This is a genomic window from Nocardia vulneris, assembly GCF_001613425.1.
GTDB lineage: Bacteria > Actinomycetota > Actinomycetes > Mycobacteriales > Mycobacteriaceae > Nocardia > Nocardia vulneris.
Genome location: NZ_BDCI01000004.1, coordinates 163,747 through 221,280, shown reverse-complemented (window position 1 = coordinate 221,280; position 57,534 = coordinate 163,747). Strand labels below are relative to the sequence as shown.

At 67.8% G+C, this 57,534-nt stretch carries 49 protein-coding genes and 1 riboswitch (2 of these 50 cut by a window edge); of the genes, 18 read left to right on the top strand and 31 right to left on the bottom strand.

Annotation, left to right across the window (positions count from 1 at the left end; all coding sequences use genetic code 11):
• On the top strand, positions 1–664 hold the 3' portion of the coding sequence (locus NVU01S_RS07030; protein ID WP_043669742.1) for a PAS and ANTAR domain-containing protein. The gene continues 20 nt to the left of window position 1, outside the view; 664 of the gene's 684 nt are visible here — the last part of the coding sequence; its start codon lies beyond the left edge, outside the window; its stop codon occupies positions 662–664.
• Between the two features lie 6 nt (positions 665–670).
• Here NVU01S_RS07030 and NVU01S_RS07025 read toward each other — a convergent pair whose 3' ends face one another.
• The 4 genes from NVU01S_RS07025 to NVU01S_RS07010 form a co-directional block, all read right to left on the bottom strand.
• On the bottom strand, positions 671–1,684 hold the full coding sequence (locus tag NVU01S_RS07025; RefSeq protein WP_043669739.1) for a YdcF family protein: 1,014 nt from the start codon (positions 1,682–1,684) through the stop codon (positions 671–673).
• Positions 1,685–1,787: 103 nt separating this feature from the next.
• Positions 1,788–2,081 carry an ANTAR domain-containing protein gene (locus NVU01S_RS07020; RefSeq protein WP_052280541.1) on the bottom strand — a complete coding sequence of 98 codons (294 nt, stop codon included), beginning with the start codon at positions 2,079–2,081 and terminating at the stop codon, positions 1,788–1,790.
• A 28-nt stretch (positions 2,082–2,109) separates the two neighbouring features.
• A complete protein-coding gene (locus NVU01S_RS07015) occupies positions 2,110–2,511 on the bottom strand; it encodes a hypothetical protein (protein ID WP_043669938.1) in 402 nt (133 codons plus the stop codon).
• 166 nt (positions 2,512–2,677) lie between these two features.
• Complete coding sequence (locus tag NVU01S_RS07010) at positions 2,678–3,472, bottom strand: DUF1460 domain-containing protein (RefSeq protein ID WP_043669736.1); 795 nt, start codon at positions 3,470–3,472, stop codon at positions 2,678–2,680.
• 269 nt (positions 3,473–3,741) lie between these two features.
• On the opposite strand from NVU01S_RS07010, the gene NVU01S_RS07005 reads away from it, so the two are divergent.
• On the top strand, positions 3,742–4,635 hold the full coding sequence (locus NVU01S_RS07005) for a cyclopropane mycolic acid synthase family methyltransferase (protein WP_043669734.1): 894 nt from the start codon (positions 3,742–3,744) through the stop codon (positions 4,633–4,635).
• A gap of 35 nt (positions 4,636–4,670) precedes the next feature.
• Entirely contained in the window at positions 4,671–4,994 is a 324-nt protein-coding gene (locus NVU01S_RS07000; RefSeq protein WP_043669731.1) for a hypothetical protein, read from the top strand.
• Here the strand turns inward: NVU01S_RS07000 and NVU01S_RS06995 are convergent.
• Positions 4,991–5,650 (bottom strand): hypothetical protein, encoded by a 660-nt coding sequence (locus NVU01S_RS06995; protein WP_043669728.1) that lies wholly within the window; start codon positions 5,648–5,650, stop codon positions 4,991–4,993. The genes NVU01S_RS07000 and NVU01S_RS06995 overlap by 4 nt on opposite strands.
• A gap of 126 nt (positions 5,651–5,776) precedes the next feature.
• A complete protein-coding gene (locus tag NVU01S_RS06990) occupies positions 5,777–7,372 on the bottom strand; it encodes an alkaline phosphatase D family protein (RefSeq protein WP_043669725.1) in 1,596 nt (531 codons plus the stop codon).
• 181 nt (positions 7,373–7,553) lie between these two features.
• Between NVU01S_RS06990 and NVU01S_RS06985 the strand changes: the two genes are divergently transcribed.
• The gene (locus NVU01S_RS06985) at positions 7,554–8,513 is read left to right on the top strand and encodes a M64 family metallopeptidase (RefSeq protein ID WP_052280540.1); all 960 of its coding nucleotides are present in this window, start codon (positions 7,554–7,556) and stop codon (positions 8,511–8,513) included.
• Positions 8,514–8,591: 78 nt separating this feature from the next.
• Positions 8,592–10,439, top strand: a complete 1,848-nt coding sequence (locus NVU01S_RS06980) for a Xaa-Pro dipeptidyl-peptidase (protein WP_043669722.1) — start codon at positions 8,592–8,594, stop codon at positions 10,437–10,439.
• A 55-nt stretch (positions 10,440–10,494) separates the two neighbouring features.
• On the opposite strand, the gene NVU01S_RS06975 is transcribed toward NVU01S_RS06980, so the two are convergent.
• Positions 10,495–11,370, bottom strand: a complete 876-nt coding sequence (locus NVU01S_RS06975) for an LLM class F420-dependent oxidoreductase (protein ID WP_043669719.1) — start codon at positions 11,368–11,370, stop codon at positions 10,495–10,497.
• A 198-nt stretch (positions 11,371–11,568) separates the two neighbouring features.
• Between NVU01S_RS06975 and NVU01S_RS06970 the strand changes: the two genes are divergently transcribed.
• Complete coding sequence (locus tag NVU01S_RS06970; protein WP_082032021.1) at positions 11,569–12,897, top strand: MFS transporter; 1,329 nt, start codon at positions 11,569–11,571, stop codon at positions 12,895–12,897.
• Here the strand turns inward: NVU01S_RS06970 and NVU01S_RS06965 are convergent.
• Positions 12,894–13,103 carry a hypothetical protein gene (locus NVU01S_RS06965; RefSeq protein ID WP_043669717.1) on the bottom strand — a complete coding sequence of 70 codons (210 nt, stop codon included), beginning with the start codon at positions 13,101–13,103 and terminating at the stop codon, positions 12,894–12,896. The genes NVU01S_RS06970 and NVU01S_RS06965 overlap by 4 nt on opposite strands.
• A 153-nt stretch (positions 13,104–13,256) precedes the next feature.
• Between NVU01S_RS06965 and NVU01S_RS45210 the strand changes: the two genes are divergently transcribed.
• Entirely contained in the window at positions 13,257–13,382 is a 126-nt protein-coding gene (locus NVU01S_RS45210; RefSeq protein WP_256656719.1) for a hypothetical protein, read from the top strand.
• 4 nt (positions 13,383–13,386) lie between these two features.
• Here NVU01S_RS45210 and NVU01S_RS06960 read toward each other — a convergent pair whose 3' ends face one another.
• A complete protein-coding gene (locus NVU01S_RS06960) occupies positions 13,387–13,902 on the bottom strand; it encodes a GtrA family protein (protein ID WP_043669715.1) in 516 nt (171 codons plus the stop codon).
• Positions 13,903–14,095: 193 nt separating this feature from the next.
• On the opposite strand from NVU01S_RS06960, the gene NVU01S_RS06955 reads away from it, so the two are divergent.
• Together NVU01S_RS06955 and NVU01S_RS06950 are read left to right on the top strand one after the other, a co-directional pair.
• Positions 14,096–15,007 carry a manganese catalase gene (locus NVU01S_RS06955; protein WP_043669930.1) on the top strand — a complete coding sequence of 304 codons (912 nt, stop codon included), beginning with the start codon at positions 14,096–14,098 and terminating at the stop codon, positions 15,005–15,007.
• A gap of 218 nt (positions 15,008–15,225) precedes the next feature.
• Positions 15,226–16,188, top strand: a complete 963-nt coding sequence (locus tag NVU01S_RS06950; RefSeq protein WP_043669713.1) for a hypothetical protein — start codon at positions 15,226–15,228, stop codon at positions 16,186–16,188.
• A 60-nt stretch (positions 16,189–16,248) separates the two neighbouring features.
• On the opposite strand, the gene NVU01S_RS06945 is transcribed toward NVU01S_RS06950, so the two are convergent.
• Positions 16,249–17,235, bottom strand: coding sequence for a chemotaxis protein CheB (locus tag NVU01S_RS06945; protein WP_043669710.1), 987 nt, complete (start codon positions 17,233–17,235; stop codon positions 16,249–16,251).
• A gap of 181 nt (positions 17,236–17,416) precedes the next feature.
• On the opposite strand from NVU01S_RS06945, the gene NVU01S_RS06940 reads away from it, so the two are divergent.
• From NVU01S_RS06940 to NVU01S_RS06930, 3 genes are all read left to right on the top strand, one after another.
• Positions 17,417–18,178, top strand: a complete 762-nt coding sequence (locus tag NVU01S_RS06940; RefSeq protein WP_043669708.1) for an ATP-binding protein — start codon at positions 17,417–17,419, stop codon at positions 18,176–18,178.
• An 87-nt stretch (positions 18,179–18,265) separates the two neighbouring features.
• Positions 18,266–18,997 (top strand): PAS and ANTAR domain-containing protein, encoded by a 732-nt coding sequence (locus tag NVU01S_RS06935; protein ID WP_175068872.1) that lies wholly within the window; start codon positions 18,266–18,268, stop codon positions 18,995–18,997.
• A complete protein-coding gene (locus tag NVU01S_RS06930; protein ID WP_043669704.1) occupies positions 18,994–19,977 on the top strand; it encodes a helix-turn-helix domain-containing protein in 984 nt (327 codons plus the stop codon). The genes NVU01S_RS06935 and NVU01S_RS06930 overlap by 4 nt, the downstream gene beginning before the upstream one ends.
• Here NVU01S_RS06930 and NVU01S_RS06925 read toward each other — a convergent pair.
• Together NVU01S_RS06925 and NVU01S_RS06920 are read right to left on the bottom strand one after the other, a co-directional pair.
• Positions 19,954–20,796 (bottom strand): acyl-CoA thioesterase family protein, encoded by an 843-nt coding sequence (locus NVU01S_RS06925; protein WP_043669700.1) that lies wholly within the window; start codon positions 20,794–20,796, stop codon positions 19,954–19,956. The genes NVU01S_RS06930 and NVU01S_RS06925 overlap by 24 nt on opposite strands.
• An 84-nt stretch (positions 20,797–20,880) precedes the next feature.
• Positions 20,881–21,612, bottom strand: a complete 732-nt coding sequence (locus NVU01S_RS06920; protein WP_043669697.1) for a GbsR/MarR family transcriptional regulator — start codon at positions 21,610–21,612, stop codon at positions 20,881–20,883.
• Positions 21,613–21,887: 275 nt separating this feature from the next.
• On the opposite strand from NVU01S_RS06920, the gene NVU01S_RS06915 reads away from it, so the two are divergent.
• From NVU01S_RS06915 to NVU01S_RS06900, 4 genes are all read left to right on the top strand, one after another.
• Positions 21,888–22,706: an alpha/beta fold hydrolase gene (locus NVU01S_RS06915; protein ID WP_043669694.1), complete on the top strand. Its 819-nt coding sequence runs from the start codon at positions 21,888–21,890 to the stop codon at positions 22,704–22,706.
• Positions 22,707–22,730: 24 nt separating this feature from the next.
• Positions 22,731–23,624 (top strand): LysR family transcriptional regulator, encoded by an 894-nt coding sequence (locus NVU01S_RS06910; protein ID WP_043669692.1) that lies wholly within the window; start codon positions 22,731–22,733, stop codon positions 23,622–23,624.
• Between the two features lie 124 nt (positions 23,625–23,748).
• A complete protein-coding gene (locus tag NVU01S_RS06905) occupies positions 23,749–24,588 on the top strand; it encodes an alpha/beta fold hydrolase (protein ID WP_052280539.1) in 840 nt (279 codons plus the stop codon).
• Between the two features lie 28 nt (positions 24,589–24,616).
• Complete coding sequence (locus NVU01S_RS06900) at positions 24,617–25,522, top strand: alpha/beta fold hydrolase (protein ID WP_082032020.1); 906 nt, start codon at positions 24,617–24,619, stop codon at positions 25,520–25,522.
• Positions 25,523–25,541: 19 nt separating this feature from the next.
• On the opposite strand, the gene NVU01S_RS06895 is transcribed toward NVU01S_RS06900, so the two are convergent.
• From NVU01S_RS06895 to NVU01S_RS06855, 10 genes are all read right to left on the bottom strand, one after another.
• Positions 25,542–25,820, bottom strand: a complete 279-nt coding sequence (locus NVU01S_RS06895; RefSeq protein ID WP_043669689.1) for a hypothetical protein — start codon at positions 25,818–25,820, stop codon at positions 25,542–25,544.
• Complete coding sequence (locus NVU01S_RS06890; RefSeq protein WP_043669686.1) at positions 25,817–26,368, bottom strand: RNA polymerase sigma factor; 552 nt, start codon at positions 26,366–26,368, stop codon at positions 25,817–25,819. The genes NVU01S_RS06895 and NVU01S_RS06890 overlap by 4 nt, the downstream gene beginning before the upstream one ends.
• A gap of 195 nt (positions 26,369–26,563) precedes the next feature.
• Positions 26,564–27,808 carry a phthiocerol/phthiodiolone dimycocerosyl transferase family protein gene (locus tag NVU01S_RS06885; RefSeq protein ID WP_043669683.1) on the bottom strand — a complete coding sequence of 415 codons (1,245 nt, stop codon included), beginning with the start codon at positions 27,806–27,808 and terminating at the stop codon, positions 26,564–26,566.
• Between the two features lie 22 nt (positions 27,809–27,830).
• A complete protein-coding gene (locus NVU01S_RS06880) occupies positions 27,831–28,742 on the bottom strand; it encodes a diacylglycerol/lipid kinase family protein (protein ID WP_052280538.1) in 912 nt (303 codons plus the stop codon).
• Positions 28,743–28,874: 132 nt separating this feature from the next.
• Positions 28,875–31,814 (bottom strand): AfsR/SARP family transcriptional regulator, encoded by a 2,940-nt coding sequence (locus NVU01S_RS06875; RefSeq protein ID WP_063048077.1) that lies wholly within the window; start codon positions 31,812–31,814, stop codon positions 28,875–28,877.
• A gap of 42 nt (positions 31,815–31,856) precedes the next feature.
• Positions 31,857–31,988, bottom strand: a complete 132-nt coding sequence (locus tag NVU01S_RS45205) for a hypothetical protein (protein WP_280140748.1) — start codon at positions 31,986–31,988, stop codon at positions 31,857–31,859.
• 137 nt (positions 31,989–32,125) lie between these two features.
• Positions 32,126–33,724, bottom strand: a complete 1,599-nt coding sequence (locus NVU01S_RS06870; protein ID WP_043669680.1) for an esterase/lipase family protein — start codon at positions 33,722–33,724, stop codon at positions 32,126–32,128.
• Between the two features lie 107 nt (positions 33,725–33,831).
• Positions 33,832–35,031, bottom strand: a complete 1,200-nt coding sequence (locus NVU01S_RS06865; protein WP_043669677.1) for a lipase family protein — start codon at positions 35,029–35,031, stop codon at positions 33,832–33,834.
• A gap of 113 nt (positions 35,032–35,144) precedes the next feature.
• The gene (locus tag NVU01S_RS06860) at positions 35,145–36,140 is read right to left on the bottom strand and encodes an aldo/keto reductase (RefSeq protein WP_043669674.1); all 996 of its coding nucleotides are present in this window, start codon (positions 36,138–36,140) and stop codon (positions 35,145–35,147) included.
• Between the two features lie 65 nt (positions 36,141–36,205).
• Positions 36,206–37,360 carry an epoxide hydrolase family protein gene (locus tag NVU01S_RS06855; protein WP_043669671.1) on the bottom strand — a complete coding sequence of 385 codons (1,155 nt, stop codon included), beginning with the start codon at positions 37,358–37,360 and terminating at the stop codon, positions 36,206–36,208.
• Positions 37,361–37,478: 118 nt separating this feature from the next.
• Positions 37,479–37,543: riboswitch (guanidine-III (ykkC-III) riboswitch) on the top strand.
• Positions 37,544–37,551: 8 nt separating this feature from the next.
• On the opposite strand from NVU01S_RS06855, the gene NVU01S_RS06850 reads away from it, so the two are divergent.
• Positions 37,552–37,866 carry a DMT family transporter gene (locus NVU01S_RS06850; protein ID WP_043669668.1) on the top strand — a complete coding sequence of 105 codons (315 nt, stop codon included), beginning with the start codon at positions 37,552–37,554 and terminating at the stop codon, positions 37,864–37,866.
• A 228-nt stretch (positions 37,867–38,094) separates the two neighbouring features.
• A complete protein-coding gene (locus NVU01S_RS06845; protein ID WP_043669665.1) occupies positions 38,095–38,475 on the top strand; it encodes a PLDc N-terminal domain-containing protein in 381 nt (126 codons plus the stop codon).
• Positions 38,476–39,127: 652 nt separating this feature from the next.
• Here the strand turns inward: NVU01S_RS06845 and NVU01S_RS44140 are convergent.
• The 9 genes from NVU01S_RS44140 to NVU01S_RS06800 form a co-directional block, all read right to left on the bottom strand.
• Positions 39,128–39,763 (bottom strand): CPBP family intramembrane glutamic endopeptidase, encoded by a 636-nt coding sequence (locus tag NVU01S_RS44140; protein ID WP_167829375.1) that lies wholly within the window; start codon positions 39,761–39,763, stop codon positions 39,128–39,130.
• A gap of 281 nt (positions 39,764–40,044) precedes the next feature.
• Positions 40,045–45,396 carry a type I polyketide synthase gene (locus tag NVU01S_RS06835; RefSeq protein WP_082032018.1) on the bottom strand — a complete coding sequence of 1,784 codons (5,352 nt, stop codon included), beginning with the start codon at positions 45,394–45,396 and terminating at the stop codon, positions 40,045–40,047.
• A gap of 111 nt (positions 45,397–45,507) precedes the next feature.
• A complete protein-coding gene (locus NVU01S_RS06830; RefSeq protein ID WP_043669655.1) occupies positions 45,508–46,512 on the bottom strand; it encodes a spirocyclase AveC family protein in 1,005 nt (334 codons plus the stop codon).
• Positions 46,509–47,888, bottom strand: coding sequence for a geranylgeranyl reductase family protein (locus NVU01S_RS44135; RefSeq protein ID WP_043669652.1), 1,380 nt, complete (start codon positions 47,886–47,888; stop codon positions 46,509–46,511). The genes NVU01S_RS06830 and NVU01S_RS44135 overlap by 4 nt, the downstream gene beginning before the upstream one ends.
• Positions 47,889–48,449: 561 nt before the next feature.
• A complete protein-coding gene (locus tag NVU01S_RS06820; protein WP_043669651.1) occupies positions 48,450–49,415 on the bottom strand; it encodes a hypothetical protein in 966 nt (321 codons plus the stop codon).
• Between the two features lie 13 nt (positions 49,416–49,428).
• Positions 49,429–50,298, bottom strand: coding sequence for an alpha/beta fold hydrolase (locus NVU01S_RS06815; protein ID WP_043669649.1), 870 nt, complete (start codon positions 50,296–50,298; stop codon positions 49,429–49,431).
• A 104-nt stretch (positions 50,299–50,402) separates the two neighbouring features.
• Positions 50,403–51,749 carry a helix-turn-helix domain-containing protein gene (locus NVU01S_RS06810; protein ID WP_082032016.1) on the bottom strand — a complete coding sequence of 449 codons (1,347 nt, stop codon included), beginning with the start codon at positions 51,747–51,749 and terminating at the stop codon, positions 50,403–50,405.
• Between the two features lie 82 nt (positions 51,750–51,831).
• Positions 51,832–52,614: a class I SAM-dependent methyltransferase gene (locus tag NVU01S_RS06805; protein WP_052280536.1), complete on the bottom strand. Its 783-nt coding sequence runs from the start codon at positions 52,612–52,614 to the stop codon at positions 51,832–51,834.
• Positions 52,611–57,534 carry the 3' portion of a polyketide synthase gene (locus tag NVU01S_RS06800; RefSeq protein WP_167829374.1) on the bottom strand. 503 nt of this gene lie beyond the right edge of the window, so the window shows 4,924 of its 5,427 coding nt (coding positions 504–5,427); the start codon falls outside the window, past its right edge; it ends in the stop codon at positions 52,611–52,613. The genes NVU01S_RS06805 and NVU01S_RS06800 overlap by 4 nt, the downstream gene beginning before the upstream one ends.

Genomic DNA, 57,534 nt, shown 5'->3' with positions numbered 1-57,534 from the left:
GCCACCGGGCGTGGTGCAGGCGATGGAGGAGACCATCGGTGTCGACCCCTGCGCCGAACCGGGCTGGTTCCGATTCTGGTTTGCCGATCAGCGGTGGGAGTGGTCCGACGAGCTGGCGGCGATGTACGGCTACGCACCCGGCGAGGTGGAACCGACCACCGAGCTGCTGCTGTCGCACAAGCACCCCGACGACCGCGAGCACGTGGCCAGCTGCATCGCCGCGGCCGCCGAGACCGGTCAGCCGTTCTGCGGCAGGCACCGGATCGTCGACGCGAAGGACGAGGTGCGCGAGGTGGTCGTCGTCGGCGACCTGCTCACCGACGACGATGGCGCCATCATCGGCACCTCCGGCTACTACGTCGACGTGACCGAACGGCTCGAAGAGCAACGCCAAGAGGTCTTCGAGGAGATCCTGCCCGAGGTGATCGAGGCCAGGGCGGTGATCGAGCAGGCCAAGGGCGCGTTGATCCTGGCCTACGGGGTGAACGCGGAGCAGGCGTTCCGGGTGTTGCGCTGGCGCTCGCAGGAGACCAATACGAAGTTGCGCGATCTGGCCGCGCAGTTCGTCGCCGAACTCAGGATGATCAGCAAGGACAGCGCCGGTTTCCGCACTCGCTTCGACCATTTACTGCTGACCGTGCACGAACGCGTCGACGCCTCCTGAGGACGCTCACCGGCCGGTGAGCGACTCGCCTGCGGCCAAACCGAGCACCAGCGGCAGCGCTACCAGCACCAGGCAGGTGAGGGCGTTGGTCCACTTGTAGGCGACGACGATCGCGATGAACTCGCGCAGGATGGCGCTCGGCAGGTAGTAGAAGGCGGTCCGCGCGCCCGTCACCTCCGCGTCCAGGCGCAGCCTGCGCGCCAGAATCGCGGTGCGCAGGATATGAAAGTTGCTGGTTACCAGCACCATTCGGGTCGTGGTGCCCCGCTCGCCGAGCAGCCGCTTGATGAAGAGCAGGTTCTCCCGCGTGGTGGTGGATTTCTCCTCGCGCGCCACGCTGTCCTCGGGGATACCGCGGGCGAGCAGGTAGTCCGCCATCGCGGCCGCCTCCGATACCGCCTCGTCGGAGCCTTTGCCGCCGCTGGTGATGATCACGGGTTTGCGGCCTTCGGCCAGTTCGGCCCAGTAGATCTGGGCGGCACGGTCCAAGCGAGCGGCCAGCAGCGGCGGCACCCGCGCGCCCACCAGCCCGGAGCCGTGCACGACGATCGCGTCCATGCCGGGCCGGTACGGCAGCCGGCCGTAGAGCAGCGAATACAGCACGAAGCCGGTGAACACGAAGCCGAAGTAACTCACGGCCATGAGCAGCGACGCGAGCAGCACCGATCGCAGGCTGCCGGTCGCGATGGCGACACCGAGCAGCACGTAGGGCGCCAGCAGCACGACGCCCGGCCCGATCGAGAGCAGGTTCGCGATCCGCAGCCCTTCCCTGCGCAGCATCTGCATGCCGTTGGCCAGCAACAATCCGGCGAGCACCAGCACCGCCAGCGGGGAGAGCACCACGAGCAGGCCGGCCAGCGCCAGCGTCAGATCCACCTGATCGCCCGACCCGATCGCCCACACCCCTAGGACGAGGACACTCGACAAGAGATAGATCCCGTTGCTCAACCGCCGACGATCCAGATGGAAGCGCAACGCGAAGACACCCAGCAGAATCAGGCCGACCGTGAGCAGGATCACCCGCGCACGGTAGCGCTACGGTGGTGTCCGATTGCGTCGGGGCCTCGGTTGGGCCGCCGTCGGAACGGAATTGTCCGTCAGGTCCCCGCGGGTTTCCGGTCGCTCAGTGCTCGGCCTGCGACGGCCCGTGCAGCAGGTGGTCTACCTCGCGCCGCAACTCCGGCGGCGCCAGATCCAGGCTCGGCAACTCGGCGATCAGCTGCGCGGCAAGCGACCTGAGCTTGACATTCGTTGCCTGCGAGCGCTTACGCAGCAAGCCGAACGCCTGCTCGGCATCAATACCGTAGGCCAACATCAACGCGCCCTTGGCCTGCTCGATCACGGCCCGTGCGGCCAAGAGTTCGGGTAAGGCACGTCCGAGGGACGGTTGGCCACGTTCCTCGAATGCATTGCTCATGTCGGCTGACTACCCAGTGATCGCCAGGTTATGGGTGCTCGATCAGGTCCAAAAGCCAGCGCGGTCCGATGGTGTCCGCGCCGAGCGCCTCGACCCGCTCGCGCAGGCCGCGATCGGCGGTCACGACGATGATCGTCCGGTCGATGTCGTCCTGGACGGCAGCGAGCACCACGCCGACGATCGCGTCGTCTCCCGACCCGTGGGCCGGCACCACCCGCAGCGCGTCCGGCGCGTCTTGCGCCGCCGCTTTGGCGGCGCCCTCCAGCACGACCACCACCTCGGCCGGTTCGGTCAGGCGCTGATCCAGCACGGTGAGTTTGTCGAGCAATCTGCGGGCCGCACCCGCACGGTCGCGCCACCAGCCGTCGGGTCGCGAGCCGACGACGTTCGCGGCGTCCACCACGATCAGCTGCCCAAGGTCGTCTGTCACCACACCAGTGTGCGCCGTGACCTCACGCGGGACGGCCGATCGCGTCGAGTACCGCGCGGGCCTGCGCCTGCGCGCCGGGCGGGCAGCAGCGCCGCGAGTGAAAGGCATTGCGGGATCAGCTCTTGCAGAGCACGTCCGCGGTGAAAGAGTCACCGAGGCGACCGGCTTATTGCGCGCGGAACACCACGAGGCCCGGCACCGATCGGACGTATTCCGCCAACGGTGAGTCGACCACCTTGTTATCGGCGGCCAGCGACGACGCGTTGCGAAATACCGGACCCGTCGGTGTCATGACGAAAATGCCGACGTGGGTGACGTCCAGCCCGGGTGCGTCGGCATACGCGCCGAGGTAATCGCCGGTGCGGAGCTGACCGATGACGGTGTCGTCGACGGCCTCGCTCGGAATATAGGTGATGTCCCGATCGGTGACAGGTAGTCCCGGAAGGTACTGTCCACCATCGGCTTTCGCATTCAGCCGCTTGGCGACGGTGACCGCGCCCGGACTGAGCGAGCGGGTGATGTCGGTCGCGGCGACGCGCGGGGTATGCGCCCAATCGCTGAAGAAATGCTTGCGATGCGCGAAGTCGACGACGCCGTCGGTGTAGCGCGTCTGGATCAGATCGGCGGTGAACTCGTCGCGCGTGGAGGCTCGGCTGAGTGCCTCGACGTAGTCGAGGTAGGTGAAGCAATCCACCCGCTGCAGGTCGATCACCAGTTGCTCGGCCTGGGTCGCGGAGCCGATCAGTGTGTTCGCGACGTACGGCGTCCCGAGGAAGGGCCGCGACACCCGCTCGATCGACTCGCCCTTGCTCGGTGCGCCCGCCCGGGCCGCGAGCGCGTCATCGATCCTGCGCGCGGTGGCGTCGTCAAAGGCTGCGTCCGGGGTGCCCGAGGCCGCGGGCAGCGCGGTCGCCGCGCCGATGACCAGCGTGAGCAGGACGAGCAGGACACGAGCGAGCATGCGCAAAGCGCCTCCAGAGTCGATCGAGGTACGACGGCGTTCCCCACGGTATCCGGAAATCCCCAGTTGATATGTGACGTACATCACATACGTTCCGGTCATCCGGGTACTCCCGCGCTGCGACTCCGTAGTGATCGCGCAGTGGGCCCAGCGGGCCCGGCTCCAACTCGATGTCGCTCGGACCGCCTTGTCGCGCAGGCGGCGGGCGAGCTCTCGGTACTCCGGCCCGGCCACCACATTCGACCGTCGAACTTCCTGGAGGTTGCTGCATGAGTCGTCACGCTCCGTTCTATGCCGAGGTGCAATCCCATTACGACCTGTCCGACGATTTCTTCGCGCTGTTTCTCGACCCCAGCCGCACCTACAGCTGTGCGTATTGGAAAGAGACCGGCTACACGCTGGAGCAGGCGCAGCAGGCGAAAATCGACCTGGCCCTGGACAAGTGCGGATTGCAACCCGGAATGACGCTGCTGGACGTCGGGTGTGGCTGGGGCGCGACGATGCTGCGCGCGATGGAAAAGTACGACGTGAATGTCATCGGCCTCACGCTGAGCCGCAATCAACGCGACTATGTGCAAGCGCAACTGGACCAGCGCGCGAACGGCAGGCACGCGGAGGTCCGGCTGCAAGGGTGGGAGGAATTCGACGGGCAGGTCGACCGGATCGTGAGCATCGGCGCATTCGAGCATTTCCGGCAGGAACGCTATGCGGATTTCTTCGACTTCGCCTATGGCGCACTGGGCCCGGACGGGATCATGCTGCTGCACACGATCGTCGTGTACGGCCTCGACCATATGCGCGCCAACGGAATTCCGCTCACCCGGCGCGATATCGACTTCATGCGTTTCATCCGCACCGAGATATTTCCCGGCGGTCAGCTGCCGATCCCGTGGGGCCGATTCCCGCGCGGAGTACGGGAATACGCCGAGACGGCCGGTTTCGCGGTGACCCGGATCCACCCGTTGCGGCTGCACTACGCGCAGACGCTCGATCACTGGGCCGCGGCGCTGCGCGAGCGCGAGGACGAGGCCGTCGCGCTGGTCGGCGCGCAGACCTTCGAGACCTATCTCCGTTATTTCACCGGCTGTGCGCACCACTTCCGGGTCGGGCACATCGACGTCATGCAGTTCACCTGTGCCAAGGGGGTGCATCTGAGCCACTAGCCGTGCCTGTTCGCCACTACGAGGGAGCGTGAACCATGACTGCTGAAGACCTGCGCGTGGACCGGGCACGGACGCCGGCCCTGCCCGCGGCCGCCGAATCGTTTCTGGTCGCCCGCATCGGCGAGGACCTGCGGCACGCGGCACAGGTGTCGATCGACGACGCCGACGCGGGCACCCGGTTCGCCGCCGAGGCGCAGGCGAAAGCGGCTGTGCTGGTGATGTATCGGTATGGGCGCGCCGAGACCTGCGCGGAGACCGCCGAACACGCGCTACGCGAGGTGCTCGATCTCTTTCTCGATGTCTACCAGGCCCATCCGAACTTCGACGCGGCGTGGACCGGTCACGGGGTACGGGCCTAAGCGTCCGCCGGGACTACCTCGTCGGGCCGGGCGGCTTCGTCGAGTGCCGCGTGCAGGTTCTTGATGACGCCGCGGGCCAGCGCATGGTTGCCGACGCCACCGACGACCGCGCCGATCCCGGCCGGAATCACCTTGCCGAAGGCGAGCGCACCACGCTTGACGATGAACTGGACGACGAATCGTTTGATCGGTGAATCGTCCATCCGGCGCAGCACCGGAAGCTTGTTGGCCAGCATGGTGTCCCATTGCTTGGCCGAACGGCCCGCCGCGCCGAGCGCTCCGGTGCCCGCCTGCCCGAGCACGACCGCGGAGACCAGCGGCGGTCGCGGCGCGGTGGCCTTGCTCCCGGCGACCTCCGACGCACCCACCGTGTACACCGTCGAGGCCTCGATGAAGAACACTGTGTCGGCGCCGGCCGCGGCCAGCCCGACCAGGGTCCCCACGCCGGGAACGGCCGCGCTCAAGCCGACCACGACGCCGCTCGCGGTCACCGCGATCAAATAGTGCCGCCCGAGCCGCTCGACGATCTGATCGGGCGATTCGACCGGATGCCTGCCCTGCACGAAGCCGACGTACTTGTCCACCAGTGGCTTCTGTAGCCGTGCCGACCGGTCGATCAACGAGACGACACCCTGATCGAGGAACTTCCGCAGCATTGCCTTCAGTCCTTCCGTTCTGCCCGTGCGACAACATGGTGGCTGCCCGCTGTCGGATCGACACGACCGAGCCTACGGTTGTCACGCGGCGCCGTCGGTGATTCCCGCCACCGTGCGCGTGTGCGGTCAGGCCGTCGTCAGGTCCAGCCGGGCCACCTCGACCAAGCCGACCCCTTCCCGAGCCGTTTCCAGGGTGAACCGCGCGGCGTCGCCGGTGAGGTCGAGCGCGGCGATCGAGTTCCCGAAATGCGGGCCGCTCACCTTGGTCCAGCGCACCGGGTCCGCGGAGATGCCGCGCCGGTCGGCGAGCCACCGCAGCGCCGAGGCGATCGGTGTGGCCCACGAGAGGGCGAACACGGGCCGGAACCGTTTCGGTGGGTCGTTGTGCACGGGCGAACACACCAGTTGCAGCACTTGGGATTTCGTCGGGTGCGGGTAGTCGGCACGGGCGGCGTAACTGTGGTGCACGTCGCCGGACAGCACACAGATCGTGCGCGGCGCGTCCGGTGCGGTACCAATCCGGTGGATCAATCCGGCCAAACGCTCGAACGACCCGCGGAATGCGGGCCAATGCTCCAGATCTGCCGCCTGCCTGAGCTTTTCGCCGAGCCTGCCGCGCAGCCCCGGCTGGTTCGCGGCGCGTTCGTTGAGCGACTGGAGATGGCTGAGCGCGTGCGGCATCAGCCACGGCAACGACGAGCCGATGAGCAGATGGTCGAACTCACCCGCGGCGTTCGCCTCGATCCAGTCGAACTCCTCGGCTCCGACCATCAAGCGCTGGCCGTCGAGGATGCGCCCGCCGCGGGTGTCGATCATGAGCAGTCGGATCCGGCCGAAATCGCGCCGGTAACTCCAGCGGGTCGGCCTGCGCCCGTCCACCTCGCCATCGGCGCGTTCGGCGAAATCCTCCAGCAGCGCACGGACATCCGCGCCCGACGCGGTGACCGTGCGGTACAGCTCGTTGTCCGCGAGTTCGGCGGGTCCGAGATTGCCGATGTGCTGGTACACCCAGTAGCTCGCGAGCCCGGCGCGAATCCGGCTGCGCCACCACGGCTTTTCCGCCATCTGGGTACGCCAGGTGCGCGAGGTGTTCCAGTCGTCGCGGATGTCGTGGTCGTCGAAGATCATCGAGGTCTGCACCGTCGACAGCAGCCAGCGGATCTCCGGATCGCTCCAGGTCTCGTGATACAGCTCGCCGTACTCCCGGAACGACACCACCTCACCCCGCGGTTCCTGGTCCCCGCGCCGCCGGTGCAACCATTCCCGCAGCTGCGGCGTGGGCTCGTCGGCGTACACCTGATCGCCCAGCAGCAGTAAGGCGTCGGGCCATCGGTCTTCGGGCAAGTCCCGCATGCGGGACGCGTAGGCGTCCAACGCGTCGAGACCGACCGCGTCCGCCGCCGCGTCCGCGGTCGCCTTGGCCGCCCGGCACGAGCCGAACAGGATCTTCTCGACGGGCCGGGTGCGGATCCGGCAGGCCGGAAAACGGGATTCGGGCTCCGGCCACACCGCTTCCCCGTCCAGTCGCACCTCGTACGGCGTCGACGTGCCCGGCGTCAATCCCGTGACGAGCACCAGCGCGAAATGCTGCTCCCCGACTCGAAAGGTGTTCGCGCGCAAGCCCAGAACATCCACTTCGCACGCGCTGTCCGTCTCCACCCAGACGGTCGCCGAGGTGGTGTCGACGTGCCGTAACACCGGCCCCAAAAGCAGCTTCGCCATGCACTCCGACGTTACTTCGCCGGGCGGCGGCCCGGTCCGGAACGCCGATGCCGATCCCCAGTTGTGCGCCAGTCGAGTTGCTCGCCCGGATGTGGTTCCTTGATTAGGCATTCGACGCATCCAGAGACGGCGCGCCACCGCCGTTTCGCTCGAATTCGCGGACCATTCCAGGAGTTTCGTCATGCCGCTGCTACGACGTCTGTCCACCATCATGTTCGGCACGGTGATCATCGCCGGACTGTCCACCGCCACCGGATCCGCCACGCAATACGAAGAGCGGGAAGTCTTTTCGCCCGACGGCACGATCAGCCGGGTCGTCGCACCGGTCCAGGACCAGACCCCGGCGCCGCGCTCGGCGGTACAGGCCGATGTGGTGCCGATCCAGCAGACCGGCCCGTCGAGCCAGCGCTTCGATCTCGTCTTCGTCGGTGACGGCTATACCTCGGCCGAGCTGGACAAATACAAGCAGCAGGCGACGAGCCGCTGGAACGAGCTGACCCAGGTCGAGCCGTTCAAGTCATACAAGAACTCCTTCAACGTCTGGGCCGTGAACGTGGTGTCCCAGCAGTCCGGGGTGGACAACGATCCGCGCGGCACCTATCGGAATACCGCGCTGGACATGACCTTCTGGTGTGGCGGCACGGAGCGGCTGCTCTGCGTCAACGAGAACAAAGCGCTGCAGTTCGCCCGGCTCGCACCCGAGGTCGACCAGGTGGTCGCGCTCGCCAACACCACGAAATATGGCGGCGCGGGCGGCCGGGTCGCCACCTCGTCCGGCGGCAACACCGCGGCGGGGCAGATCGTGCTGCACGAACTCGGCCACACCATCGGCGGATTGGCCGACGAGTACGACTACCCCGACGACCGCTACACCGGCGGCGAACCGCGCGAGGTCAACGCCTCGATCTACACCAGCGCGCAGATGCAGCAGAAACGCACCAAGTGGTACCAGTACCTCGGCAAACCCTCACCCGACGGCGGCGTGGTCGGCACCTACGAAGGCGCGGTCTATCACAAGCGCGGGGTGTACCGGCCGACGGAGAACTCGTTGATGCGAGCGCTCGGGCGGGAATTCAACCTCATCGGCCTGGACGCGATGAAGGCCGCGATCGAGCGGAAGGCTCCGCCGAACAAGCCCTGATCCAGCAATTCCTTTGCACCAGTGAATGTTTCGAGCCCCGCGCGGAAAGGTCGCGCGGGGGATGACAAGGAGTGGATTATGGCGGCGATTCCCAGACCGTGGCAACGACTGGCCCTGGTGAGCGCGGTGGGTGCGATGCTGCTGTGCGGCGCACCCGCGATGGCGCAACCGGCAGGCGGGCCATCGTTTTCCGGCGGCGAGGCCCAGCCGGTCTTCGACGCGGCCGCGCCGATCCGCAAGGACCTGTGGGTCCGGGCGCCGATCGACAGCGACCGGGACGGCAAGGACGACGAGGTGCATATCCAGGTGGTCCGCCCGGCGGGTGCGACCGGCAAACTGCCGGTCGTGTACCAGGCGAGCCCGTACTTCTCCGGCGGCAACGACGTCACCAACCACGGTGTCGACGTCGAGCTCTACGTGCCCGGCGGGCCCGAAGGCCGGATGGCCAAGGCGCCCGGCGAGATGCGCGCACGGGTGGCCGAAGACCTGCGGGTCGCGGGTATCACGGTGGGCAACGGGCAGATCACCTGGCAGTACGAGGAATACTTCCTGTCCCGCGGCTACGCCGTGATGTACGGGGAATCGCTCGGCTCCGGTAAGTCCACCGGCTGCCCGACCTCGGGCGCGCGCAACGAGACCATCGGCGCCCGCGCCCCGATCGACTGGCTCAACGGCCGGGCCGAGGCCAGGGACGAGCAGGGCAAGCGCGCCGTAGCCGATTGGGCCAGCGGCAAAGTCGGCATGATGGGCGTCTCCTACAACGGGACGCTGCCGAACGCCGTCGCCTCGACCGGCGTGCCCGGTCTGGAGGCCATCGTGCCCATCGCCGCCATCAGCAGCTGGTACGACTACTACCGCGCGGCCGGTGCGGTGGTCGCGCCCGGCACGTACCAGGGTGAAGACACCGACGTGCTGGCCCGCTACGTCTACACCAGGGCGGACCAGAACATCTGCAAGCCGGTCATCGACCAGCTCGAGCGAGACCAGGACCGGATCACCGGTGATGTGAACAAGTTCTGGGAGGAGCGCGACTACCTCAACGACGTCGGCAAGGTGCGCGCCGCGGTACTGGCCGTGCACGGGCTCAACGACTTCAATGTCAAGACCAAGCATGTCGCGCAGTGGTACGCGGCGCTCACGAAAGCCAATATCCCGCACAAGATCTGGCTGCATCAGTCCGGCCATGTCGACCCGATCAGCCTGCGCCGCGACGAATGGCTGCGCACGGTGAACCGCTGGTTCAGCAAGTATCTGCTCGGCCAGAACAACGGGATCGATCGGGAACCCAAGGCCACCATCCAGCGTGAGGACAAGTCCTGGGTCAACGAGGCGGAATGGCCCGCCCCCGGTGCCGCCGCGGCGATCGCGCAGTTCACCCCCGGTGGCCGCAGCGCGGGCGGGCTCGTGCCGATCGGCGGCGCGAACGGTGCGCCGCCGGAATCACTCGACGACGACGCGAGCAAGACGGCCGCGGACCTCGTCGCGGCGCCCAGCTCGCCGAATCGCCTGGCCTACTACACCAAAGCGACCAGGTCCGCGCTGCGGATAAGCGGCACAGTCGATGTCGCGTTCCGGATGACCTTCCAGCGACCCGCGGCCAATGTCACCGCGCTGCTGGTGGATCGGGGACCCGACGGCAGATCCCGCATCATCACCAGGGGTTGGGTGGATCCGCAGAACCGGGACGCGCTCGGTAAGACGACCCCGATCACGCCGGGCACGCAGTACTCGATCAACCTTTCCATGCAGCCGCACGACTATCTGCTGCCGAAGGGACACAAGCTGGGCGTGGTCATCCTGTCCAGTGACAACGAGTACACCCTGCGACCCAAGCCGGGCCCCGGGTTCTCGGTGAACCTCACCGAGACCAAGGTGACCTTCCCGGTGGTCGGCGGGCAGGGCGTGTTCAACGTCGCGACCGGCTAGTCCGGTCTCGCACGGTCCGGCCTACCGCAGTGGGGTAGGCCGGATTCGTTGCGGGTCAGCCGAGTTCGGCGAGTTGCTTGACCGCCGGCGCCATCGCGTCGATCCACGCGGCGGGTGCGCCCGTGGTCGGCGTGATGATGACGGTGTGCACGCCGAGCGGGGCGTAATCGGCCATCTGCCTGACGAATTCGTCGCGGCGCTGCGGGTCCGGGCGGGGATTGTTGGCCATCACCGTGATCCGGATGTCGTCGTAGTTCCGGCCCACGTCGTCGCAATGCTTGCGCAGCACGTCGAGTTTGTGCCGGACGTCCTCCGGGGAGGAGCCGAACAGATTGCAGGCGTCCCCGTACTGTGCGACCAGGCGCAGGGTCTTGCGCTCGCCACTGCCGCCGATCAGCACCGTCGGCTTCGAGATCGGCTGCGGGGCGCAGAGTGTCTCCGCCAGTTGGTAATACGTGCCCTCGAACGGCCCGTTGTTCGCCGGATCCCACATCTGGGCGCAGATCTGCAACGCTTCTTCCAGCCGCCCGAACCGTTCGCCGAGCGGGGGATAGGGCACTCCGAGCCCGCGGTGTTCGCGCTCGAACCACGCGGCGCCGATGCCGAGCGCGGCCCGGCCGCCGGACAGCACGTCGAGGGTGGTGACGATCTTGGCGAGCAGCCCGGGATGGCGATAGGTCACGCCGGTGACGAGCAGGCCCAGTTCGACGGTGGAGGTGTGCGCGGCGAGGTAGCCGAGCGAGGTGTAGCCCTCCAGCATGTTCGCCTCCGCGGGCAGGCCCGTCGGCTCGATCTGGAAGTAGTGATCCATGAAGGACAGCCAGGTCGCGCCCGCCGCCTCCGCGGCGGCGCCGACCCGGGCGAGTTCACCGGCGATGGCAGTGGTGCCACCGTCGATATCGAAGATCGGAAGATGCAAACCGAGTTCCATGACCAGCCCCTTGTCTGTCGAAGACTCTCGGTGAGCACGCTACGACTTGGAGTGCACTCCAAGTCAAGTACTCGCATGCGACCGCGTTTCGGCAGTGCGGCAGGGGCGAATTGATCGGACGAATTTCGGGACGGGTGGTGGCCGTGGGCGGCATAGTCGACAGGTCACCGCGACCACTGATCGACTGGATGCTCGACTATGACCGACACTCCCACCTCCGGTGCTCGTTTCGCCCGGGTGGTCGCCGCCAGCGTGGCGGGGACGACCATCGAGTTCTACGACTTCTTCCTCTACGGGCTGGCGGCGGCGCTGGTCTTCAACAAGGTGTTCTTCCCGGCGGATGACCCCCTCGTCGGGGTACTGCTGGCATTGGCGACCTACGCGGTCGGGTTCTTGGCGCGGCCGCTCGGTGGCGTGCTGTTCGGGCACCTCGGCGACCGGCTCGGGCGGCGGCGGACCCTGTCGATCACGTTGCTGCTGATGGGCGGTGCGACCGTCGCGATCGGATTGATTCCGTCCTACGCCAGCATCGGGGTTGCCGCGCCACTGCTGCTCGTGCTGCTGCGGCTGGTGCAGGGCATCGCGCTCGGCGGAGAGTGGGGCGGTGCGGTGTTGCTCGTGGCCGAGCACGGCTCGCCTGCCCATCGTGGTTTCTGGAGCAGTTGGCCGCAAACCGGCGGTCCGCTCGGAAACCTTTTGGCCACAGGCGTTCTCGCGGTGCTCGGGCTCTGGGTGTCGAATGCCCAATTCCAGGCCTGGGGCTGGCGGATCCCGTTCCTGCTCTCGATCGTGCTGGTGCTGGTCGGCATCTGGCTGCGGCACGCGGTGGAGGAGTCGCCGATCTTCCTGGAAGCGCAGGCTCGCGCCGCGGGCCGGTCCGGACACGCGCCGGTGCGAATCGTGTTGCGCCGCTTTCGTAAACAGGTGCTCATCGCCGCGCTCGCGGACGTCGGCGAGAAGGCCACCTACTACACCTTCAGCATCTTCCTGCTCGCCTACCTCACCCAGGTCGTGCACGTGCCGAAAAGTACTGTGCTGTCCTCGATCACGATCGCCTCGTGCTTCCAGGCGGCCGCGATCGTGGCCGGGGGAGCGGTGGGCGACCGGTTCGGGCGGCGGCCGACGAGCGTGCTCCTGGCCGGGCTGATCGCGCTCTGGGCCTTCCTTGCGCTGCCGCTGGTGGACGGTGGCCGGTGGATCGTGATCACCGTGGTGATCACGATCGGACTCACCATGCACGGCCTGCTCACCGGCATCCAGGCGCCGTTCTTTGCCGAGCTGTTCCCGAGCGAAGTCCGTTACACCGGTGCGTCTTTGGGCTATCAGCTCGCCACCGTCGTCGGCGGGGCGCTCACCCCGCTGATCGGGGTCGCCCTGCTGGACCGGTACCCGTCCACCGTTCCCGTCTCGCTGCTGCTGTGCGCGATGCTGGCCTGCACCGCCACCGCGTTCCTCTGGGCGGGGGAGACGCGCCGTCTGGACCTGCGCACCATCGCGCACGAGGACGATCCCACGAAGGTGTCCTAGTTGGGGGTGTCGCCCTCGTAGTCCATATTGGCGGCCGGGTCTTCGGTGGTGGCGGTCGGATCGTCGCGCGCTTCGGTTTCGGCGCCCTGGGCGTTCAAGGCTTCGTCCAGCTCGCCGCGCAGGCGGGTCACCGCCGCCTCGTCACCCGCGTCGGAGGCCGTCGTGAGGTCTTGGCGTAGCTGCGCGATCGTGTCCTGAGAGACCATCAGTCCTCCTGTGTTCGAGTCCGTTGTTGTCCAGCCGCGCCGAATAGGTTCGGCGTGCTTGGGGCGGCGTACCCGGGGTGCGGGAAAAGATGCATCGCCGCCGCGGCGAATAACCACCGATATGCCGGGTAGCACCTGATCATGGAGATAATCGTGATCATTGCGCTCGTGGTGGTGGTCGCCGCCGTGCTGCTGTTCCGCAAGCGGTCGCGCGGCAAGGACGACACCTCTCTGTCGACCGGGAACCCGTCGGCCAACGAAGGCGACGATCGAATCTGACCCTTCAGAACACGAGGGTGCGCAGGGCCAGGAAGCGCAGCCCGCCGACCGCGGCCATGATGACGAGCACGGCGCCCGCCTGTGTGGTTTCGCCGAGGCCCGGCGCCCAGAAGTCCAGTCCCGCAAGAGCCGCGGTGCTGATGCCGAGGCCGAGCAGCGCCAGCCCGCCGCCCTCCCACTGCGCGGTGCGCCAAGTGACGCGGCCCGCCGCGCGAAACGTGAGCTGCCGGTGCAATTCGTTCGCGATCGCCGTGCTCACCAGCGAGCCCGCGACATTGGCGACCAGGGGACCGCTGCCGTGCATGGCCAGGAACAGCAGCACGTAGGCGATATTGCTGGCACCACCGACCAGGGCGAACCGAACGAGCTGGGCCAGCGCGTGTTCGCTGCGCACGTGCCGCAGCGGTCCGGCGAGCGCCGCCTCCCATTCCGCGCGCAGCCCCCGGTACCGATCGGCCAACGCGGCGTAGGCGCTCGTGCCGGGGAGCAACCCCGGGCGGGTGGTCTGCAGGACGGTCATGGTCTTCCGATCGAACGTAGGTCTCGGCACCGCCGACTTCCGGCGACGCTCTGACTATACGTAGATGTATACGTATAGGCAAGATCGAACTCGGCGACTCGCCGTTTTGTCGGCGCCGAATCGGTGTTTGCCCCGACGCTGCCGCGGTAGTCGCGGCGGGAAGGGAACGTATACAACTCATTTGGAGGACAACGTGTTTCGCCATACCGGCCATTTGCAATTCGATGTCAAGCCGGAGAAGCCGGACCCGGTGTACGCGCGCAAGCTGCAGGAACTCATCGGCGGCGCCTACGGCGAGATGACCGTGACCATGCAGTACCTGTTCCAGGGCTGGAACTGCCGGATGCCCGGCAAATACAAGGACATGATCATGGACGTGGCGACCGAGGAGATCGGGCACGTCGAGATGATCGCGACGATGGTCGCCCGCCTGCTGGAGGGGGCGCCCGCGACGCACGCCACCCAGGCGGCGATGGGCGACCCGGTGGTCGCGGCCGTGCTGGGCGGGATGGATCCGCAGCAGGCGATCGTTTCCGGCGGCGGGCCGGTGCTCGCCGACAGCAACGGGGTGCCGTGGAACGGCCGCTACATCGTGGCCAGCGGAAATCTGCTCGCCGACTTCCGGGCCAACGTCACCGCGGAATCCCAAGGTCGCGTGCAGACCGCGCGGCTCTATCACATGACCGACGACCCGGGTGTCAAGGACATGCTGAAGTTCAACCTCGCGCGCGACACCTACCACCAGAATCTGTGGTTGTCGGCGATCGCGCAGCTCGAGGCGGACGGCATCGAGGGCACCATCACCCCGAACGCGCTGCTCGACGAGGAGCACGGCGAGCACGCGACCAGCCTGTGGCACCTGTCCGACGGCGTAGCGGCCGATCAAGGCATGTGGGCGCACGGCATGGCACCGGACGGCCTGCACAAGAACGGTTTCATTCCGGATCCGGTTCCGTTGGGGGACAAGGCCGCACCGCCGCCGCCGGATCCGCAGCTCTATGTCACCTACGACGGCTCGATGGGTGAACCACGCTCGGCCGCGCTCGGTACCGAAGCGGGCTTGATCGGGAAGATCAAGGACACATTGGATCCCGACAAGCCCTGATCACCCGGCCCGGCAACGCAAGCCCGGTGTTGCTGAGCCGCCGCAGCCGATCGCTGCCGACTCCGATCGGCCGTAATCAGTGCCTGACCAGTGTGTTGTCCGGCGGCTCGGGACCGAACATGGTGGGGCGCAATGTTTCGGGCGGCTCAGGTGGGTAGTCGTATCAGTGGTGCACCGTTGCGCCGACCTGATATCCACGTCGAAGGACAAAGATTTTCATGAGCACACGCGACACCACCACCTTGCTGGCGCAGTTGCGCGCTGTCCGCGATCTGACCAACACCGAAATACAGGTCGCCGAAACCCGCATCGCCCAGGCGCGCACGGACGCGGTGCGCCGGGAGCTGTCCGAGAACGCCGACAACGCCCGGGCTCGCGCCGCCGCCATCGAAGCCGCCCTGCGCGAATTGGGCGGCATCCCAACCAGAATCGGCCCCTTCTTCGGCCGAGCCGTCGCGGCGGTCAAGGCGATGGGCGAACAGGCGCAGCCGTTCGACGAAGCCCTGCTCGGCGATCTCGCACTCGAGCATCAGCTGCTCGACCGCGCCCGCTACCTGAAGGCGCTCGCCACCACCGCCGAGCACGCCGGGATCGTGGCGTTGGCGGACCGGCTGATCGCCGCGCACTCGGCGACCGTCGACTGGCTCACCACCGTGCTGGCCGAGGACGCGCTCGGCGGCCCGGCGGCGTTGCGCCGCACGCCGTTCCAGGCGGCCGCCGGTACCGCGGTGAAACTGGTCAACATCCCGGTGACCTGGTCCGCGCGCGGCATCGACCGGGCGCTGGATACGTTCCGCAGCGCGCCGCCCGCGTTCGAAGAGCTGCTCGCCAGAGGCGCGTACGCGGGTGATGTCGCCGTGAAAGCGCTTGCCGCGTCGCGCGATGCGGTCCTCGAGACCGCCGAGCAGGTGGCCCACCGCGAAGGCGCGAGGGGGGCCGCCGAGGCCGTCCACTCGTTGCGTACCAGCACCGGCGTGCTCGAGCCGGCAGAACTGCCGATCGCCGATTACGCCGACCTGAACGTGACCCAGGCCGTCGCCGCGATCAAGGACCTGACCTCGCCCGCCGACATCCGCGCGATCGTCGCCTACGAGGAGCAGCACAAGGACCGGCACGGTGTGATCTCGGCCGCGCAGACCCGGCTCGCCGCGATCGCCCAAGAGGTGACCGGCTTGAACTGATACCCCAATTCGCCACTGGCACAGGCCGACTCGGATTCGAGTCGGCCTGTGCCAGTAGGGTCAGGAGGGCTCGCGGGACAGCAGTTCGCGCAGCACCGCCACGGTGTGCGCGTGTTCGGTACTGCGTTCGGCATAGGTGTCGGCGACTTGTCGATGACCGCGCTCGAGTGCGTCGGCGCGCATCCGATCGGCGAGTGCGCGCTTCTCCTCCACCACCCGCAGTGCCGCTGACAGCGCGCGTTCCACTTCGAGATGTTGTTCGAGCAACAGCGCCTGCGCGGTCCACGCATGGCCGATCCTGCAGCGGAATCGAGCGGCTGTCTGTGCGGCGAACAGCGAGCCGCCGCAGTCGGGGCAGCTCAGCCCTGCCGCGGGCAACGCGGCCGTCACCTCGGTCGAGTCGTCTTGTTCGCCTGCATCGATGCGGGCCTCCAACCGGTCGAGCGGCGGCGGTGGTGCCGGCGGGTCGGCGGGTTGGAAACGCAAGCGATCGGCCAGCGCGCTGCCGATCTTCTTGGCGGGCATGACCAGATCGACGTCCACGTTCGCCAACGCGTTCTCCGGCATCGAGGGGTAGAGCGCTTCGGCAGGGTCTTGGACCGCGGTCAATCCGCCCTGGGCTTTGATCGAGGCCAGCCCGGCCGTACCGTCATCGAGCGAGCCCGAGAGCACCACGCCCGCCACTCGCGGCCCCCAGACGACGGCCGCGGAGCGGAACAGCGCGTCTACGCCCGGGCGATGCCCGTTCTCGGTGGGACCGCGCGAAAGCAGCGTGCGACCGTCGGCGACCAGCAGATGATGGCCCGGTACGGCGGTGTAGATCGTCCCCGCGGCCAACGGCGTGCCGTTGTCGGCCGCCACCGCGTGCAGCGACCCGGCCCGGCGCAGAATCGACGGCAGCACGCTGGGTCCCTGCGCCGGAATATGCAGCACTACCAGCACGGCTGCGGTCAGATCGGTAGGCAGCCCGCCGACGAACTCGCGCAAGGCTTCTACGCCTCCGGCGGAAGCGCCGACGACGATCAGATGCGAAGGAGACTCGCTCATGGCACCCTTCTGGTTCTTCCCTGAATGTGTCGGCTACCCCAGCCCAGGGCAGGCAAACAAGTGCCGCGCCCGGCCAGGTGTGTAGGGCGCGAACGCTCGGGTAGTACCGGAATGTAGCGCCGTTCACTGGCTCGCCGAGCGGCAAACGCGGTAGCGAGTAGCGGTCCGAGGCACCGAGACGATGACCAGGCAACGCGAAATCGATTGGCACAAGAGCGAACTCGCGGGTTCGATCGTCCTTCGTCCGCGCGGGGAGCTGTCGGCGGTGAACTATCGCGAATTCACCGACGAGTTGGTGAAGTACGCGATGGAGCAACCCCGGGCGGTGCTGGTGGTCGTAGACGGACTGCTGATCCGGAGCGAACCGCTGTTCACGGCGTTCTCCAGTGCGTGGATGCGGGTCAGCACCTGGCCCGGCACGCCGGTGCTGCTCGTCTGCGCGGCCCCGGGTGAGCGCAGGCGGCTGCGGTCGAGCGCGGTGTCCCGGTTCGTGCCGGTGCTGGACAGCCTCGGTGCCGCGCTGCGGGCGGCGCGCGACCCGCGGGCCTATCGGCGCGTCAATCTGGAGATCGCTCCGACGGCCTTGGCGGGACAGCAGGCTCGGCGGTTCATCAGCGAGACCTGCGGGGCGTGGGAGCTGCCACAGGTCCGGGTGCTCGCGCTGGTGGTGGGCAACGAGTTGATCGAGAACGCCTATCGGCATGCCCGGGGCACGGACGATTTCCGGCTGCGGCTGGAGCTGTGCAATGACGTGCTGACCATTGCCGTCTACGACAGCGATCCCCGCGAGGCGATGCTGGCCGAACCGGGTGCCGGGGGTGCGCACGTCGGGGGATTGCACAGTATTTCGCAGCTGAGCGTGGCATGGGGCTGTGCGCCGCGCCGGCCCGTCGGCAAGGTGGTCTGGGCCGCGCTCACCACCACGGACCGCGCGCCGGGGTGACCGGCGTGTCGTGCGGGTTCGCCGGTCAGCCCGGCGATTCGTCCGGGCACGTCGCATCCGGTGACGTTCGCGGCGATACTGGATCCCGTGACCGGTGATGCGCTGCCAGCTCGAGCGAGTACGGAGGACTTCGAGCACGTGATCGGCGGGACGCCGCAGCGGGTCGGCACCTTCTGGTACTGGTTCGCCGATCAACGCTGGGAATGGTCACCCGAAGTCGCCGAACTGCACGGATATCGGCCGGGGACCGTCCAGCCGACCACGGAACTGCTACTGGCACATCGGCATCCGGACGATTCCGAGCAGGTCGCCGCCGCGATCGCCGCCGCGGTCGAGAACGGGCAGCCGTTCAGCAGCAGGCACCGCCTCGTCGACGCCGCGGGCGCGGTCCGGCACGTGATGGTGGTGGGTGACCACATGTTCGACGACGCCGGGCAGGTCATCGGCACCACCGGGTACTACGTCGACATCACCTCGACCGTCGCGACCGACAAACGGACGGTGCTCACCGAGACGTTGCCCGAGGTCGTCGCGGCCCGCGCCGCGATCGAGCAGGCCAAGGGCATGCTGATGCTGGCCTACGGCATCGAGGCCGATCAAGCGTTCAATGTGCTGCGCTGGCGTTCCCAGGAGACCAACATCAAACTGCGGGCGTTGTCCGAGCAGTTCATCGCCGATGTCACCGGGTCGGGCGCGGCCCCGACCGCACTGCGCACCCGCATCGATCATGTCCTGCTGACCGCGCACCAGCGCGTGCCCAGCACACCGGACACCGAACTCGACGCGGTGCGTCACGAGGATGACGGCGCCCGCCGATGAACAGCATCGAAACGCCCGCGGCCGATACGCGCGGCGGTTTCGCCCTGGACTCCACGGACCCGGGCCGCGTCGCGCGCGGTTTCGATATCTTCCGGCACGGATGGCTCACCGAGGTCGGCTCGGCCTTCCCACTGCCGACGTTCAGCTCCACCACCCGGGGTGATTTCCGGGTACGGACCCGGGTCGCGAAGGTGCGCGACGTGGCGGTCACCGATCTCGACAGCGCGTCCGTCATCCGCACCGCGGGTACCCCCTACGGCTACGCGGATCAGGTGCGGATGTACGTGGTCCGGCGCGGCACCTGGGCGCTGGGCGGCACGCCCGGTGGTGATGCATACCGCGTGACCGATGGACAGTTCCTGCTGCGGTACGGTTCGCCGTTGCATTTCGGCGCCGCACCGGGCACCACCGTGCGGATCCTCACGCTGCCCTCGGCCGTGCTCGAGTCGCGGCTGCGGAACCAGAGCAGCCTGGGTTCGGCGGATTCGGCCGAGATGCGCCTGCTGATGGCGCACACGACCATGGTCCAGGAGACCGTGACCGCGCTCGGCCCGGCCGGTGTGCACGCCGCGCACGACGCACTGCTCGAGCTGGCCAGGGCGGTGCCGGCGGGGCGGTTCGACGACGCGGAGGCCGAGTTCCGGCCCGCGCTCGTCCGGGCGGCCAAGGACCTGGCGCAGCGCCGCCTCACCGATCCGGACCTGTCTCCCGCGATGTTGGCGCGGGAACTGAACGTCTCGGTGCGCACGTTGCAACGGGCCTTCACCGAGGCGGGGGAGTCCGCGGCGACCTACATCCGGCACCGGCGGCTGGACGCGGCGCGGCGTGCGCTCACCCGCCCCGGCCGGCGGCCGACCATCGCGGAAGTTGCTGCGCGCTGGCACTTTTCGGACAGCAGCCACTTCGTCCGCGCGTTCAAGAAGCGCTACGGTCGGACGCCGGTCGACTACGCCCGCTCAGTGGGGGACGTCGGTCGCTGAAGGTTCCGGGGTCAGCTCGCCGCGCGGTCCGGTGAGGTCGGCAACGCCCGAACAGGTGTCGCCGCGAAAGATGCCGAGTTCGTAGTGCACGGTATCGGCTTCGAAAGAGCGGACCGTGACACCGATTTCATAATCCCCGGGGTAGGTGACCTCGCCGATGTAGTCGATACGGTGCGCCGTCGGCGCCAGGTCCGGCACCAGGCCGGTCACGCCGAGCGCCGCGGCCGTGAACGCGGCGACCGCCTCGTCGTACCAGGTCGCCAGGACGATGGCGTTGACGTGCTGGTTGATGTCGACGTCGGCGATCCGTGCGCGCAGGGGCGCGAAAAACGAGTAGTGGCCGCGGTTTCGGCGCTCGACCGCCGGTCGAGCGGGGGCCGGTTCGGCCGAATCCGGGAGGGACAGCTCCGTGAGATCGGCGATCATCTCGTCCGGCAGTGCGAGCGGTCCCGCGGGGCCGAGCAGCAGGATGGTCGCCCCGCCGCGGCCTACCTGCTCGGTGCCCGCGAACACCGCCTGCTCGTAGGTGAACGACGACCGGCCGAACCGCCGGATTCCGGTGTGCACCGTGATATCCGGGTCCGAGAGGCGGACCGGCGCGAGCCGTTCGGCGCGCTCGCCGACGAGCACGATCTGGAAGGGACCGAACGCGCCGGAGTGCACGAGTCGCTCGAATCGCGGCAACCGCAGTCGTCTGCGGGCTTCCAGCAGCCACTGCGCCAGTGCGGTCGTGCTCGCGGTGCCGTCCCGGCCGAGATCGGCCTGCCGCGGTTGGATATCGCACCGGACCGGGTACAGGGAAACTTCGACAGAGCTCATGCAAGGGACCTTAGATCGGTCCGCGAGCCGAGGGCCATCGCAAAATGCCTGGTGGCGGAAACGTTCTACCAGGTTGGCGCGGATCTACCGGGCAGCATCCGACGGTGCTCGAGCGGCGGTGCGCCGGGTCCATTGCTCGATCGCGTGCTGGAACGCTTCGTTCACCAGCAGCAGGAGTTCGGTCGAGGCGGCGAACCGCGCCCCCGCCGGAGTATCGATGCCGAGAATCTCCGCGGTGCGCTGGGATTCGGCGGCCAGGGCCTCGCTCATCTGCAGCGTCGCGTGCAGGTTGCGCAGCCAGAGATCATCGTCGATGACATAGCGTTCGCGGCGTCCACCGGGCACTCGTTCGCGCCGGAGCATGCCCTGTTGTTCGAGGAAGGCGACGGCGTGCGAGATGGACGCGGGGCTCACCTGGAGGAGCTGGACCAACTCGGCGGCGGTGCGGGCACCGGAGTCGGTGAAGTGCAGGCAGGCCAGCACGCGCGCCTCCATCCGGGCCAGGCCCTGGCCCACCAGCAGCGCGGTGAAGGAGTCGGCGGCGTCCTGGACCTCGTGCGGGTCGCGGCCGTAATCGCTGTCCGGGAGTGGTCGCGTCGTCGGCTGCGGTCGTTTCTGCCGGCGCGCACGCTGACGGGTGTCCTCGTCCGCCCGATCCGCGCGGTAGCCGTCGGCGCCGCCGTTGCGCGTGACCTCGCGCATGATGGTCGAGGCGGGCCGGCCCAGCCGCCGGCCGATCTCCGCGTAGCCGAGTCCCTCGGCCAAGCCGGTGGATATGCGCTGGCGATCCTCGTTGCTCAGTCTGCCTCCGGGCATGCGGTGCCGATCTCCTCTGTGTGTCGGTGGGCTATGCCCGCCGCTGGCTGCCCAAGTATGCCGTCTTCTGAATCTCATTGCAAAGATGTCGTGCGATTTGCATTGCATTCATTCTCAATGTCATTGCAATAGCCCGTAGAAGTGCGAGTTATAGCGGCAATCGAGTCGAGAGAGAACGTTGACGAATTTCTGAATGCAATGTACGTTCGATGACATTCAGAGATTCCCGAACATGGGAATCGCGAAGCGTAGACAACGCACCGAGGAGATTCGTGATGAGGACCAGGACCGCGCAGCACGCGACCGCCGACTCGACCTGGACCGGCCTGGTGCCGGTCGAGGACACCGCACTGGCGGTGACCGACACCGGTGGTTCCGGTCCGGTCATCCTTTACCTGAACGGTGCCTACGCCGATCAGCGCCCGTGGCGGCCGGTGATCGCCGATCTCGGTACCGGATACCGGCACATCAGTTACGACATGCGGGCGCGCGGCAAGTCGCGGCAGTCCGCGGACTACACCTTCGAGGCGTGCCTGCGCGATGTCGATGCCGTTCTCGCTGCGCGCGGCGTGGATCGGGCGATCCTGGTGGGCTGGTCCTACGGTGCGACCCTCGCGGCGCACTGGGCGGCGCGGAATCCGGAACGCGCGCTCGGCGTGGTGTCGGTGGATGGTGCGATGCCGTACGGGCTGACCGGTGCCGAAGGACGGGAGCGGATTCGGAAGTTGTTCCACCGCATGCGTTTTCTACTGCCGCTGGCGCGTCCGTTCGGCATGGCGGCGCGGATGAGCGCGGCCGAGCACGCCGAGGTCAATATCGAGATCAACGAGATCGTCGCGGCGATCGCACCGGTGCTCGATCAGGTGCGCTGCCCTGTGCGCTACGTCCTGGCCACGGGTGCGAGCCTCGGCGGCGGCGAAAAGGAGATGGAAGCGGTGCGCGCCTCACTCGATCCGGTGCTCGCACGAAACCCGCACATCCAGGTGAGCGCGAAGGTCGCGAGCAACCATTCCCATATCCTGCGCAAGGACTTTCGCGCCGTCGCCGCCGCCGTGCGCGAGACCGATTCGGCCCGGCAGCCCGCGCGTCGGTGATCGACCGGCGCACGAGCAACGCTCATGTTGGAGCGGCACGAGTTGGAGGCTTTTCTCACGCTGGCCGAGGAATTGCATTTCGGCAGGACCGCCGAGCGCCTGCGGGTGACCACCAGCCGGATCAGCCAGACCATCGGAAAGCTCGAACGCCGCATCGGCAGTGCGCTTTTCGAGCGCAGCAGCCGCACGGTCGCCCTCACGCCGCTGGGCAGACAGCTACGCGACGAGTTGCGCCCCGCGTATGAGCAGATCACCGCGAGCGTCCTGGCCGCCAGCCGGGGCGGTAGCGTCGAACGGGCCATCACGGCCGGCTTCTCGGCGCCATGGTGCGGGAATCTGCTTATGCGCGCGGCGGATCTGTTCCGTACCCGCTACCCCGGCGCCATCGTCGGCATCGAAGAGATCCAGCCGACCGAACCGCTGCGCCGGATGCGTTCGGGCGCAGTCGATCTCCAGCTGACCGCATTCCCGATCGCGGAACCCGACATCATGACCGGGGCGATCGTCTTCACCGAACCGCGCGGACTGATGGTGCCCGAGCAACATCGCTTCGCGGCGGCGGAATCGGTGTCCGTAGAAGACCTCGCGGACACGAAACTGATCACCCTCGCGGATGCATCGGTCCCGCGCTACTGGATGGACTGCCACTTTCCCCGCCGGACTCCCGCGGGCCGGCCGATCCCGCAGGGACCGGCGACGACCTACTGGGCAGAGGTGCTCGTGCACGTCAGCCAGGGTGTCGGCGTCAGTACCGTCGCCCTGCGGGCCGAGCGGTTCCACTCGCATCCGGGAATCGTGTTCGTCCCCTTCCGCGACGCGCCGACCATCGATTACGGGCTGATGTGGCCGCGCGCCGGGCAGCACCCGCTGGTGCCACCATTCCTCGAAACCATCACCGAGGCAGCACTTTCGGCGTGAGCCGCCGCGTCGCTGATCGTTTAGCCCCGCTACATCCGGCGTTGCCGACATACCGCTTGTTGCGCCCGTCGCCGGCTGTTGAGATTCGTGGTGCCGCTGAAAATGTTTGCTGAGAAAGGCACGAATGGTGCAGACCATCACCACGCCCGGAGGCGTCGTCCTCGCCTTCGATCGGATCGTCGGCGGTACCGCCGGAACGGTCATCCTGATCGGTGGCGCGTTCAGCTATCGGAAGTTTCCGAAGCTGGTCGAGCTGGCCGAGATATTGGCGCAACAGTATGGGCTGACGGTCGTGAATTACGACCGGCGCGGACGCGGCGACAGCACCGACTCGCCCGGTGTCTACAGCGTAGAGAACGAGATCGACGACCTCGCGGCGCTGATCGAGGCGGTCGGCGGCCGCGCCGCGGTGTTCGGTTGGTCGTCGGGTGCGGGCCTGGCGCTGCTCGCTGCCGCTTCCGGGCGGGTGCACGGCATCACGAAAGTGGTCGCCTACGAACCGCCTTTCGTCACCGACCAGGAAAACTTTGTTCCCCCAGCGGATCTGGCAGCCAGGCTGCACGAGATGATCGCCGCGGACCGGCGCGCGGAGGTGGTGCGCTACTACATGACCAAAGGCATGGGCATGCCGTGGTTGCTCGCCGCGGTCATGCGATTCACCCCGTTCTGGAACGCGCTGTTGGCCACCGCTCCCGCCACGGCCCACGATTGGGCGATCATGGGCCCGTACATGCGTGGTGAAGCGTTGCGGCCCGCCGAGTGGGCGGGCGTCGACGTGCCGACCCTGGTCATCTCGGGCACCAAGAGCGGAGCTCTGTTGCGGTCGGCTGCCCGTGCGATTACCGCCGTGCTGCCGAACGCGCGGCACGCGGAAGTGGCGAAACTGAGTCACGATCCGAAAATCGCACTCCTGGCACCGGTTTCCGGTGCCTTCCTCGTCGGCGCGGATCACTTCGCGGCCTGACATCCAGCACTCTCGAAGAGGATCACCCATGCGAATCCGCATCGTGTCACTGGCCGTCTCGGGCGCCGTGGCCCTGTCCGCAGTGCTCACCGGCTGTGGCGGTACCGACGATACCGGCGGCGCGGTGGCGTCGGAAACACCTTCTGCCGCAGATGATCCGGTGTCCGCCGACGGTAAGGGCCGATATGCCGAGATCAACGGCGGGCGGCTCTACTACGAAACGCAGGGCACCGGAGAGCCGTTGATCCTGTTGCACGGTGGGCTCGCCACCGCTGAATCCACCTTCGGCACTTACGTTCCCGAGCTGTCCAAGACACGTCAGGTCATCTCGGTGGACTTGCCAGCGCACGGGCACACGCCCGATCGCGAGCGAGCGTTGAGTTATGAGTCACTGGCCGATGATATTTCGGCGCTGATCACTCACCTGAACCTCGGCCGGACGGATTTGTTCGGCTATTCGCTGGGCGGTGGCGTCGCCCTGCAGGTCGCGGCGCGCCGACCGGATCTGGTCGGCCGTCTCGCCATCGCGTCCGCCCCCTACCGCTCCGACGGCTGGCTGCCCGAGACTCGAGCCGGGATGGCCGCGATGAATCCCGATGCGCTGCGCGAGACTCCGCTCTATCAGCTGTACAGCGGTGTCGCGCCGGATCCGGCGGGTTGGACGGCCCTGGTCACCAAGACCAGGCAGCTGCTCACCCAGGACTACGACTGGACCGCGCAACTCCCGAAAATCCAAGCACCCGCGCTCATCCTCACCGCGGAATCCGACGCCCTGTACCGCGAGCACACCATCGACCTCGTCGCCCGGCTCGACGCCGGAAAGGGTGCGCGCCTCGAAACGGTCCCGGGCACAACCCACTACGACATCATGTACCGCCCAGATCTACTCGTACCATTGGTCGTCTCCTTCCTGGATTCGACGCCGGTTCGATAGCCGGACGGCCGCACACCGGTCAAGAAGGTCGGCCGGGCGCCCCCGATTGCAGGGTGCACCGGCCGTCGGTACAGACCCGATGCAGCCGGCCCCGCGACAGTGTCTGCGCCAGGCCGATCGCCCAGCAGGTGGGGCAGCCGCGCAATGCCACCAGACCCGGCACGATGAGCAGCAAGCCGATCCATCCGAGGACCGGTAGCAGTGCCATCGAGGCGGCCAGGAAGCCGAAACCGATGGCGCCCTTGGCCAGGTGCAGCGGCAGGGATCTGCTGGCGAACGACGGCGCGTCGGTGCTCAACGCGGTTCACCCCCCTCGATGACGGCAAGGTGCGCCCGCACGGTCGCCCGGGCACGATGCAGCCGCGACTTCATCGCCGCCGCGCTGAGCCCGAGCGACACGGCGACGGTCTTTCCCGGTAGCCCTTGGATGTCCCGCATGATCAGGACGCGACGCTGATCCTCGGGCAGCAACGCCACGGCGGCGGCCACCCGTTCGATCTCCAGCCTGCTCAGCACGTCGTCCTCGGCCGAGGGCGAAAGCTCCTCCGCCGCAGGCACCGTGCGGCGCGCGAACAGCTGGGCGCGGCGCAGGCATTCGTTCCGCACGATCCGGAACACCCAGGACGCGAGCGCCGTGGTCGCGCGCAGCGTGCCGATCTTGCGGAACAGCACGATGACCGCTTCCTGCGCCGCGTCCTCCGCGTCCTGACTGCTCGCGCACAGCGACGTCGCGAACCGCCGGATATGCGGATACGCACCCGAAACCAGTGCGGTGATGGCGGTTTCATCGCCGCGCTGGGCGGCCAGCACCAGCTGGTCGGCAGGCCAAGCAGTCGATTCACTCATGCCTGTTCGTCCTTCCACGCCACCGCAGCACCGCCACACAGCTGCACACCGACACCGCCGCCACCACGGCGACCACGATCACTGTCATCGATCCTCCTCGACACCGGCCCTTTCGGCCGCTCCTACATAAGAGCGACCGAAACGGCAAAAGGATTCGGCGGCAGCAGCCCGGATATCGTCGCAGCGCCGGGCCGGTCAGTTCTGGCGGGCCAGATCACCGATCAACTCCTCGAGGTTCCCCGCGACGAGGCGGCGCAGTGCGGCGATCCGGGTGCGGTGATGGTGGTTTTCGGCGTAGGTGAACTCGATGCTCAGGCGCCCTCGGAAGGTGTAGACGAAATAGCTGAGCTCTGGGACGGAATCACCGGTGACGAAGCCACGGAAGTCGACCACCGCCATCCCGTCCGGACACTCCAGCGCGGGCACCACACCCCAGTTGGTGAGGATGTTGACGGCCGTGTCCGGTGTGCTCTCCCCGCTGCGGGCCGCGGCGAACATGGTGGCCAGTGCGGTACCGCTCTCGATGCCGAATACGATCTGCGCCTTCACCTCTTTGCCGAGGGTGAGCAGGTCGGCGTCCGGTCCGCACAGGGTTACGGTGGGCGCGTACCCGAGACCGTTGCTGGTATCGGTGACCGGAGCCGGGGGTGTCAAATGCGGGCGCAGGTCGACGGCATGCCCGATGATCATCGGCAGCTCGTCTTCGGGTGCGGCGCCGGAAGTTTCGGCGATCATCGCTCGCTCGGCCCGGATCACCGCGGCGCTGAGCAGCGCGTGCACCGTCGTGCCCTGCGCTCGTGCGAGGCGCAGCAGCGCGCCGGTGTCCCTGTTCGACAGCGTGATCCGCTCCTCCGTGGCGAGGCGCAGGCCCGGCCGGCCGAGTATCTCCGTCGGCGTGCAGCGGTAGAGGCCGTGGGGTGCGGGCAGCGCCACGTCGGGGACGGGAATCCCGCGCTCGTGGAGTAGTTCCTCCAGCCTGCGGGGCACGATCGGGGTGGGCTCGGCGAGTGCCCCAGTGGCGGCGAGTGCGGTAGCCGTCCGCCAGAGTTCGGTGAGGAGTTCGAATCCCAGGTGCGCGTCGCCGATGGCGTGGGACACGCGCAGTGCGACCGCGGTGGTCGCGCCGGCGTGCACGATCTCCAGTGTCGCCAGCCGAACGGCCGGATCGACTGGGTCGAGGCCGCGCGCGAGCCACTCCGAGACGCTGCTGTGCACCGTCTCGAAGACGGCGTCGTCGCGCTCACTGTCGAGAATGTGGACGTAGCAGTCGCCGTCGTCCGAGCGGAGCCGCCCGCACAGCATCGGAAAGCGACGGCACGTGTGCGCGAAGGCCCGCCGCAGTAGGTCGACATCTACCGTGCCCGCACAGATGGCCACGTACGAGACGGTGAGTCTGTTCGGCGCGAAGTTCTGGTCGATGGTGCCGATTCGGTATTTCACAAGATTCTCCTCAGGGGTAGGTTCACGGCACCAGGACGGCCTGCGCGCCGCGCAGAACGTGCGCGGTACAGGGCCGCGCGTCCAGTGATGTGCCGTCGACGATCGCGCTGCCCGCCGGGCACCACACGGACACCGCGGCGGCCTGGTGGTAGGTGACGGCGGGATGAGTGACCGCCCGTCCGGCGGCCAACGCGGTGAGCAGGCGGAGCGTCTGTCCGCGCGGTGCGGATCCGATCACGGTGACGTCGAGCAGGCCGTCGTCGAGTCGTGCGCCGGGGCAGATCGGCTTGCCGCCGATGCGGCCGATATTGCCCACGGTCACGAACAACGCCTCGGTATCGATCACGGTCGGCGTGGAAAGCTCAGTACCACAAGTTAATTCGATCCTTACCGGGTGTGCGGAGGGAGCCGGCAGCGCCGCAGGAAAACCGGGGGACCACGGCCGGTACGGGCGTTCGAGCAGCCGGGTGTCGGATCCGATGTGCACGGCGGTCGTGAACATGGTGTGTGCGGCGGGTGCGGTACCGGCGACTCCCACGTCGATCTCGCGGAGCTGCCCGGCCAGGACGACCTCGGCCGCCGACCGCGGGTCGTTCAGCGGGATGCCGAGTGCTGCGGCGAGATCGTCCCGGTGCCCGGTCGGCAACACGCCGAGCGCGACCCCGGTTCCGGAGATGGCCTGCAGAACAAGCGATATCAGGTCGTCGCCACCAGCGCAGGCGATGACCTCCGGACGGTCGGGCCGGCTGAGCCGCGCGCGGATCAGGTCGATCGTCGTCGCGGGAGTGGTGCCGCGCAGTTGGCGGACCCGGGCGCCGCGGGCGGCGAGGTAGTGCGCCGCCGTGACGGCCGTACGCAGTCCTCGTCCGCGCGCATTGCACGGATACCCGATCACATCGATGGTCTTGCTGCCGATAGTGGCGGCGGAAGGCATGGTGAACTGCTCCGATCGGACCGGGGAACGTGCTGTCGATCCGATCTTGGGTGGCGTGCTCGAGCGGGCGTTGAGCCGCGAATGAACGCCCGCCCGACCTGGTGCGATGAGTAAAGCGGCCCAAGCCGACGGTCAGGGTCGGCCGGTGCTCCCCGCGCCGGCGACGTCGAACTCGGCCGCTGCCGGTGGTGTACGGCCGATCCGGGTGGCCAGCTCGGCCAGTTGCGCGCGCACCTGCCGGGCTTCGATATCGCGTCCCAGCGCCGCCAGTGCCCGGGCCCGATAGTCCAGCGCGTGCCCGCGGCGGATCGGGTCCGCGGCTTCTGTGAGTACCGAAATGGCTTCGGCCGCAGCGGTTTCCGCGATATCGAAGTACCGCCCGTACAGGGCGACCTCCGCCTGCCGGTACAGCGCCCAGCCCAGGAGCAACCGGCGGCCGTGCCCGCGCGCCGTGCGCACCGCGTCCGCGCAGATCGTCACGGCAGGCTCCGGATCATGGTCGCGCATCAGGACCACCCGGCCCAGCTGGCTCCGGGCCAGCGACTCGAAGGCCGCGCCACCCAATCGCTCGGCCAGGCGCAGCGCGCGCTCAGCGGCATCGGCGGCTCGATCCCATTGCGCGGCATCGCCGTACCGGTCGGCGAGGGTGGCGCAGGCCCATCCCTCCCAGGCCGGGTCGTCCAGGTCGTGGAAGATCTCGACCGCGGCGGCCATGTGGGTGATCGCATCGGCGGCGCGCCCGACGCTGAGCGCGGCGGCGCCCAGCAGGTGTTCGGCGAAGGCCAGCAGCAGACTGCTCCCGTTCGGTCGCAGTATCTTTCGCACGGGTTCGAGCACGGCGACGGCGTCGTCACCGCGACCCAGGTCCAGAGCGAGGATCAAGCCGAGCGCCACGCGGGCGCGGAGTTCGGTGTTCCGGTCATCGAATCCCGCTGCGACAGCGAGCAGCCCGCGCAGCGCGTCGGCCAGCTGCCCGGACTCTGCCGACGGGTCGACGCTCTCGCTGATCAACATCGCGACGTCCACACTCGCGGGCACGAGTGCGGGGTGATCCGCGGCGATCTGGCGATGCAGGGCGATCAACGCCGTACGCTCGGTATCCAGCCAGGCGTGTGCGGCGGCCTCGGTGCCGATCGCGGTGCCGGGTTGCGCAGTGGGCGGGACATAGTCGAGCCGATGGCCGGGATAACGATGGCGGACGATGTTTTTCGCGGTCGCGAGGTAGTAGTCCAGCAGGCGCGACAGGACCGCTGCCCGGTCGATCTCGGTGTCGACGGTGTGGGCGAACAGCCGCAGCAGATCGTGGTAGCTGTACCGATCGTCGCCGACGGACTGCAACAGCCCGAGATCGACGAGTGACTCGCAGACCTGTGCCGCCGCAGCGGTATCGAGACCCAGGATCGATGCGGCCGCGGCGGCCGAGAGATCGGGCACCGCGGGCACGGCCAGCGCCACGAACGTCCGCGCGGTGGCGGCGGGCAGTTGCCGGTAGCCGAACGCGAAGCAGGCATCCACGGTCAGGTCGCCGCAGCGCAATTCCGGGAGGCGATGCCGTTCGTCGGCCAGCCGCTGTGCCACTGCCGCCATACTCCAATGCGGTCGCGCCACCAGGCGGGCACCGATGATCCTGATCGCCAACGGCAATCGACCGCAGGCCGCGACGACCGCCTCGGCGGCCGCGGGGTCCGCCGCGATCCGAGCCGTTCCCACGATGCGTGCCAACAAGTTTCGCGCCTCGGCCGCGGACAGGACGCCGAGCGGCCGGTACGTCGCGTCCGGCAGCGGCAGCACCGCGCGGCTGGTGACCAGGACCGCGCAGCCGGACCCGCTGGGCAGCAACGGGCGCACCTGATCCAGGGTGCCGGCGTTGTCGAGCACCAGCAGCATGCGGCGGTCGGTGAGCATGCTGCGCAGCAGTGCCGCTCGTTCGGACTCGGTGGGTGGAATATCGCTGTCCGGCACCGCCAGTGCGCGCAGGAAGGCGCCGAGTACGCCGACCGGTTCGGCGGGACGATCGTCCATGCTGTGCAGGTCCGCGTAGAGCTGTCCGTCCGGGAAATGTGCGCTGATCTCGCGTGCGACGTGCGTCGCCAGGGTCGTTTTGCCGACCCCGCCCATCCCGGTGAGCACCACGATGGGCGGGGTGTCTCCCGCGGGGATCAACGTCGCGCAAAGCTCGTCGACCAGTGCTGCGCGTCCGGTGAAATCTGCTATGCCCCGGGGTATCTGGGCCGGCCGGACGTTCTCGCGCGACTCGGGTCGAGCTGCGTGCATCGAGGGCGCGGCCAGATCGTCGTCCAGGATGCGCTGGTGCAGTTCGGCCAGTTCGGGGCCGGGTTCGATGCCGAGCTGGTCGATGAGCAGCCGCCGGGTGTCGGTGTACACCGACAGGGCCTCGCTGCGCCGGCCGCAGCGATACAGCGCGGTCATCCGCAGTCCGCGCAGTCGCTCGCGCAGCGGGAATTCGTCACTGGCCGTGGCCAATTCGCCGATCACCTGCTCGTGCCGCCCGAGCTGGAGATCGACCTCGAAACCGGCCTCCAGCAGGGTCGTGCGCAGCTCGGTGAAGTGCCGCCGCCGGTCCGCTGCCAGCGGTCCCGGTACGCCCGTCAGCACTTCACCACCCCACAGTGCCAGCGCTTGGTCGAGGTGTGCTCGCGACTGCTCGAAATCGCCTGCGGCCCTGGCCTTGTCGGCGGCCGCGGCCAGCGACTGGGCCTGGAAGGCGTCCACCGATTCCCGGGGGACGCGCAATTCGTATCCGTCGCCGACCGAAACGAGCACCGTGGCCGCGCCGCGGCGCACGCGATCGGGTTCGACGAGTTTGCGCAACAGCAGCACGTGTGAGCGCAGCGAGGCGATCGGGTCGCCGGGCAACTCCTCACCCCACACCGCGTCCACCAACTGTGCCGCGGTCAACGGCCGCCCTTGCGCGAACAGCAATGCGGCGAGCACGGCCTGGGTCCGCAGGCGTTCCGATGCCAGCGTCAGCGCACCGCGCCGCACCGTGACGCGGCCCAGCACCGTAAAACTCAGGTCGGCAGCGTCCATCGGCTTCTCTCGGCGGAACATGGGATCACCCGATCTTAAGGGTCGGCGTCCCGCTGTCCGCCATCAGCCGAAGAGGCGGTCCTTGACCTCGAGCACTACACACCCCACCGCCACGACCACGAGGACCAGCAGCCGCTTCACCCAACCCCAGGGCTCGTGCAGCGCGGCCAGTGGCGGGGGAGTCCGATTCGTCATGTTTTCGGACCGTAGGGACAGCGGATCAACGGACGCTGTCTCGCGCTGAACGGTGAATGAACGCGCCTGGTGAACGGCAAGTCCTGCTGCACAGTGCCACTGTGCCGGAAGGTGCCCGGCCAGGGGAGCGGTTGGGCTCAAGCGACTTTCAAAGTGGTGTAGGTGAGCGCGAGCAGCCCGGCGACGATCGCCGTGCCCAGCAGAATGCCCATCGTGGACAGGGCCAGCCAGCTCAGCCCGGCCACGGCGGCGACCGTCGCCCAGGCCAGCCTGGGCGCCACCCGCGACATCAGTTCGAAGCCGCGGCCGGGCTTGACCACGTGCGCTTCGCCGCCTGCCGCGCCGGTACGCACGTAGTCGACGACGGCCGAAAGACGGTCGGTCACCAGGGCCGCGCCGTGTCCGCCCTCGATGTGGCGGATCTGCCGGGTGCCCGGCGGCACCGAATCGAAGCCCGTGAATCCGCCGACCCCGACGTCGCGCATCCGGAACGCGCGCAGCCCGCTGCACAGCCAGCCGACCGGCTTGTCCTGATTGGCGCAGATGTTGACCAGCGAGCCGATCTGGCCCGCGTCGGCGCACCGGACCCAGTCGAACTCGCGCGGCAGCACGCTGCCCGCCAGGAACACATGCTGAAACTCCAGGGCCGGAATCTGTTTCAGCGACTGACCGAACAAATAGGTGCCGTTGCTGTGCCCGACGAAGTGGAACGGAATGCCCGGGTGGCGCGCGAGGTGGTAGCTGTACATGTCGGCGAACCAGCGCAGGTTGCGCCGGCGCGTGAACGGAAGCGCGAAATCGTAGGCCGACAGCCGGCCGTAGGAGGGCGTCACCACGAGCACATTCTTGTCGGCTGCCAAGAGTGCCGCTTCCAGCTCGCTCGGCCATTCGCCGTTACCCGAGCGAATGCCGTGCAGGGCGAACACCACCGAGGTTTTCGCGGCCTCGGCGTCGGGCAGCGGCTCCGGATTGCTGGGCGGCAGTGGCTCGGTGATCGCCGCGCGCAGGATCTCGTACCGCTGACCGGCATAGTCCTCGGACAGGCCCGCTTCGATGCTGATGATGTCCGCGTGTGTGGCACCGGGCACCACCTTCTGCACACCTGTCGGCAACGTTTCCAGATCGCGGCTGTCCTCCTTCACGACGGCCCGGTCCTTCTTCCCGCTGACCTGCACCACGATCGGCGCCTGGTTGCCCAGCTGGGCGATCTCGCGCAGCCACAGGATCCGCAGATTGGTGATGAACGGTGCGCCGCAGATCAATTCGACCGCCGTGAACCGGCGCAGCAGCGGCGCCAGCAGCTTCGTCGGATAGCGCTGCCACCACGGCAGCCGATCGGGATCGACCCCGCGATTCGGCGCGGCCAGCAGCACGATCCTGGTCACCGCGTCCGCCCACGGCAGCCGATGCCCGTCGATTCCGCGCAAAGCCTGCAAGTAGGCGTACCGGTGCATGATCCCGCCGATGCTGTGCCCGATGAGCACGATCTCCGGCGTCTTGCGCGGCCCCGTCCAGTACGCGTCGATCCGGTCCGCCAGATCCCGGCACCGGTTCGCCAGCGTGCCGCGGCTGAAACGGCGAATCCCGTCCGGAAACTGCCAGTAGATCGTTTCGTCGGTCCCGTAGCCGGGTTCCCGTTGCAACCGCGCGAACAGGCCGTCGATCGCCCCCGGCCGCTCGGTCAGGCCGGGGACATAGACGATCAACCGTCGATGGTGCACTTGTGCGGTGGTCATCTCGCCCCCGAGGTGTTCCGTCGCGGGCCGTCCGGCCTGCGGTGATGCTCTTATCACATCATCGGCACCGCGTCGTCCGGCGTTTCGTCTTCGCGGGAAAGGTGTGGTCAGCAGGTGCTGGGTGCGGGCCTGCCGGAGAAGCGGTCGGACAGGTAGGTCAGGGCGGCGGGCAGCCCGGCTGCCGCTTCGGTGCCGTGCTCGCCGATCGGATTCTCCACTCGCTGCACCGGAGTGCCTGCAGCGCAGTAGTTTTCGGCCAGCCCCCGGGCGGAATCGATCGGCGCGAACTCGTCGTTGATCGCGTGATAGATCAGCACCGGCGCGGTGGGCGCGCCGGCCCGGAACAGCGGGCTGGTCAACCGGATGACCCGGCTCAGCTCCGCATTGTCGGTGAGCGAACCGGGCCAGGCCTCCAGCTCGGCCACCCTGAGAAAGGGGTGCGCGAGCGCGGCGTCGAGCAGGCAGTCCGACCGGCCCGCGGCGATCATCCGGCGGCCGGATTCGTTGACGTAGCGCAACACGTCGGCGTACGGATACGAGCGGTCCAAGCCGGCCAAGCCGATGACGAGCGCGCCGCCCATCGGTCCGCCGCTGAAACCCGCCAGGGTGGCGGCCAGATCGGCGACCACGCCGCCCAGCGCGGCACCGGACAGCGCCAACTCCGGGGCGTAGGTGCTGTGCGCCTGGGCTGCGACCGCCGTGGCCTGCGCGCCGCCGGAGTAGCGCCACAGGCCGATCGGGGCGGCGGAGTCGACACCGGCGGGCGGGAACGTCTTGGCGGCGCGAATGCCGTCCAGGACGCCGTGCGCGTAGCCGTCCGCGCCGGATAAGTCGGAGTTCGGGCCTTGATAGTCCGGCACGACGACGGCCCAACCTTGTTGGAGCGCAATGCCTATCATCCCGGTCTCGCTGAACGAGTTACTCGGGCCGCCGCCGAGCCCACCGCGCAACGCATAGGAGGGTGCGCATTTCGTGCCGACGCCGTCTTCGGCGACCTGGTACGACAGCAGTGGCCGCGGGCCGATGCCGCGCCATTCCTGCTGTGGCACAAGGATCGTGGCGATGTATGCGCTGGGCTCGTTGCGATTGTCGATCGTCTTGTATTGCACCTGCCATGCGTCTGCGGCCAGCGGCTGGAAGTAGGACTGTGCGTCGATCGGCCGCGATGCGAGCACGGTGCCGTTGGGCAGGTCCGCGATATTCGGCGGCACCGTGTAGAACGAATCTTGTTCCGGCAGTGGCACTGCCGTCGCCGCGCCGGCGCTCGCTACTGCGACGTAAGCCGCGACGATGGCGGCAGCCGGCAATCTTGATCCCCGCACCGCGAAGCCCTCCCCCTGGAACCTGTTCTAGTTCATGTGGTCGGGAAGCATAGTGCACTCGGCTGTCGCGGTGGTCGGCAATGGCCGGCGCCGCGCGTTCAGGCCCAGGGTAGTTCGGCGCGGGTGCGCCAGAAAGTCTCGGGGGATTCGACCAGGACGGCCAACTCGCTCAGGTCGGCGGGTGCGAGGTGGAGTTCGGCGGCGGTGAGATTGGAGGTGAGCTGGTCCAGGGTCGCGGCGCCGGACAGGACGATATCGGCCCAAGGTTGGGCGGCTGCCGCGGCCAGCGCCAGCGCGTCGGTGCTGGTGCCGAGACGGCCGGATACCGCGCGCAAGGCGGCGGTGCCGGGACCGGTGGCGTTGCGATCGGCGAGGCGGCCGTTGGCCATGGCTTCCTTGACCACCACCAGCCAGCCTGCCGAATGTGCCTCGGCCAGTGCGGGTCCCGCGGAGGGGTCGAGCAGATTCCAGGTGGACTGGACGGCGGCGAACAGCGGCTGACCGGCGACGGTGACATCCAGCGCCGCGCGCACGGTCGCCGCCTGGGCGGGCCCGCTGGTCGACAGCCCGACCCGGATGCCCGTCGCGGCCAGGTCCGCCAGTCGCGCGTGCAGCTCGCGGTTGGCCAGCGCGGGGCTGTCGGGAGTGACCGAATGGATCAGATAGACATCCAGGTGCTCGCCCAAAGCGGCTCGGGTTTCCCGGATTTGACGATCGAACACGGCGACCGTGTGTTCCTTGATCTCATGGGCCGCGACGCCCGACGCCTGCCAGTCGGCGGTATAGGTGTAGCCCCATTTGCTGCCGATGGTGGCCGCTGCCGCTACTTCCGGCCGTGCCGTCAGCCATTCGCCGACGAATTCCTCGGCGCGGCCGTAGGAGCGGGCGGTGTCCAAGTACCGCACCCCCGCCGCCCACGCGGCGTCGAGCAGCGCGTGCGTGCGGGTGCGCATCGCGTCCACCGTGCGCTCGGCAGGCAGGTCGAGTTCTCGTCCGAGCGTGATGTAGCCCGGCCGTCCGACCGCGGCCGTCCCCAGTCCGTATCTGCTGATCGGCGCGTCGGTCGGGGCATCGGGAGAGGCGGAGGCGGGCATAACTACAGCGTTGCACGAGGCAACTGCCGAGCTGTGCCGGCCTCCCCAGCACAGCGCCCGGCGTACTAGCGGATCGCGCGGAAGGCGTTGCGTAGCTCGCTGACCAGCACGTCCGGGTGTTCCCACCCCGGGAAGTGTCCGCCGTGTTCCCTCTCGTGCCAACTGGTGAGGTTCCGGTAGCGGTGTTCCGCCCAGCGCCGGGCCACCGGGAACGGTTCGGCCGGGAACAGTGTGCAGGCGGTGGGCACGAGTACCGGCTGGCTGTTCTGCTCGGCCGCGCTTCGCGCCGTCCACCGCAGGGCCTCCCAATACCAGCGAGCGGTAGCGGCTCCGGTACCGGTGAACCAGTACAGGGCGATGTCGTCCAGCTGCTGCGCCACGCTGACGCCGCCACCCGCTTCGGGGCGCGTGTCCGAAAAGGCGACCAGGGCTTCGCTCAGCCATGCCGCGAGCCCGGCCGGCGAATCGAGCAGCGCGTAGCCGATCGTCTGCGGCAGCATGCCTTGGGTGATCACATGGGTGGGCCCGGTCATCATGAACCTGTCCCGCCGGGTGAGCATGGCTTGCTCCGCAGCGTCGGCCGTCGCGATGTCCGCTGCCGTCGGCGCCGCGATCGGCATCGTGAGATGCAGTGCGGCAACTCTTTCCGGTACCACGCAGGCCAATTCGGTGCTGACGAACGCGCCCCAGTCGCCACCGTGCGCCCCGAAGCGTTCGTACCCCAGCCGGGTCATCAGATCGGCCCACGCCCGTGCGGTCCGGCCGGGATTCCAGCCGGTTTCCCGCGGCCGCTCGCTGAACCCGAAACCGGGCAGGGCCGGTACGACCACGTCGAAAGCGTCTGCGGCCGAACCGCCGTGCGCGACCGGGTCGGTCAGCGGCCCGATCACGCTCTCGAACTCCAGCACCGAGCCCGGCCAGCCGTGCGTCAGCACCAGCGGAAAGGCGCCGGCCTCCGGCGAACGCACATGCCAGAACGCGATATTCAACCCGTCCAGCCGAGTGCGGAAGTGCGGCAACGCATTCCATCGTTGTTCCAGCGCACGCCAATCGTGCCGCCGCCAGCCGTCCAGGAGCCCTCGCAATCGTGCCAACCCGATGCCCTGCGAACCGTCCGCCACTGTTTCCGCTTCGGGCAGTCGTACCCGGTCGAGACGCTCTCGCAAGTCCTGCAACTCGCGCCCGGGAATGTGCACGGGAAAAGGTTCGATCTCAGTCACGGTCGCGATGCTAAGACGCAGGACGCACCGTGCTCGATACCCGAAATTGCGCACTTCATGGAGAGAAACGTCACCGGCAGCCCGCTTGCCTCCGGTGCGCCGAGTTGCCATCGTGGAAGGCAGGTCCCGGCAGGGACCCCGGACGAGGGAGCCGTACCCGGTGCGCGACAAGACGGCCTCGGAGGCTCGTCATGTCTTGGTTGATTCTGGTGTTGTCCGGCGTTTGTGAAGCGATCTGGGCCACCGCTCTAGGCAAATCGGCCGGTTTCACCCGGCTGATCCCCACCCTCGTCTTCCTGGTCGCGCTCGCCGCCAGCATGGCCGGCCTGGCCTTCGCCATGCGCGACCTCCCGGTCGGCACCGCCTACGCCGTCTGGGTCGGCATCGGCGCCGTCCTCACCGTCGCCTACGCGATGACCACCGGCTCCGAACCGATCACCCTCCTCGAAGTCGTCTTTCTCCTAGGCATCATCGGCAGCGTGATCGGCTTGAAACTGGCGCACTGATCGGGGCCAGGTGACCAGCAAGTCTGCTGTGGAGAGACGCACATCAGCGTCGAGTGGAGAGTGGTGCGGTCGTCCGATAGGGTCTGGCGTGGTGCGGCAGTCGGGGGCCGATCCTGCCGCCTATTCGAGAAGAGCTGCCAGCTACGGGCACGGGCCCGGGCCGGTTGGGGGGAGATTCGCCACGAATCGCCGCGCGGACCGGGCTGGCAGACGTACTAGGAGGTACCGATGCCCTACGCGATCGTTGGACTGCTCACGTTGGCACTGTGGGTCTACTGCCTGATCGACATCATCACCTGTCCCGAGGCAGGCATCCGGCACCTGCCCAAGATGGGCTGGCTGATCGTCGTCATCCTCATCCCCACCGTCGGCGCGCTCCTCTGGCTCTTCGCGGGCCGCCCGATGCACGAGGGCCGTCCCCGCTCGACCACCGCGTACGCCGAATACGACCGCCCCGGTCGCTACGTCGCCCAGGACGCCGCCGCCGACGAAGCCTTCCTGCGCGGCCTGCGCGAGCGCGCCGAACAGCAGCGCGCCGAGGCCCGCCGCCAAGAAGCCGCGCGCCAGAGCGACCTGGACCGACGCCGCGAACAGGGCGAACAGCTCTGATCGCTACGCTCGCCGAGCCGCCGGCGCCCCGCGCCGGCGCTGCTCACCGTTCGGGCACTCCGGAGGGGTCAGTGAAATACTCGACTGCCGCTGCCGAATCATCGCCGCGCTTGCTCTATCGCCGTCGGTAGCGGCGTCGCCGTCCCCGTGGCGGTGTTCGCAAAGCACGGCGAGGTACCCACCCATTGTTATCTGAAGGTGGAGCAACCCCCGGAAATACCTACTTCTCTGCTGCTCCACCCTCCATAGAACCGTGGACAACTATCTAGCAAACTATTCGCCCGGCCCATCCGGCGTGTGCAGCAAACCTGGCGGGGAAAGGCGGCGGCCATCGCAGGGTCTTCCATGCACCGGAAACGCGCCTGGCGGCGGCGCTGGACAGGACACGTCGGGGACAGGTGCGTGTCGCGGGGAACCCGCGCCGCCGTGCGTGGGTCCAACTCGGTATGAGCAAAGAGGAGCGTTGCCGGTGGGTGCCGCCGAGCATGAGTAAATCGGAATTGCGTGGGCGCAGAAGTGATCGGCGCACGTGCACGGCAAAAGGGGCATTCGGGGCGCGCTATCGCCGTCGCAGAGATCCAGAGGAAGGGGACGGGCCGCAACTTTGAGCCGGTCGGTCGGTGGCTCGAGGATCGGGAGTTGTCTGGCTCGACTACCGTCGAGCGAACGGGGTTGGCATCGAATGTGGTTGAAGTGCAGGAGATCTCAAGATAAAGCCGAGTGCGACGACGGTCGTCAGAATGCCGAAGGTGATCGTGCCGGTGGCCGTGTTCAGTTCCGGGGAGTTCGCGGCGACCACATTCAACATGGTGTGCAGCAGGATCGCGGCGCTCACGCCGCCGGTCCGGTTGTACAGGTCGACGATGAGAACACGGGCGGCGACGGTGGCCAGGAACCAGCCCGCGACCCAGAGCGCCGAATGTCCAGCCTGCACCCATCCGACCAGATGCCATACGGCCCAATACAATCCCATCCCGAGTCCGGTCGCGATCGGTCCGAAACGTCGCTGCAGCGGGTCGGTGGCATACGCCGTCCACCCCAATTCCTCGAACGCGGCTCCCACCATGAACAGAACGAGCCCGATCGGCACGGCCGATGTCAACGACAGCGGCGCCGCCGTATCCACCCGACCGGCACACCACAGCACCAGATGCGACACCACCCCGATCGCCGGAACCATCAGCGCCGCAGCGGCATACCAGCGCAGTCTGGCCGCCGGTCGGTCCACGACACGCCTCAACAAGGCCATGACCGCGACGCCGCCCCCATCCCGCCAGGTCAGCGCCACCGCGACAGCGGCGGGCAGCACGAATATCACCGCACTGCTCGGCAACAGCATGGAACCGATCCGGAGTCCACCGGTGATCGCGCCGAGCACATACAGCGGAATCGACAGTGCGATAACAAGGATCAAGAACCGCACTGATCTATCTGATACCTCCACCACACGCACAATACGAAGCCGCGCAACCCTGACACTCTCCAAGACCCGCGCTCGGGATCTGGTCCGTTTGAACCAAGCCCGAGCGTGGCGCCTGGCCCACCGGCGTCGGGGTGGCTTTGTCGCCCCTATTGGACGGCTGGTTCCTCTTGTGCGGGGTTGTGTGACGATGCGCTGTCCGGGTCGGGCGCGGCGACGAGACCCATCTGGCTGAGGATCCATTCGGCGATGCCTGCCGGTGTGGGCCGTACCCACACAACGCCCGGGTCGATGACGATTTTCAGGCTGTGGTTGAGCTGAGCTTGGAGTTGGACTGCGGCCAGGCTGTCCATGCCGAGCAGGACGAGGCTTGTCGAGCCGGTGATGTGGTAGCTGGTGTCACTCAGGACGCTGCGAACGCAGTCGATGACGTGTTGTTCGAGAATACCGTGCCATTGATGCAGCGTAGTGGCGGCGAGCAGTTCGGTCAGTACCGCGCTGTCCCCGCCGGAGTCGGTGAGCAGGTCGGCGAACAAGGTGCTGGTCGCAGCGGCCGGATATTGCTCGACCCAGCGGGTCAATTCCATAGGTGAGTAGGCGATCTCGGTGAGACCGGCCGTCAGGATGCGCGCGAGGGCGTCCAACCCGTCTCCCGGGTTGATCAGATCGAGACCCCGGGTAGCCATGTGCTGGCCTTGTCCGATCTCGCCCCATGCGCCCCACTGGATGCTGGTCGTAGCCAGCCCCTGGGCGTCGCGCCAGCGAGTGAACTGGTCCAGCCAGGCATTGGCGGCGGCGTAGGCCGTTTGTCCTGGCGATCCCAGCAGCGCGGCGGCGGAGCTGTAGTTGATCCACCAGTCCAGCTCGTGCCCGAGGTGCGCCACGGCGCGGTGCAACGCCCACGCGCCGTCGACCTTGCCCCGCCACACACGCGAGATCAGCTCGGGGGTGAGGGTGGCCAGGGTGGCGTCCTCGATGACGCCGGCCGCGTGGACGACGCCGTGCAGTGTTCGGGATGTCGTTACCGCGCGGTGAGCGATTTCTGGGTCGGCCAGGTCACCGAGCACGATGCTGACGTCGACTCCGGCAGCACGAAGTTCGCTGATCGTGGTTTCGGCTTCGACGGTAGGAGTATTGCGTCCGCAGAGCACCAGATGCTCGGCACCCTGGGTGCTCAACCAGCGGGCGGTGGTCAGTCCGAGTGCACCGAGTCCGCCGGTCACCAGGTAGGCGCCGCCCGCTCGCACGGGCTCGGGGTTGCTGTCATGGTGTTCGGCGGTTTTCGGCGCGCCGGGCGTCAATCGGGCCGAATAGCGGCGTTCGCCGCGCCATGCGATCTCCGTCGGCGCGGGCGGCGCGGTGAGCAGGTCAGTGACGAGCAGACGAGCGTCGATGCTGCGGTCGCAGCTGATCATGCTGGGGTTCAGGTGTCCGCATTCGTAGGCGGCGGTGCGGATCACGCCGGCCAGGCCGCCGGTGGCGGGACTCGGATCAGCGGTGCTTCGGGCTACGATCCACACTCGCGGGGGCGTCGGTAGCGCGGCGCATCTAGCCAGTACGGTTGCGGCGCGGGTCACGCGGGTGCGAGCGAGCAGTGCAGGCTCGGTCTCGGCAGGGTTGGTGGTGGTTTCGTTGACCGTGACGACGATCCCGGCCCATTCCGAGTGAGTGGACAGGGCATCGTCGAGTGTGGACTCGAACGTGGCCAGGTGTCCGTTGTGCCGTTGTGGACACGTGAGTTCCTGGGTTGTCGCACCGGCTTCGGTCAAGGCTCGTGCGAGTTGGTGTTCCCAGGTTCGGTTCGGGTCGCCGATCACGAGCCAGGCGCCGGAGGCGATGGCGTGCTGTTCGGCGGGCTCGGGCAGATCTGTGGGAACCCAGGCCTGGTGGCTCAACCGGCGGGTGAAGCGCTCGTGCGGGGTGGTGATGTTCACCAGGCGCAGGCCGTCGATTTCGGCGGTCACAGTGCCGTCGAGAGTGGTGAGCACCGCGGACGCGACGAAATGCTGCACGTCGGCTTCGCTCACCCGCACGTGTGCCAGGCGGCTGGCTCGAGTGTCGCCGTGCAGGTGGACGGCGTCGATCCCGCCCACCATGATCGGGCCGGGTTCGGTGTCGTGGCCGAACAACCAGGCCGCGGCGATAGTGTGGACGACGCTGTCGAACAGCACCGGGTGCAAGGCCATCGGCGCTACGGAGATTCGTGCCGCGTCAGGGATCCGGATCGTGCCGATCGCCTGCTGGCCGTCTTTGTGCAGCCGGATGCGTTCGCACCCCTTGAAAGCCGGCCCGTGTACTACGCCGTGCCGGTCTCGGAAGACCCGATACAGTTCTTCGGGCACGACATCGGTCCACGCGTCCTGGTCGCCGTCAGCTTGCGGGACAAAGGGTTCCGGGTTCGAGGCGAGCAGGTGGGCGAGTGCGTCGGCGTGCACGATCGAGCCGGATCGACCGCTGGACGAGACGACCACGTCGGCACCGCTGCTCGTCGTTTCGATCCGGGTTGTGACGGTGGGTTCGGGATCGAGCACGAGGGGCGCTTGCAGCGTCAGCCCGGACAGCGTCACCGTCGAGGTGCCGAACACCACACGGGCGGCGGACAGCATCATTTCCGCGATTCCCGCGCCGGGCAGCACCGGTACACCGGCGACCTGATGGTCGGCCAGCCACGGGATCCGGGACGGACTTACCGGGGTCTGCCATAGGTGCCGCCCTGGCCGTTCCGGGTCGTGTACGTGGCCGCCGAGCAGACCGTGCTGCGTCGCGCCGACCAATCCTGGCGCGACGAGTTGGTGTGGCGGCTGATCGCCGCCGTGGCGGACTCGGTGCCATCCGGTCGGCGGTAGATCAACCAGTTCGCCTTGCGAGTACCGGCTTGCCCAGTCGACCTTCACTCCCGCGCAGTGCGCCGACATCAAGGATTTCAGGAAGCCGGTGTCGTCCGGGGTGTCGCGATACAGACTTCCTGTTACCACTGTGTTGCGGACTCCTAGTTCGCCTGCGATGGCTGTGGCCGTTCGCACGGCCAGTGGATGCGGGCCGCACTCGATCAGTGCCCGATGCGCGGCGTCGAACGCGGCGCCGACCGCGGCGGCGAACTGGACCGGCAGCCGCAAATTGGCGGCCCAGTAGTCCCCGTCCAACACCGGTTCGGGCTCGCCGGGCCGGGTGCTGGAATAGAAGCCGATCCTCGGCCGCTGCGGGGCGATGTCGGCCAGGCGATCGCGGAGCCGGTCCAGAATCGGGTCGACGTAGGCGGAGTGCGAGGCGACATCGACGCTGATCCGGCTGGCCGAAACGTTTCGCCGCGTCCAGTGCTCGACCAGGTCGCCGACCTGCTCTGGATCGCCGGACACCGCGGTTGTCCCTTGTCCGCCGAGCACCGCGACAGACACCCGATCGGCGCCCGCGCAGGCCATGTCTGCCTCGACTCGTTCGGCGGGCAGCAGGACCGAAGCCATGGCCCCGCCCGAGATCGTGGCCATCAGCGATGACCGGCGGCAGATAACCTTGGCTCCGTCGTGCAGTGACAATGCCCCGGCGGTGACCGCGGCGGCGATCTCGCCCATGGAATGGCCGATCACACCAGCGGGATGCACCCCCCACGAGCGCCACAGCTCGGTCACCCCGAGCTGGATGGCGAACAGGGTGGGCTGAATCCTGGCGATACCGGTCAACTCAGCAGGGTGGGTGATCATACGGCGGACCGAAAACCCGGACTCCGCTTGGATCAGCGGCTCCAGCGTGTCGATCGTCGCGGTGAACGCCTCGTCGCGGCCGAGCAGGCGTTGGCACATGCCCGGCCACTGTGATCCCTGCCCGGTATAGACGAAGACCGGTCCTGCGTGTTCGCCCGGCAATGCGATGTTGCCCACGACCATCCGGTCGTCGGGGCGGTCCTCGGCGATGGCCCGTGCCACTTCGACCAGTTCGCCGTTGTTACAGGCGATCAGTCCGGCCCGGTGCGGACCGTGCCATCGGCGTGCCGCGAGTGTGTGTGCCACATCCCGCGTCGTGATCGGACGCGGCTTCAATGCGGGTTGGACCGGGTTGGTGGACATCCAGTCGGCCAGTCGTTGCGCGTTGATCCGCATTGCTTCTGCCGATACTCCGGACAGCAGGAACGCCGCCGGGCTGTCGGCTTGGGTATCCGCTGCCATATCGGGTGCGGATGCGCCGTTCGTGCGCCGCGGGCGAGCCGGTTCGGGTGCTTGTTCGAGAATCAGATGTGCGTTGGTGCCGACGATCCCGTAGGACGACACCGCCGCCAACCGCGGCTCGTCTCCCGGCACCGGCCAGGCGGTCAGCGCGCCGGGTACGAACAGCCGCGAGATGCGGTTGTCGTGAAATATCTGCGAATTCCACGACTGCCAGTGCAGATTCGGAGGGATGTATCCATGCCGTAGCGCCTGCACCGCCTTGATCGTGGCCGCGATCCCGGAGACCGGCTCGGTGTGCCCGATATTGGTTTTGACCGATCCCAGCGCGCACTTTCCGGTGCCGCGCCCGTAGACGGCATTGATCGAGGTGTACTCGACCGGGTCGCCCACCGAGGTGCCCGGACCGTGGGCCTCGACCAGACCGACCCGGCCCGGATCGATCTGTGCCCGCTCGACCACGTCCCGGAACAACTGCTGCTGCTGCAGGGTCGACGGCGCGGTCAACCGGCCCGAGCGGCCGTCGTTGTTCACTCCGCAGCCCCTGATGACCGCGAGTATTCGGTCCCCGTCCCGCTGTGCGTCGGCCAGGCGCTTGAGCACCAGCACCCCGGCTCCCTCACCGCGCACGTAGCCGTCCGCGCGCGCGTCGAACGCGAAACAATGCCCCTTCGTCGACAACAGGTACGGCGCTTCCAGATAGTGGGTTTCCGGCGCGAGCATCAGCATCGTCGCTCCGGCCAGAGCCATATCGCAGTCGCCGGCTGTCAGCTGCCCACACGCCGTGTCGACCGCGACGAGTCCCGAGGAACAGTGGGTGCCCAGCACCATGGTCGGGCCGCGTAGGTCCAGCCCGAAGGCGATCCGCCCCGCGCCGGAGGCGGGCAGGTTGCCGAACAGGTACAAGGTGTTGAGCCAGTCCTGTTGCGGGCGGGCTTCACGCAGCAGGTTGTCGGTGGTATAGATGCCCACGTACACGCCTGTGCGACTGCCACGGATCGCGCCGATCGACAGTCCGGCGTTTTCGACCGCCTCCCAGGCGGTTTCCAGCAGCACCCGGAACTGGGGGTCGACATAGGCCGCTTCGATGCGGGCAATGGAGAAGGCCTCTGGATCCCAGGCCCACACATCGCCATCGATAAAGCATCCCCGGTCATAGCGGGACACGTCGTCCGGATGCAGGAATCGGGTCAGGGCAGGGTCCCACCGGTCCGGCGGCACCGGCCCGAGCGTGTCCCGGCCCGCGGCGACAAGGTCCCACAACCCGGCGGGCGACTGCACTCCACCAGGGAATCGGCAGCCGATCCCGATAATCGCTATGGGTTCTCGTGCGGATGCGGACATGAGTCTTCACTCCCTTACTCGAGAATGGCTTCTCGGCGATCGTGGTGTAGAACCTTCATCGGGTTTCGCATCCTCGGCGCTCGTTCTCGACCAACGGCGTGCGAGAGGTCGTCAAGGGTTGCTGGGGAAGCTGACCTCGCTCCAGAAGGCGGGAAGTTCGGTGGGGCTGACAGTGGATACCAGGCTCAGCGCCACGAGCCAGGTGACGTAGAGGGCGATGATGGTGCAGACGACACCGATCGCGGCGACAACCGGAACGGCTGCTCGCAGCCACCGCGGCCCCGGTCCGGCGCCTGGCATCAGGAACGCCCGTCCGCTCCCACGTAGCCAGTAGTGGAACCCGATGAGCGAGCTCATCAGGATGAACCCGAACCCCATGGCTTCGTGTAGCGGAAACTGGTGCCACGTGCCTGGAAACAGCGTGAACCCCTCGATGCCGGTATCCCAGCGGGTGAACCCGAAGTAGGCGAAGAACGGATCCTGCAACTCGGCGCTCACGAAGCCGAAGGCCAGGACAACGGCGACGAAACGAATTCCGGACAGGTTCGGATACCGACGCCGGATTCGGGACAGGAGGTAGACGCAGAACGCGGTGACCGCGGGGGCACTGAGCCAGATCAGCACGTTGGTCGGCTGGTAGGGCTCCTCGTGTGGCGCGTTTCCCTGCCAGCCGGGTAGATACGGTGCGAAGCTGGAGATCACCCATGGTCCATTGGCGTTGTTGACGAAAACAGGCTTGAAGAATCCGCTCAGCTGTTCCATCCACAGTCCGGTCCCGATCCCGATGGTCATCACGAATTCTGGGGTGACACATCGTTGCCTGACCGCGTCGCGGACTATCACGGTCGTGAACACCACAAAAATGACGGTGCAAATGGCCGTGACGCCCAGGCTGGAAAGCACCGGGAAGAGGGATCCGTTGTGCGCGGTGGTGGGCTCGAGCCGGTAACCGTCGTCGGCGATCCAGCGGGCCATGACCACGATTTCCAGTGCGAGGAATGCGATGCCGAGTACGGTCCACACCGTCCTCGGCCACAGCAGCACCGGTGGGGTCTCGGTGGTGGGCCGGGCGACGGAGGAAGAGACGTCGTCCACGAGGAATGGTTTGTGGCTCATGTGGTCTCCTGCGAGTTGGCGTGCATCGCGTGATCGTGTTCTAGCGTGCGGTCTGCATGGCCTCTGGCGGCGGTGAAGGTACGCAGCAGAGTGGGTGGGGCCGCCAAGGAAATCGGGGACCGCAGGAGGTGCATCACGTCCAGAAAGGACTGCTGCACGCGCGGGGACCGAGTGGCCGCCGCCATCACCCGATCCAGATGGCGGCCCATGATTCGCTGCACGGGGTTCGGTGAGGTGGCGCCGGGCCAGCGCACATCGGCGCTGGTGGCCAGTGTCCATGCCCACTGCGTGACCGGGGTGACCGCGCGGTGGAAACGTGCGGCGAAGCCACGATCCAGGCTGGTGGCGGCGAGTTGGCGACCGAGCACGACCGCGGCGTTGGCCGCAACGCTCATGCCCTGGCCGTAGATCGGATTCAGGCAGCACAGCGCGTCACCGACATGCACGAAGTTGGCCGGGTAGCGGGCTGTTCGCTCCGGATAACGGCGCCGATTCGAGGTAGCGGTAGTCACGCGAACCGGTGTGACCGGCTCGGCGGAATCGATGATTTCGGCGATCGTCGGGTCGTGGAGGCTGCGCGCGAACGATAGGAAATTCTCTTCGTGCCGAGTGGGTCGGTCGCTGCCGACGCCGAACAGGGAGACCCGATAGCGGTCGCCCTCGATCCGGCAGACAAGCCCGCCACGCGGATGATGCGGGGCGACGAGCGGCAGATAGCAACACAGCCAATCCGGGCGGTAATCAGCGGACAGCGTGTAGACGCGGCTGGCGTAGCCGGCGTGGGAGTCCACGGTCACCGTCGGTGGCGGAGCCAGGTTCAGGTCGGTCAGCCAGCGATCGGCCCGTGAGCCGCGGCCGGTCGCGTCGATCACCAAATCAGCGGGCACTGCGATGGTCGTCCAGTCCACCGAGGACAGCTGGGCTCCGATCACTGCCGTGCTACTCGGCTCGGCTAGTAGACCGGTACAGGTGTGGCCGCACAGCAGCTGTACTCCCGGCATCGCCGACACGTGCACACGGATCGCCCATTCGATCAGGTCCCGGCTGGCACCGACCACCCTCAGATCGGACGGAAAGCGCTGCGCCCAACCGAAGGGCGTACCCAAGGCGACGTCGCGGGCGAAGTCGCCGGCCACCCCACCTAGGTCGACCACGGTGTCCAGGAAGTCGGGTACGAGCTGGTCGACAGCTCGACAGCCTGACGCGAGCAGACCGTGTACGTGCGCTGCCTGCGGAATATTCCGGCGAGGTACGGGGTCCGCGGGAAGGATGTCGCTGTCCACCAGCACGACCTGATCGACACAACCGGAGGCGGCAGCCGCTGCGGTGGCCAGCAGACCGGCGATTCCCGCCCCGAGGATGACCACCTGTGTCATCAGCTGCCCCAGGCGTCGATGCCCATCAGACAGACGAGTGTTGTTGGCTGGGCCGTGTCCATTTCACGTACCTTCCCCATGGGGCACCCACGAGGTCACCTTGCATGTCGGATTGCTAAAACCATTGTCTCGCAGGATATGTGATCAATATGTAGGGTTGGCAAAATCGAATCTCCCACTTTCACAACAACTCCCGCGTAGCACGAAGGTTGCGCGTGAATCCGGACGGTCGGTGCGGTTTGCGTGCCCAGTGCCCGAGATCGACTCTCACGCAGTCGCTCTTGCCACTTAGCCACGTCTTTCGAGGCGTTGCAGTCGCTGATGCATCACGCGAACTGCTTGCAACGTTTCACCGGTAGTGTCGGTGCTCGGCCGGCGATCTCGGTGAAAGAACGCTGCCAGGCGGCGTGCGTTTGAATCCCGTGCAGGGCAGCACTGCGGTCCCCTGGACAGGAGGTTGCGATGCGGACCCGCGACGATCAATGGGTCGGCCTCGCGTCGACTGGGACGGCAGTTGAGGTCCCGCCGCCACGTCCGCGGGTGTTCTGCGGAGTCCAGGTCCTACCGGCAGGTGTCGAACTCCTGGCGCATCCTGTGCTGGACGGCTCGGGCTGGGGCGCTGAGTGTTTCGTCGGCAGTGGGGATCGTGTAGTGGCAGCCCGCGGCGTGGACGGAGCCCTCGTTGCGCTTTCCTTCGGTGTAGGCGAAGAACCAGCTCCAGTTCAGGAGTAGGGGGTGAGTGGTGGTCGGGCCCAATGTCCTTACGGTGTCGGACAATTGGGTGTAGGCGAGGTCGGGGTCGACGGCCGACGGTGTCGTGTTGCGCACGGCCAGCTGGACGATCGCGCCGTCCTTGATAACGACGAACTCGGTGGCCCAAGGGTTTTCGGGCAGCTGACGGCGAAGCTCCGTCTCCCGCTCGACGGACAGCGGTAGGTCGACGTTCCATCGCCCGTGCTCGGCCGCGTCGATCGAGACCTCGGCGGTGGTCGTGGGACCGATCATCGCCCGGATCGCGGCGAGCGGTTCGGCCGTGCCGGTCCGCTGCGCCCCGAGGGAGATTCGCGGCGTGGGACGCAGCTCCCAGGAGATGGTCCCCTCGGGCATCGAGGCGCTGTAGTGGCGGGCATGTCGGACCGCGTCGAGGAACGGGCCCGCCGCCAGTGTCTTGGGCGAGCCGACCCGGGCTCGATCACCGACGACGAATTCGAAGCTCCGATCCCGCAAACCGCCGAACTTGCCCAGGCTTTCGTCGATGCGAGCGATGACCTGTCCGATCTGCGGCTCGGTCGCCTCGGGCATGGCGGCGGTGAGTCGAAAGTAGTTGTCCCCGAGGAAGAAGTCACTGGCGACGGACAGTTCGAAGCGCTGCACCCCCGGCATGGCCGAGATCTCTTTTTCCAGCTTGTCGGCTTCGGCGCGATAGTCGGCCGACGCCGGGGAGCAAGCAGCGAGGACGAGCACCGCGACAACGGCGAGTACGGCACCCAGCATCTGCACCGTACCGCCACAACGGTTTTCGACCATCGGGAACGCTCGATCAGCTGGCCGAGTCGAGGACTTCGTGGAGGACCCTGGCGAACGCCTCGGGCTGACCCGGATAGCCGGACTCGGGACCGGTGAAGCCGCCGTGATGGCTCGGGAACAGCACAGGCCGGTGGCCGAGTTGGTCGGCGAGCGCCGACGAGGTGCGGTAGGTGACCGTGCCACTCGACTCCTCGCCGTAGCCGAGGACGATCCGCGTCGATGCCGCGGTGAGCGCGGCGATATCGGGACGGTAGTCGACGACCTGCCGGGAACGCTCCGACAGCAGCGGGTGGTCGCGGTCGCCGTCGTCCGCGGTGGGCAGGCCGAACATCGCGGGATCCGCGGCGGGCGCGGCGAAATAGTCGTCGGTGAATTCGCCCCGCCAGGAGGTCATCGCGATGAACGTCGCCATGCCCGCGCCGAAACCTTTCGCCGCGTAGGCGGCGCGGTACCCGTCCGCCGCGCGTTCGGCCGCAGTGGCATCGGGGAGCACCGACAGCAGCGGCGGTTCGTGCGCCACCAACGTGGTCACGTCGTCGGGGTGAGCGGTCACGAGGGCCAAGGCGACGACGGCCCCGCCGCTGCTGGCGAAGACCTCGACCGGCCCGGCGGCGAGCGTCTCGATGACAGCGTGCACGTCGGCGGCGTGGACGGCGGGTGCGTTGTCGACCTCGCCGTCGGTGCGCACGCTGCGGCCGAGCCCGCGCGGGTCGTAGGTGACGACCGTGCGGTCCGGGAAGTGCGCGGCGAGCGCGGTGAAACCGCTGGCATCCATCGGAAGACCGATCATGAGCAGCGGCGGCCGCCCGTCCGCGGTCGGAAGCGGTCCGTGGACATCGTAAGTGAGCGTCGCGCCGGCGGTTTCGAGCTTGTGTGTCGTCATACCGGTATCGACGGTACCGGAGCCGAGAAGTCACCGGTGGTCACCGATCTCCTCGCACGCTGCCGAGCCGGCGCTGTTGCGCACCCTGCGAAGGCAGCGCCGACTCAGTTCAGTCCGGCTATTGCCGCCAGTCTGTCCAAGTCGCGGCGGACGAGCCGGTGGTGCCGCAGGGTGAGGGTTCGTACGGTTTCATTCGTGTCGGCGTTGTATCTGAGGTCTTCGGGGCACGCGTCGGAAGCTTTCGTCAGTTCGAACGTCGCCGCGACGTCTTCGTTGCGGCCGATGAAGGCCTGTGCCAGCACGGTGTGATAGCGGGTCCGCTGTCGGACGGGGGTGCTCGGCAGCGGATCGATCTCGGCTCCGATTTCGATTGTCTCGGTGAAATTCGCCCGGTCCAGGGCGATCTTCATTCTGGTCAACGCGACTTCGTTGCGGTCGAAGACCACGCCGAATGCCGTTCTTTCGCAGGCGGTTTCGCCGGCGGCCTGGCCTGCGGTCGCCAGTAGCCGCTGGGCGAGCGGGAGGTTGGCCTGCGCGGCGGCGCCTTGGGCGGCGATCAATTGCAATGCGCCGCGTTGGCGGGTCCAGCGAGGGGTATCGAGGCGGGTGCAAACGCTCATCGCGTAGCGCTGGCATTCGTCCGGCCTGTTCAGATGTAGCCACGCGGTGGCCACGTGGCAGGCGCATTCGGCGATATAGGGCTGACGGCGGCGCCCCATCGCCATCGCCATCGCCATCGCTCGATCGGCGCACGTCCATGCCGCGGTATGCGCTCCGACGTCGGTCAGTAGTTCCCGTGCCAAGTGGTAGATCTGCACCAGTAGTTTCAATTGATCGAAAGAAGCAGTGTCGCCGTAGAAATGGTGAGCTGTGGCCAGCAGCGGTGGCAACTGTTCGACCAGCAGCGAATACCGGGACGGGGAGGACTGCCAAATATGGAGGCACTGCCGCAGTTCGGCGGCCAAGTCGGCCACCGAACGGGACGGATCCGGATCGGACGGTGTGGCGATGACCGCGACCGGACCGTCGACGATCGCGGAAACCAATTGCCGGGTGAGGCCGACGCTCGACGGCGGCGGTTCGGCGGATAGCGGTGGCGGTGACGGCAATTCGATCAATTCCCGGAAGTCCTCGATGCCGAGCACCTCGGACAATCGGATGATCGTCCGGATGCTGTCGAGGTGGCGGCGCCCCGTTTCCACCAGCCGCAACCACTCTTCGCTTCGGCCGACCAGTTCGGCTACCAGTCGACGGGACAGTCCGCGTTGTAATCGTCGAAGCTCGATCGTTTGTCCTACGCGCGTACTCCGTGCATCCACGCCCACCGACCGCACGCGCACCGCCCACCTCTCGAGCCTTGGAACAAGAGAGCATCCCTGTGTGGCAATACGGTCAATGGTGACACACCAGGACAGGACGTTTGTGGTTTCTGTGCAGGTCACCCCCGTCATTCGAGAGCGACCGGTAGTCGGCCGCGGTTCGGTCCCGCGCCGGACGTTTCCCCGGAGTCGATCGCTGCCGCAACACGGCGGCTCACCGGTCAGCAGGGCGGCCCGGGATTCGCGCGGTCAGGATGAGTGCGTGCGGGCATCGTAGGTACGGCTCCCAGAAGTCGGCGCCGTGTTCGGACACACCATCGGGAGTGGGTACCGGTGCGGTCCAGGCGATGTGGTCGAATCCGGCATCCCGCATTGCTGTTTCGTGTGCTCGGCGGGACCAGCGATAGCCGGTCACCGACAGCGGGGGATCGAATTGATATGAGGTCAAGGTGAGCGGTTCGCCCTCCGCACGTTCGGTTTTCGAGCGGAGGACGAAACCGTAGCGCTGGTACCAGCTCGGGTCGGCGGAGAACTCGGGATTGAGGGCGAACGCCACGAAGCGGCCGCCGGGACGCAACGCGGCAGCCGCGCCTCGGCACATGCCGCGCAGGCCCTCGATCGTTTCGGCGTATGGCAGGACGTAGACGGCGGTCACCAGGTCGACCGGACCGACCCGGCCCGCATCGGCGAGTTCGCTGTGTACGTAGCGCACGCCGAGCGGCTGGGCGTCCTCGCGTTCGGTGGCGACCGCGAGCATGCCTGGCGACGGGTCGATTCCGACTACCCGAGCCGCGCCGAGCCGCGCGAACAGGCGCACGTAGAAGCCGCTGCCACAGCCGGCATCCACTATCGACAGGCCGGACAGGTCACCGGTCGCGGCCAGCAGACTGGGTGCTTCCAACTGTCTGCGCATCGGCCATTGTTCCGAAGCCTCGTAGGCCGAGCCCAGTGCGGCGAACTGGTCGCTGCCGGGCGAGAGACGAGTGGGCTCGGTCATTCGGGTATCCCTGTGTCGAGGTTGTCGCGGGAATGCGCAAGGCTGCGTGTCACCTCGGCTGCGACGGCCGTGACGTTCGGTGACTCCATGATGGACAGGTGGTTTCCCGGCAGCGAGCGCACCGTCGTCACACCGGAGCAGAGCGCTGTCCACGCGATCTCCGGATGCGGATCGAAGATTCCGTCGTCCCGCTCGGCGGCCCGGACGAACAGCAGGTCGGCGGCGATCGGCCTGGGTACGTGGTGCCGGATCGCCTGGTTGGTGGCGAGTACGACGTCCCGGACTCGGGGGTCGGTGTGTAGCGACGCGTGGAATGCGTGCCACATTCGCGGTGCGGTGTTCTCGAAGGCGGCGAACGCCGCTGTGATGTCCTCGACGGTACGCAGATCGTGCCTGCTCGCATCCGCCACCGACACTGTGTCCAGCATGATGACCTGCTCGACATCGTGTCCGGCGTCGAGCAATTGGCGCGCCATCTCCTGGGCGATGACGCCACCGGAGGAATGACCGCCGAGTGCATACGGTCCCGCCGGTCGAGCGGCCAGCAGGTCCTCGATGTTTCGTGCGGCCATGGCCGGCACGGTCGCGGGTATGGTCTCGTGCGGCTCGAGCCCGCAGGCGCGGAAGGCGAGAACGGGCTGCTCCGGCGGCAGGCTCGCGGCCAACTCCCGGTAGGTGTAGACGGTGCCACCGATGGGCTGGATCAGGTACAGCGGCGTGCGAGACGAATCGCCGGGGCGGAGCGTGATCAGCCGGGGCACTGTCGGAAGCTGTTCGGGCTGAAGGTGTTCCAGCATCTCACCGAACGTTGTGTGCTCCAGTAGGGCGTGCGCCGAGATAACGAGACCGAGTGCCTCCTTGACTCGACTGCGCAGCAGCACCGCGAGCTGAGAGTCGCCGCCGCTACGGAAAAAATCGTCGTCAGCGGTGACCTCGGCGGTGCCGAGCAGTTCGCACCACAGCGCCGTGAACTCGGCGCGAATGCGGTCCTGGTCCCCGGCCGGCGTGGGCTCGGTGGCGACGGCTCGTCGATCGCGCTGGGCTGACGTCGCACCGAAGGGATAGGTGGGCGTCGCGCCGAAGGGATAGGTGGGCAGGGACACTCGGCGCCGTGGTTCCCCTCGATGCGCCGCTTGCCATCGGATGTTCGCGCCTCGGCACCAGAGTTCGGCGAGGACGCGGCTGAAGGCGCTGTGCTCGGACTGTCCTTTCGTCGCGGCGAGCGTGGAGCAGACCAAGCGGTCGTCGCCGCAGGCGGGATGGAGGCGGGCAAGCTGCGCGAGGGTGGTCCCCGGACCGACCTCGACCAGGTCCAGGCCCGGCGTCTGGCACAGGGTCCGCAGTCCGTCGGCGAATCGGATCGTGTGCCGCATATGGCGCGCCCAGTACTCCGGCGGCAGGGGATCGGCGGCGCTCAGCCATTGCGCGGTCATGCCGGAGACGATCGGTATCGCCGGTCGGCGCTGTGCCAGTCCGGCGCCCACCTTCGTCAGCTCATCGGCGACCCCGTCCATCAGCGCGGAGTGCGCGCCGGTCGCGATGGGAAGTCGCCGGGTGCGAATCCCCTTGGCGGCCAGCTGTTGTTCGAGCCGCTCTATTCCGGCGAGTCGCCCCGAAACCACGCAGTTGCGGACGCCGTTGACCGCGGCGAGCGACAGACGATCGCCGATCAGCGACAGCACCTCGTGTTCGGCGAGCGGCACGGTGACCATCGCGGCCTCGGGCAACTCGTCGCACAGTCGCCCCCGCAATGCCACCAGGGTCACCAGATCCGGCAGGTCGATGATGCCTGCCACGTGGGCGGCGGTGTATTCGCCCAAGCTGTGACCGATGAGGGCGTTCGGGACGACGCCGAGGGCCAGGAGCAACTCGGCCACCGCGACCTCGGTCGCCACGATGGCCGCCATGTTGTAGGAGGGCCGTTGCAGCGCTGCGGCCGAGCAGTTCGGCGCGAAGATCAGCGACCGCAGGTCGCAGCCGAGTTCGGTGTCGAACAACCTGGCGCATCGGTCGAGCACGTCCCGGTAGACCGGTTCGGTGGCGTACAGCTGCTGCCCCATTCCGGCCTGTTGCGAGCCGACCCCGGGAAACAGGAACGCGAAGCCGGTCGTGGCCGCGGTACCGGAGAAGGTGCTCGCACCGTCGTCGGCGGCCAGCAATCTCGCCGCATCGGCGGCGGTGTCGGCCACCACTGCCTTGCGGTGCCGCTGCGCTGCGCGGCCCTGTTGGAGGGTGAAAGCGATATCGGACAGCGGTGTCACCGAGTCGCCGCGCAGCCGGTCGCTCAGCCGGGCACAGACGTGGGTGAGCGCGGTGACATCCCGCGCCGAGACCGGGACTATCTGGGCTAGGCGCGCGGGCTCGTTCGGCGCAGCGGCCGGCGGTTCTTCGATGATGACATGTGCGTTGGTGCCGCCGATGCCGAAGGAGCTGACACCGGCTCGACGCGGTATCCCGGCGGGCGGCGTCCACGGCAGCGCGGTCGCGTTGACATAGAAGGGGCTGCGCTCGAGATCCAAAGCCGGGTTGGGTTGGTGAAAATGCAGCACCGCCGGGATCGTCCGGTGCCGGATGGCCTGCACGGCCGCGATCAGCCCGGTGACCCCTGCGGCCGAATCCAGATGTCCGACATTGCTTTTCACCGACCCGAGCGCGCAATAGTCGAGCCGGTCGGTATCTCGCCGGAAAGCGCGAGTCAATGCGGCGACCTCCACCGGGTCGCCGAGTGGCGTCGCCGTGGCGTGCGCCTGGACATAGGTGATGGTCTCCGCGGAAATACCTGCCGCCGCACAGGCTTCGGTGATCACCTCGACCTGCCCTTCGACACTGGGTGCCGTGAAGCCGGCCTTGCGCGCGCCGTCGTTGTTGACCGCGGCACCGATGATGACGGCATGCACGGTGTCCCCGGCGGCCAGCGCATCGTCCAAGCGTTTGAGCACGACAATGCCGACGCCGCCGGCCGGCACGGTGCCCTGCGCGAGCACATCGAAGGGGCGGCAATGCCCGTCCGGTGACAGCACGCCGCCATCCTCGTACCGATAACCCTCCGCGTCCTCGGGCTGCAGGCTCACCCCACCCGCCAGTGCGAGATCGCAGTGGCCCTCGGCGAGGCTCTGGCAGGCGAGCTCGACAGCGACGAGCGAGGTCGAGCATGCGGTGTTCACCGTCACCGCGGGCCCGTGCAGGCCGAGCTTGTGTGCGACCTGAAGGCTCAAGAACTGCAACGGATTTCCCGTCGCTGCGCGCTGTGTCGCGGCGATGCCGGACCGTAGTTTGGTGGCCGCGTCACGTAGCCAGTGATAGGGCAGTCCGCAACCGCCGAACACGCCGACCGGTACTTCGAGGCGTTCGGGGTCGTACCCCGCGTCTTCGAGTGCTTGCCAAGCGGATTCGAGAAACAGGTGCTGCTGCGGATCGCTGTTCTCGGCGTCTGCCCGATTGATACCGAAGAACGCGGCGTCGAATTCCGCTGCGCGTGGCGGGATCCCGGACGATCCGACCTGGCCGGGATGGCCGGTGGGAAAGTGCACGAGCCCTTCCCTGCCCTCGTGCAGCAGTTCCCACAAACCGGCGACGTCCGCCGCGCCGGGAAACCGCCCGCCGATTCCGATGATCGCGATCTTCGGTGTCGTCGTCGGCCGGGGCCGGTCCGCACGGGAGGTGGCCGGTGTCCCGGACCGCAGGTGCTTCACGAAGCCACGGATGGTCGGATGGTCGAGCAGCGTGGTGGGGTCGACGGCCACGCCGAGCCGGGTGCCGAGGAGATTGTGTAAGCGCATCAGGAGCAGCGACGTGCCTCCGGCTTCGAAGAACGGCTCATCGATATCGACCACATCGAGCCCGAGTACTTCGCGCCACAGACCCTGGACGTCGGTGTGCAACGGGTCCGGCCCGGGCCGTGGCTCGGCGAATGCGCCACGGGGGACAGGCAGCGCCTTGCGATCGATCTTGCCGTTCGGCAGCAGCGGCAGCGCGGGCAGCACCACGTACAGCGCCGGGACGAGTGGCGCGGGCAGTCGCTGCCGTAGATGTCGGCGGAGATCGGCCGGTTGCGGAGTTTGCCCGTTCTCTTGGACCACATAGGCGACCAATCGCTTGATCCCTGGATCATCCTCGCGGACAACAACAACCGAGCGGCTCACCTCGGGGTGAGTGCCGAGGGCGAACTCGATTTCGCCCGGCTCGATCCGCCACCCGTGCAGTTGGATCTGGTGATCGACGCGACCGGCATAGACCATCGATCCGTCGGGCCGGAATCGCACCAGATCGCCCGTCCGGTACATGCGAGCGCCTTGTTCGGCAAAGGGACAGGCGACGAAGCGGGTCGCCGTGAGCGCCTGCATGTTCAGATAGCCGCGGGCCAGTCCCGGGCCGGCGATATAGAGTTCCCCGATTTCGCCGTGCGCCACCGGACGCAGATCTTCGCTCAAGACATACAGCCCGACCCCGCGTCCCGGGGTGCCCAGCGGCGGACTCGCCGAGCCGGAGAGTGGATCGCTGATGGTCACGACGACCGTGGTCTCGGTGGGCCCGTAGACGTTGATCATCGTCACCTCATCGGACCAGCGTTCGACGACCTGGCCTGGACACGCCTCGCCGCCGACGACCAAGGTGAGCCCGGCGGGCAGTCCGCCGCACTCCTCGAGCAGCGGCATGATCGCCGGAGGCAGCACGACATGGGTGATGCGCTCAGCCTTCAGCAGCCGAACCAGGGCCGGTCCCGGGTGCAGCTCGGACGGGTCCGCGAGCACCAGCGTGCCGCCCAGGAACAGCACGGCCATCTCCCAGAACGCCGCGTCGAAACTCGGTGAGGCGAACTGCAAGAACCGCGAACCCGGGCCGAGTCCGAGCCGATCCTGTTCCGTCAGAGCCATATTCGCGATTCCGCGATGTGCGATGACGACGCCCTTGGGCCGGCCG

Coding starts and splice junctions, on each gene's coding strand:
- NVU01S_RS07005 (WP_043669734.1), top strand. CDS start 3,742: ATGAGTCGTCACGCTCCGTTCTATGCCGAGGTGCAATCCCATTACGAC.
- NVU01S_RS06920 (WP_043669697.1), bottom strand. CDS start 21,612: ATGCCCGGAGGCAGACTGAGCAACGAGGATCGCCAGCGCATATCCACC.
- NVU01S_RS06805 (WP_052280536.1), bottom strand. CDS start 52,614: ATGACCGAGCCCACTCGTCTCTCGCCCGGCAGCGACCAGTTCGCCGCA.
- NVU01S_RS06900 (WP_082032020.1), top strand. CDS start 24,617: ATGCGAATCCGCATCGTGTCACTGGCCGTCTCGGGCGCCGTGGCCCTG.
- NVU01S_RS06965 (WP_043669717.1), bottom strand. CDS start 13,103: ATGGTCTCTCAGGACACGATCGCGCAGCTACGCCAAGACCTCACGACG.
- NVU01S_RS06915 (WP_043669694.1), top strand. CDS start 21,888: ATGAGGACCAGGACCGCGCAGCACGCGACCGCCGACTCGACCTGGACC.
- NVU01S_RS06950 (WP_043669713.1), top strand. CDS start 15,226: ATGAGCACACGCGACACCACCACCTTGCTGGCGCAGTTGCGCGCTGTC.
- NVU01S_RS06870 (WP_043669680.1), bottom strand. CDS start 33,724: ATGACCACCGCACAAGTGCACCATCGACGGTTGATCGTCTATGTCCCC.
- NVU01S_RS06970 (WP_082032021.1), top strand. CDS start 11,569: ATGACCGACACTCCCACCTCCGGTGCTCGTTTCGCCCGGGTGGTCGCC.
- NVU01S_RS06945 (WP_043669710.1), bottom strand. CDS start 17,235: ATGAGCGAGTCTCCTTCGCATCTGATCGTCGTCGGCGCTTCCGCCGGA.
- NVU01S_RS06925 (WP_043669700.1), bottom strand. CDS start 20,796: ATGAGCTCTGTCGAAGTTTCCCTGTACCCGGTCCGGTGCGATATCCAA.
- NVU01S_RS06810 (WP_082032016.1), bottom strand. CDS start 51,749: ATGACGGGGGTGACCTGCACAGAAACCACAAACGTCCTGTCCTGGTGT.
- NVU01S_RS07000 (WP_043669731.1), top strand. CDS start 4,671: ATGACTGCTGAAGACCTGCGCGTGGACCGGGCACGGACGCCGGCCCTG.
- NVU01S_RS06845 (WP_043669665.1), top strand. CDS start 38,095: ATGCCCTACGCGATCGTTGGACTGCTCACGTTGGCACTGTGGGTCTAC.
- NVU01S_RS06815 (WP_043669649.1), bottom strand. CDS start 50,298: ATGACGACACACAAGCTCGAAACCGCCGGCGCGACGCTCACTTACGAT.
- NVU01S_RS06960 (WP_043669715.1), bottom strand. CDS start 13,902: ATGACCGTCCTGCAGACCACCCGCCCGGGGTTGCTCCCCGGCACGAGC.
- NVU01S_RS07010 (WP_043669736.1), bottom strand. CDS start 3,472: ATGCTCGCTCGTGTCCTGCTCGTCCTGCTCACGCTGGTCATCGGCGCG.
- NVU01S_RS06995 (WP_043669728.1), bottom strand. CDS start 5,650: ATGCTGCGGAAGTTCCTCGATCAGGGTGTCGTCTCGTTGATCGACCGG.
- NVU01S_RS44135 (WP_043669652.1), bottom strand. CDS start 47,888: ATGACACAGGTGGTCATCCTCGGGGCGGGAATCGCCGGTCTGCTGGCC.
- NVU01S_RS06880 (WP_052280538.1), bottom strand. CDS start 28,742: ATGCCTTCCGCCGCCACTATCGGCAGCAAGACCATCGATGTGATCGGG.
- NVU01S_RS06940 (WP_043669708.1), top strand. CDS start 17,417: ATGACCAGGCAACGCGAAATCGATTGGCACAAGAGCGAACTCGCGGGT.
- NVU01S_RS06985 (WP_052280540.1), top strand. CDS start 7,554: ATGCCGCTGCTACGACGTCTGTCCACCATCATGTTCGGCACGGTGATC.
- NVU01S_RS06835 (WP_082032018.1), bottom strand. CDS start 45,396: ATGTCCGCATCCGCACGAGAACCCATAGCGATTATCGGGATCGGCTGC.
- NVU01S_RS45205 (WP_280140748.1), bottom strand. CDS start 31,988: ATGACGAATCGGACTCCCCCGCCACTGGCCGCGCTGCACGAGCCCTGG.
- NVU01S_RS06975 (WP_043669719.1), bottom strand. CDS start 11,370: ATGGAACTCGGTTTGCATCTTCCGATCTTCGATATCGACGGTGGCACC.
- NVU01S_RS06890 (WP_043669686.1), bottom strand. CDS start 26,368: ATGAGTGAATCGACTGCTTGGCCTGCCGACCAGCTGGTGCTGGCCGCC.
- NVU01S_RS06850 (WP_043669668.1), top strand. CDS start 37,552: ATGTCTTGGTTGATTCTGGTGTTGTCCGGCGTTTGTGAAGCGATCTGG.
- NVU01S_RS06930 (WP_043669704.1), top strand. CDS start 18,994: ATGAACAGCATCGAAACGCCCGCGGCCGATACGCGCGGCGGTTTCGCC.
- NVU01S_RS06990 (WP_043669725.1), bottom strand. CDS start 7,372: ATGGCGAAGCTGCTTTTGGGGCCGGTGTTACGGCACGTCGACACCACC.
- NVU01S_RS06980 (WP_043669722.1), top strand. CDS start 8,592: ATGGCGGCGATTCCCAGACCGTGGCAACGACTGGCCCTGGTGAGCGCG.
- NVU01S_RS06875 (WP_063048077.1), bottom strand. CDS start 31,814: ATGTTCCGCCGAGAGAAGCCGATGGACGCTGCCGACCTGAGTTTTACG.
- NVU01S_RS06905 (WP_052280539.1), top strand. CDS start 23,749: ATGGTGCAGACCATCACCACGCCCGGAGGCGTCGTCCTCGCCTTCGAT.
- NVU01S_RS06820 (WP_043669651.1), bottom strand. CDS start 49,415: ATGGTCGAAAACCGTTGTGGCGGTACGGTGCAGATGCTGGGTGCCGTA.
- NVU01S_RS07020 (WP_052280541.1), bottom strand. CDS start 2,081: ATGAGCAATGCATTCGAGGAACGTGGCCAACCGTCCCTCGGACGTGCC.
- NVU01S_RS06830 (WP_043669655.1), bottom strand. CDS start 46,512: ATGAGCCACAAACCATTCCTCGTGGACGACGTCTCTTCCTCCGTCGCC.
- NVU01S_RS06910 (WP_043669692.1), top strand. CDS start 22,731: ATGTTGGAGCGGCACGAGTTGGAGGCTTTTCTCACGCTGGCCGAGGAA.
- NVU01S_RS06860 (WP_043669674.1), bottom strand. CDS start 36,140: ATGCCCGCCTCCGCCTCTCCCGATGCCCCGACCGACGCGCCGATCAGC.